This is a genomic window from Psychromonas ingrahamii 37 (assembly GCF_000015285.1).
GTDB classification, from domain to species: domain Bacteria; phylum Pseudomonadota; class Gammaproteobacteria; order Enterobacterales; family Psychromonadaceae; genus Psychromonas; species Psychromonas ingrahamii.
The window spans coordinates 749,727-807,397 of sequence record NC_008709.1 but is presented as its reverse complement, the minus strand read 5'-3'; the positions used below and the strand labels follow the sequence as shown (position 1 = coordinate 807,397).

Annotated in this window: 57 protein-coding genes and 1 other RNA gene (1 of these 58 only partly in view); 22 read left to right on the top strand and 36 right to left on the bottom strand. The window is 40.2% G+C overall.

Annotated features, from left to right (window positions below):
• From rpoH to ftsY, 4 genes are all read right to left on the bottom strand, one after another.
• Positions 1-173 carry the start of an RNA polymerase sigma factor RpoH gene (gene rpoH, locus PING_RS03305; RefSeq protein ID WP_011769038.1) on the bottom strand. Its footprint begins 679 nt before the window's first position, so 173 of the gene's 852 nt are visible here — the first part of the coding sequence; the start codon lies at positions 171-173; the stop codon falls past the left edge of the window.
• Between the two features lie 169 nt (positions 174-342).
• The gene (ftsX, locus tag PING_RS03300; protein WP_011769037.1) at positions 343-1,329 is read right to left on the bottom strand and encodes a permease-like cell division protein FtsX; all 987 of its coding nucleotides are present in this window, start codon (positions 1,327-1,329) and stop codon (positions 343-345) included.
• A 4-nt stretch (positions 1,330-1,333) separates the two neighbouring features.
• Positions 1,334-2,002, bottom strand: coding sequence for a cell division ATP-binding protein FtsE (gene ftsE / locus PING_RS03295; protein ID WP_011769036.1), 669 nt, complete (start codon positions 2,000-2,002; stop codon positions 1,334-1,336).
• Between the two features lie 14 nt (positions 2,003-2,016).
• Positions 2,017-3,378, bottom strand: coding sequence for a signal recognition particle-docking protein FtsY (gene ftsY, locus PING_RS03290; protein ID WP_011769035.1), 1,362 nt, complete (start codon positions 3,376-3,378; stop codon positions 2,017-2,019).
• 136 nt (positions 3,379-3,514) lie between these two features.
• Here ftsY and rsmD point away from each other — a divergent pair, with 136 nt between their 5' ends.
• Both rsmD and PING_RS03280 read left to right on the top strand, forming a co-directional pair.
• Positions 3,515-4,126, top strand: coding sequence for a 16S rRNA (guanine(966)-N(2))-methyltransferase RsmD (gene rsmD, locus PING_RS03285; protein ID WP_011769034.1), 612 nt, complete (start codon positions 3,515-3,517; stop codon positions 4,124-4,126).
• Positions 4,123-4,389 carry a DUF1145 domain-containing protein gene (locus PING_RS03280; protein WP_011769033.1) on the top strand — a complete coding sequence of 89 codons (267 nt, stop codon included), beginning with the start codon at positions 4,123-4,125 and terminating at the stop codon, positions 4,387-4,389. The genes rsmD and PING_RS03280 overlap by 4 nt, the downstream gene beginning before the upstream one ends.
• Before the next feature lie 61 nt (positions 4,390-4,450).
• Here PING_RS03280 and PING_RS03275 read toward each other — a convergent pair whose 3' ends face one another.
• The 4 genes from PING_RS03275 to PING_RS03260 all read right to left on the bottom strand — a co-directional run bounded on the left by PING_RS03275 (position 4,451) and on the right by PING_RS03260 (position 7,969).
• Positions 4,451-4,765: a YdbL family protein gene (locus PING_RS03275; RefSeq protein ID WP_011769032.1), complete on the bottom strand. Its 315-nt coding sequence runs from the start codon at positions 4,763-4,765 to the stop codon at positions 4,451-4,453.
• Positions 4,766-4,793: 28 nt separating this feature from the next.
• Positions 4,794-4,982 carry a YnbE family lipoprotein gene (locus PING_RS03270; protein ID WP_011769031.1) on the bottom strand — a complete coding sequence of 63 codons (189 nt, stop codon included), beginning with the start codon at positions 4,980-4,982 and terminating at the stop codon, positions 4,794-4,796.
• Positions 4,982-6,943, bottom strand: coding sequence for a YdbH domain-containing protein (locus tag PING_RS03265; RefSeq protein WP_157035298.1), 1,962 nt, complete (start codon positions 6,941-6,943; stop codon positions 4,982-4,984). The genes PING_RS03270 and PING_RS03265 overlap by 1 nt, the downstream gene beginning before the upstream one ends.
• A gap of 66 nt (positions 6,944-7,009) precedes the next feature.
• Positions 7,010-7,969, bottom strand: coding sequence for a KpsF/GutQ family sugar-phosphate isomerase (locus tag PING_RS03260; RefSeq protein WP_011769029.1), 960 nt, complete (start codon positions 7,967-7,969; stop codon positions 7,010-7,012).
• Between the two features lie 542 nt (positions 7,970-8,511).
• Here PING_RS03260 and proV point away from each other — a divergent pair.
• From proV to PING_RS03230, 6 genes are all read left to right on the top strand, one after another.
• A complete protein-coding gene (proV, locus tag PING_RS03255; RefSeq protein ID WP_011769028.1) occupies positions 8,512-9,699 on the top strand; it encodes a glycine betaine/L-proline ABC transporter ATP-binding protein ProV in 1,188 nt (395 codons plus the stop codon).
• A gap of 2 nt (positions 9,700-9,701) precedes the next feature.
• Positions 9,702-10,772: a glycine betaine/L-proline ABC transporter permease ProW gene (gene proW / locus PING_RS03250; protein ID WP_011769027.1), complete on the top strand. Its 1,071-nt coding sequence runs from the start codon at positions 9,702-9,704 to the stop codon at positions 10,770-10,772.
• Positions 10,773-10,781: 9 nt separating this feature from the next.
• Entirely contained in the window at positions 10,782-11,789 is a 1,008-nt protein-coding gene (gene proX, locus PING_RS03245) for a glycine betaine/L-proline ABC transporter substrate-binding protein ProX (protein ID WP_011769026.1), read from the top strand.
• 113 nt (positions 11,790-11,902) lie between these two features.
• Positions 11,903-12,331 carry a MarR family winged helix-turn-helix transcriptional regulator gene (locus tag PING_RS03240; RefSeq protein WP_011769025.1) on the top strand — a complete coding sequence of 143 codons (429 nt, stop codon included), beginning with the start codon at positions 11,903-11,905 and terminating at the stop codon, positions 12,329-12,331.
• 481 nt (positions 12,332-12,812) lie between these two features.
• Positions 12,813-13,163 (top strand): glycine betaine ABC transporter substrate-binding protein, encoded by a 351-nt coding sequence (locus tag PING_RS03235; protein WP_049752942.1) that lies wholly within the window; start codon positions 12,813-12,815, stop codon positions 13,161-13,163.
• A 173-nt stretch (positions 13,164-13,336) separates the two neighbouring features.
• Entirely contained in the window at positions 13,337-13,693 is a 357-nt protein-coding gene (locus PING_RS03230; protein ID WP_269571558.1) for a MarR family winged helix-turn-helix transcriptional regulator, read from the top strand.
• 76 nt (positions 13,694-13,769) lie between these two features.
• On the opposite strand, the gene fabV is transcribed toward PING_RS03230, so the two are convergent.
• The 6 genes from fabV to PING_RS03200 all read right to left on the bottom strand — a co-directional run bounded on the left by fabV (position 13,770) and on the right by PING_RS03200 (position 19,703).
• Positions 13,770-14,972 carry an enoyl-ACP reductase FabV gene (gene fabV, locus PING_RS03225; protein ID WP_011769023.1) on the bottom strand — a complete coding sequence of 401 codons (1,203 nt, stop codon included), beginning with the start codon at positions 14,970-14,972 and terminating at the stop codon, positions 13,770-13,772.
• 184 nt (positions 14,973-15,156) lie between these two features.
• Complete coding sequence (locus tag PING_RS03220; RefSeq protein ID WP_011769022.1) at positions 15,157-16,359, bottom strand: FAD-dependent monooxygenase; 1,203 nt, start codon at positions 16,357-16,359, stop codon at positions 15,157-15,159.
• Positions 16,356-16,592, bottom strand: coding sequence for an NAD(P)-binding protein (locus PING_RS21260; protein WP_011769021.1), 237 nt, complete (start codon positions 16,590-16,592; stop codon positions 16,356-16,358). Before PING_RS21260 ends, PING_RS03220 begins: the two co-directional genes overlap by 4 nt.
• Entirely contained in the window at positions 16,589-17,809 is a 1,221-nt protein-coding gene (gene ubiH, locus PING_RS03210; RefSeq protein ID WP_011769020.1) for a 2-octaprenyl-6-methoxyphenyl hydroxylase, read from the bottom strand. Before ubiH ends, PING_RS21260 begins: the two co-directional genes overlap by 4 nt.
• Positions 17,802-19,121 (bottom strand): Xaa-Pro aminopeptidase, encoded by a 1,320-nt coding sequence (pepP, locus tag PING_RS03205; protein WP_011769019.1) that lies wholly within the window; start codon positions 19,119-19,121, stop codon positions 17,802-17,804. The genes ubiH and pepP overlap by 8 nt, the downstream gene beginning before the upstream one ends.
• 12 nt (positions 19,122-19,133) lie before the next feature.
• Complete coding sequence (locus PING_RS03200; RefSeq protein WP_011769018.1) at positions 19,134-19,703, bottom strand: UPF0149 family protein; 570 nt, start codon at positions 19,701-19,703, stop codon at positions 19,134-19,136.
• A 184-nt stretch (positions 19,704-19,887) separates the two neighbouring features.
• Here PING_RS03200 and PING_RS03195 point away from each other — a divergent pair, with 184 nt between their 5' ends.
• The 6 genes from PING_RS03195 (at position 19,888) to serA (ending at position 25,144) form a co-directional block, all read left to right on the top strand.
• Entirely contained in the window at positions 19,888-20,187 is a 300-nt protein-coding gene (locus PING_RS03195) for a cell division protein ZapA (protein WP_011769017.1), read from the top strand.
• A 136-nt stretch (positions 20,188-20,323) separates the two neighbouring features.
• Positions 20,324-20,507: non-coding RNA, 6S RNA (gene ssrS / locus PING_RS19720), on the top strand.
• Positions 20,508-21,131: 624 nt separating this feature from the next.
• Positions 21,132-21,527 (top strand): DUF2391 family protein, encoded by a 396-nt coding sequence (locus PING_RS03190; protein ID WP_011769016.1) that lies wholly within the window; start codon positions 21,132-21,134, stop codon positions 21,525-21,527.
• A 345-nt stretch (positions 21,528-21,872) separates the two neighbouring features.
• Positions 21,873-22,463 (top strand): 5-formyltetrahydrofolate cyclo-ligase, encoded by a 591-nt coding sequence (locus PING_RS03185; RefSeq protein WP_011769015.1) that lies wholly within the window; start codon positions 21,873-21,875, stop codon positions 22,461-22,463.
• A gap of 530 nt (positions 22,464-22,993) precedes the next feature.
• A complete protein-coding gene (gene rpiA / locus PING_RS03180; RefSeq protein ID WP_011769014.1) occupies positions 22,994-23,650 on the top strand; it encodes a ribose-5-phosphate isomerase RpiA in 657 nt (218 codons plus the stop codon).
• A gap of 264 nt (positions 23,651-23,914) precedes the next feature.
• Positions 23,915-25,144: a phosphoglycerate dehydrogenase gene (serA, locus tag PING_RS03175; RefSeq protein WP_011769013.1), complete on the top strand. Its 1,230-nt coding sequence runs from the start codon at positions 23,915-23,917 to the stop codon at positions 25,142-25,144.
• 122 nt (positions 25,145-25,266) lie between these two features.
• Here the strand turns inward: serA and rlmF are convergent, their stop codons facing one another.
• The 11 genes from rlmF to PING_RS03120 form a co-directional block, all read right to left on the bottom strand.
• Positions 25,267-26,199, bottom strand: a complete 933-nt coding sequence (gene rlmF, locus PING_RS03170; protein WP_011769012.1) for a 23S rRNA (adenine(1618)-N(6))-methyltransferase RlmF — start codon at positions 26,197-26,199, stop codon at positions 25,267-25,269.
• Between the two features lie 297 nt (positions 26,200-26,496).
• Positions 26,497-27,225, bottom strand: coding sequence for a DUF3108 domain-containing protein (locus PING_RS03165; protein WP_011769011.1), 729 nt, complete (start codon positions 27,223-27,225; stop codon positions 26,497-26,499).
• Positions 27,226-27,229: 4 nt separating this feature from the next.
• Complete coding sequence (locus PING_RS03160; protein ID WP_011769010.1) at positions 27,230-27,631, bottom strand: SufE family protein; 402 nt, start codon at positions 27,629-27,631, stop codon at positions 27,230-27,232.
• A 136-nt stretch (positions 27,632-27,767) separates the two neighbouring features.
• Complete coding sequence (gene mrcB, locus PING_RS03155; protein WP_011769009.1) at positions 27,768-29,960, bottom strand: penicillin-binding protein 1B; 2,193 nt, start codon at positions 29,958-29,960, stop codon at positions 27,768-27,770.
• A gap of 327 nt (positions 29,961-30,287) precedes the next feature.
• A complete protein-coding gene (gene yqfB, locus PING_RS03150; protein WP_011769008.1) occupies positions 30,288-30,617 on the bottom strand; it encodes a N(4)-acetylcytidine aminohydrolase in 330 nt (109 codons plus the stop codon).
• 153 nt (positions 30,618-30,770) lie between these two features.
• Positions 30,771-31,484, bottom strand: a complete 714-nt coding sequence (locus PING_RS03145; RefSeq protein ID WP_011769007.1) for a hypothetical protein — start codon at positions 31,482-31,484, stop codon at positions 30,771-30,773.
• Positions 31,485-32,064: 580 nt separating this feature from the next.
• A complete protein-coding gene (locus PING_RS03140; protein ID WP_011769006.1) occupies positions 32,065-32,697 on the bottom strand; it encodes a LysE family transporter in 633 nt (210 codons plus the stop codon).
• Positions 32,698-32,819: 122 nt separating this feature from the next.
• Positions 32,820-33,215, bottom strand: coding sequence for a DUF3465 domain-containing protein (locus PING_RS03135; RefSeq protein ID WP_011769005.1), 396 nt, complete (start codon positions 33,213-33,215; stop codon positions 32,820-32,822).
• A gap of 162 nt (positions 33,216-33,377) precedes the next feature.
• Positions 33,378-34,340, bottom strand: coding sequence for a 6-phosphofructokinase (gene pfkA, locus PING_RS03130; RefSeq protein WP_011769004.1), 963 nt, complete (start codon positions 34,338-34,340; stop codon positions 33,378-33,380).
• A gap of 123 nt (positions 34,341-34,463) precedes the next feature.
• A complete protein-coding gene (locus PING_RS03125; RefSeq protein WP_011769003.1) occupies positions 34,464-34,889 on the bottom strand; it encodes a GFA family protein in 426 nt (141 codons plus the stop codon).
• A gap of 458 nt (positions 34,890-35,347) precedes the next feature.
• On the bottom strand, positions 35,348-37,012 hold the full coding sequence (locus tag PING_RS03120; protein WP_011769002.1) for a bifunctional diguanylate cyclase/phosphodiesterase: 1,665 nt from the start codon (positions 37,010-37,012) through the stop codon (positions 35,348-35,350).
• A gap of 744 nt (positions 37,013-37,756) precedes the next feature.
• Here PING_RS03120 and PING_RS03115 point away from each other — a divergent pair.
• The gene (locus PING_RS03115; protein WP_011769001.1) at positions 37,757-38,911 is read left to right on the top strand and encodes a pilus assembly PilX N-terminal domain-containing protein; all 1,155 of its coding nucleotides are present in this window, start codon (positions 37,757-37,759) and stop codon (positions 38,909-38,911) included.
• Between the two features lie 113 nt (positions 38,912-39,024).
• On the opposite strand, the gene PING_RS03110 is transcribed toward PING_RS03115, so the two are convergent.
• The 3 genes from PING_RS03110 to hrpB form a co-directional block, all read right to left on the bottom strand.
• On the bottom strand, positions 39,025-39,357 hold the full coding sequence (locus PING_RS03110; protein WP_011769000.1) for a YnfA family protein: 333 nt from the start codon (positions 39,355-39,357) through the stop codon (positions 39,025-39,027).
• A gap of 221 nt (positions 39,358-39,578) precedes the next feature.
• Positions 39,579-40,379, bottom strand: a complete 801-nt coding sequence (locus PING_RS03105) for a DUF4126 family protein (protein ID WP_011768999.1) — start codon at positions 40,377-40,379, stop codon at positions 39,579-39,581.
• 154 nt (positions 40,380-40,533) lie between these two features.
• Entirely contained in the window at positions 40,534-43,041 is a 2,508-nt protein-coding gene (gene hrpB / locus PING_RS03100) for an ATP-dependent helicase HrpB (RefSeq protein ID WP_011768998.1), read from the bottom strand.
• A gap of 569 nt (positions 43,042-43,610) precedes the next feature.
• Between hrpB and dksA the strand changes: the two genes are divergently transcribed.
• The 7 genes from dksA (at position 43,611) to panD (ending at position 49,569) form a co-directional block, all read left to right on the top strand.
• Positions 43,611-44,057: an RNA polymerase-binding protein DksA gene (gene dksA, locus PING_RS03095; protein WP_011768997.1), complete on the top strand. Its 447-nt coding sequence runs from the start codon at positions 43,611-43,613 to the stop codon at positions 44,055-44,057.
• 77 nt (positions 44,058-44,134) lie between these two features.
• The gene (gluQRS, locus tag PING_RS03090) at positions 44,135-45,028 is read left to right on the top strand and encodes a tRNA glutamyl-Q(34) synthetase GluQRS (RefSeq protein ID WP_041766849.1); all 894 of its coding nucleotides are present in this window, start codon (positions 44,135-44,137) and stop codon (positions 45,026-45,028) included.
• A 111-nt stretch (positions 45,029-45,139) separates the two neighbouring features.
• Positions 45,140-46,519, top strand: a complete 1,380-nt coding sequence (gene pcnB / locus PING_RS03085; RefSeq protein WP_011768995.1) for a polynucleotide adenylyltransferase PcnB — start codon at positions 45,140-45,142, stop codon at positions 46,517-46,519.
• Positions 46,512-46,994, top strand: coding sequence for a 2-amino-4-hydroxy-6-hydroxymethyldihydropteridine diphosphokinase (gene folK, locus PING_RS03080; protein WP_011768994.1), 483 nt, complete (start codon positions 46,512-46,514; stop codon positions 46,992-46,994). Before pcnB ends, folK begins: the two co-directional genes overlap by 8 nt.
• A 315-nt stretch (positions 46,995-47,309) precedes the next feature.
• The gene (panB, locus tag PING_RS03075; protein ID WP_011768993.1) at positions 47,310-48,104 is read left to right on the top strand and encodes a 3-methyl-2-oxobutanoate hydroxymethyltransferase; all 795 of its coding nucleotides are present in this window, start codon (positions 47,310-47,312) and stop codon (positions 48,102-48,104) included.
• Positions 48,105-48,124: 20 nt separating this feature from the next.
• Positions 48,125-48,994 (top strand): pantoate--beta-alanine ligase, encoded by an 870-nt coding sequence (gene panC / locus PING_RS03070; protein WP_011768992.1) that lies wholly within the window; start codon positions 48,125-48,127, stop codon positions 48,992-48,994.
• Between the two features lie 194 nt (positions 48,995-49,188).
• Positions 49,189-49,569, top strand: coding sequence for an aspartate 1-decarboxylase (panD, locus tag PING_RS03065; RefSeq protein WP_011768991.1), 381 nt, complete (start codon positions 49,189-49,191; stop codon positions 49,567-49,569).
• A gap of 174 nt (positions 49,570-49,743) precedes the next feature.
• Here panD and msrQ read toward each other — a convergent pair whose 3' ends face one another.
• The 8 genes from msrQ to PING_RS03020 all read right to left on the bottom strand — a co-directional run bounded on the left by msrQ (position 49,744) and on the right by PING_RS03020 (position 57,405).
• Positions 49,744-50,364: a protein-methionine-sulfoxide reductase heme-binding subunit MsrQ gene (gene msrQ / locus PING_RS03060; protein ID WP_011768990.1), complete on the bottom strand. Its 621-nt coding sequence runs from the start codon at positions 50,362-50,364 to the stop codon at positions 49,744-49,746.
• Between the two features lie 12 nt (positions 50,365-50,376).
• Entirely contained in the window at positions 50,377-51,402 is a 1,026-nt protein-coding gene (gene msrP, locus PING_RS03055) for a protein-methionine-sulfoxide reductase catalytic subunit MsrP (RefSeq protein ID WP_011768989.1), read from the bottom strand.
• A 104-nt stretch (positions 51,403-51,506) separates the two neighbouring features.
• Entirely contained in the window at positions 51,507-52,169 is a 663-nt protein-coding gene (gene trmB / locus PING_RS03050; RefSeq protein ID WP_011768988.1) for a tRNA (guanine(46)-N(7))-methyltransferase TrmB, read from the bottom strand.
• Positions 52,166-52,936: an ABC transporter permease gene (locus tag PING_RS03045; protein ID WP_041766847.1), complete on the bottom strand. Its 771-nt coding sequence runs from the start codon at positions 52,934-52,936 to the stop codon at positions 52,166-52,168. The genes trmB and PING_RS03045 overlap by 4 nt, the downstream gene beginning before the upstream one ends.
• On the bottom strand, positions 52,929-53,852 hold the full coding sequence (locus tag PING_RS03040) for an ABC transporter ATP-binding protein (RefSeq protein ID WP_011768986.1): 924 nt from the start codon (positions 53,850-53,852) through the stop codon (positions 52,929-52,931). Before PING_RS03040 ends, PING_RS03045 begins: the two co-directional genes overlap by 8 nt.
• Positions 53,853-54,399: 547 nt before the next feature.
• The gene (locus PING_RS03030; RefSeq protein WP_011768985.1) at positions 54,400-55,719 is read right to left on the bottom strand and encodes a TRAP transporter large permease; all 1,320 of its coding nucleotides are present in this window, start codon (positions 55,717-55,719) and stop codon (positions 54,400-54,402) included.
• A gap of 82 nt (positions 55,720-55,801) precedes the next feature.
• Entirely contained in the window at positions 55,802-56,338 is a 537-nt protein-coding gene (locus PING_RS03025; RefSeq protein WP_011768984.1) for a TRAP transporter small permease subunit, read from the bottom strand.
• 50 nt (positions 56,339-56,388) lie between these two features.
• On the bottom strand, positions 56,389-57,405 hold the full coding sequence (locus tag PING_RS03020; RefSeq protein WP_011768983.1) for a TRAP transporter substrate-binding protein: 1,017 nt from the start codon (positions 57,403-57,405) through the stop codon (positions 56,389-56,391).
• Between the last annotated feature and the right edge of the window lie 266 nt (positions 57,406-57,671).

Here is a 57,671-nt window from a genome sequence, read left to right as displayed (position 1 = left end):
AAATGAGACATGACCAGTTTTTTGGCGGCCGCTAAGTCACCTTCATGAAACAAACGTTCAGCAAGTTCTTTTTCTGCCTCTGCACTTAGCATAGAGAATTGGTTTACGGATTGAACATAAGCTCCAATACTTCCTTGAGGAACTAAACTCATTGAATTGTTTGTATTCTTCATTATTACCCTTAATATGTTGTTACGCGTGCCCGATACATAAAATGTTAACGCTCATTAATATAAATATAAAGTAGTTATCTTTATACAATAATGAAAGGCTAAAATCAGCGCCCATTATATATTATCAAGAAAAAATTTGTGAACAGTTTTTATTTAATCTAATTTAGAGTCACTTAGGCTCGATTTTGACTAAATATTGTTTCACCGAAATATAGGAAGCGATGAAACCAAGAAATGTAGAGAGTCCAATCAAAATAATAGTCTCATCTAGGTTTAACATCAAAATATTAAATTGAGATTGATATAATCCGACTAAATTTGCTACTCCCGACTGCAACCACAGTACCATAATGTAGGTGAGCAATAGCGCGATACAACCCCCTAATAGACCGTACCAGGCACCGATATACAGAAATGGACGTTGTATAAAACTATTCGTAGCACCTACTAATTTTAACACTTCAATTTCCGATCTTTGATTTAAAATATTTAAGCGAATGGTATTGCTGACAATTAATAAGACAGCTATCAGTAATAAGACTGCCACAGCAAAAATCATGTCCACAACAAGGGATAAAATAGCCTGAAGCTTCTCTATCCAATCAGAATCCACCTTAACAAAATCAATATCAGCTTCCCGTTGCAGCTTAGCGACTAAAAGCTTGCTGCCCGCGCTATTCTTTGCTTTTTCGGTAGGAACAACAACTAATACGCCCGGTAGTGGATTTTCACTTAGATAGTCAAGCGCTTTAGAGAAGCCTGACATCGCTTTAAATTCTTCCAAAGCCTGATGACTGCTAATATAAGTAACACTGTCAATATCCTCATATAACCCGAGCTTATTAATGAGCACCTGTACGCGTTGCTGAGATAATCCTTTTTTCAAGAATAAACTCACTTCCGAAGCACTGTCCCATTGTCCGTTCACACGTTCAATATTTTTATAAGCCACCTGAAAAATGCTGGGTAGTGATAAAGCCAGACCTAAGACCAAAATGGTCATTAATGTTGAAAAAGGTGTTTTCCATAATTCCGTAAAACTGCTAAAAAATTGCTCGGCATGTTGATGAGTAGCAGCGGATAGACGTCCTCCAAAAGATACTTTGGTAATACGTGGCGAGCCAGATAAGATTTTATTTATGTTTTTTTTAATCATTACGTTATCTCAATAATCCATCGTTGATCATTTCGCCCTCTTTAAGGGTTAATGTACGATAGCGCATTTTTGCAATTAACCCTAAATCATGGGTCGCGATTAATACTGACATGCCATATTCATTGAGTGATTTAAATAAATCTAAAATTTCTAATGATAATTTGGGATCTAAATTACCCGTTGGTTCATCGGCAAGTAATAAGGGAGGTTGATTAATAATTGCCCGAGCGATTCCGACTCGTTGCTGTTCTCCACCGGAAAGGTGAATTGGAAAGCTTTCTTCCTTTCCTGACAAACCGACTTTATCAAGCGCCGCCAAACTACGTCGTTTAATTTCGTAGCGGCTATAGCCTTCAATTAATAGCGGTAAGCCAACATTATCCAATACAGTACGGTTCATCAACAAGCGGTGCTCTTGAAAAATCATACCAATATGCCGCCGTAAATAAGGAATATCATTGCCTTTTATATGGCTAATGTCATTACCGTCTAAGATAATTCGCCCGGTCGTTGGCCTCTCCATTAAGCTGATTAATCTTAGCAGAGTACTTTTCCCTGACCCCGAATGTCCGGTCAAGAACGCCATTTCCCCCTGTTTTAAATGAAAATCCACCTGGTTAAGTGCAATATAGTCCTGCGGATAGACTTTGCTGACGTCTTCAAATAAAATCATAATTATTTGTTACCTTATTCAATCTCTTCTTCTTTCGAAAAAAGGGCGTCAATAAACTCCCTGGCATTAAATTCTCTTAAGTCATCAATTCCTTCGCCTGTTCCAATATAACGAATAGGCAGTTTATACTTATCAGCAATTGAAAAAATAACCCCTCCTTTTGCTGTGCCATCCAGTTTGGTTAAGGTTATACCGGTAATTCCGACTGCTTTATTAAATAAATCGGCCTGGCTTATGGCATTTTGGCCAGTACTTGCATCAATGGTTAGCATAATTTCATGGGGTGCACTGGGATCTTTTTTACGCATAATACGAACCACTTTGCTTAGCTCATCCATCAAATGCTCTTTATTTTGTAAACGACCGGCAGTATCTGCGATTAACACATCAATACCTCGTGCTTTAGCCGCATCCATTGCATCAAACAATACCGATGCACTATCGGATCCTGTTTGCTGCGCAATAACGGGAATATTGTTTCGCTCTCCCCAGACCTGTAATTGTTCAACGGCGGCAGCACGAAAAGTATCACCTGCGGCTAACATTACCGATTTCCCCTGTTGTTGATATTTTTTAGCCAATTTACCAATAGTGGTCGTTTTACCTACCCCATTAACACCGACCATCAAGATAACGTAGGGCGATTTAGTTTCATCTATGACTAAAGGCTGTTCAACTTCTTGCAATATGCCGGAAAGATCCTCTTTTAATAGGGTATATAATGCTTCTGCATCTTTAAGTTGTTTACGATTCGCTTGTGCGGTTAATTTGTCGATAATTTTTAATGTTGTATCAACACCAATATCGGCAAGGATTAATTGCTCTTCCAACTCTTCAAAAAGATCCGCGTCAATTTTTTTACCGCTAAATAAAGAATATAAACCACTGCCGATACTTAAACGAGTTTTGGTCAAACTTTGCTTGAACCGCGCGAAAAAACCGAGGGCTTTTTCTTCCGTTTTTTGTTTTTCACTGGAGGGGAGCGGGGCTGTGGGCTGTTGAGCTTCGAGCTGTTGAGCTGTGAGCTTTTCAGTTTCAAGCCTTTCAGCTTCAAGCCTTTCAGCTTCAAGCCTTTCAGCTTCAAGCTTTTCAGCTTCAAGCTTTTCAGCTTCAAGCCTTTGAGCTGCGAGCTTTTCAGCTTCAAGCCTTTCAGCTTCAAGCCTTTCAGCTTCAAGCCTTTCAGCTTCAAGCTTTTCAGCTTCAAGCCTTTCAGCTTCCAGCCTTTTGGCTTTAAGCTTTAGATCTTTGAGCTGCTCAGCTTCTAACCTTTGAGCTTCGAGCTTATCCGCCTCAAGTAATGCATTTTTTTCAGCTTGCTCTGTTTCTTCAGTTGATTTTTTTCCGAACCAGGAAAATAGACCTTTCTTTTTTGTCATTAATTAAAAACCTTACTCACAACCAATTTAGGCTGCTAAAATAGCAGCATATTAAAAACGCTTAAACCACTGAAATAAACTTTTCACAGTCGTTTATAGCTCTATATTAACACCTTATCGTCGGACTAAAAATTATATGGGTAAAAATCATCAGGTTAAATATCACGAAAAAAGCACAAAATCAGTCAAAGGTGGGTTTATTCGATTAATATCTGGGAAATGGCGTGGCAAGAAATTATCAGTACAAGATAAAGCGGGTTTACGACCTACAACGGATCGCACTAAAGAAACATTATTTAACTGGTTAATGCAGGATATTCGTGATGCAAGTTGTCTGGATTGTTTTAGCGGCAGTGGCAGCCTCGCTTTTGAAGCTTTGTCTCGTTATGCAAAAAATGTGACCTTATTAGAAAAAGACAATCAAGTTGCAAATCAATTACGTGAAAACTTAAAAACGCTAAAAGTGGATAATGCCACTCTGATAGAAACTGACTCTATTCACTATCTGCAGCAAACCGCATGTCAAAAGTTCGATATTGTTTTTATTGACCCCCCTTTCTTTAACGGATTACTCCAACCCTGCTGCAATGCCTTAGAAATAAATGATTACCTGGCCGAAAACGCATTGATCTATATTGAAAAAGAAACACTGTCGAATGATTTTTCAGCACCGAAAAATTGGCAACTATTAAAAGAAAAGAGCACAGCACAAGTATCCTATCAACTGTATTTACGGGGAGTAAAATGAACTATTTTATAACATCAGGAAAATTATTAATGCTAGCAATCTGGGGGTTCTTGATAGGTAATCTTTTTTTTCCATTTCCCGGACAAGCTGCACTACTGTTTTATATTTTTCTCGGATTAATTTCAGTCATGCATATCATGCAGTTATTGCTTATTTACGGTGCATTTGCAGAAAAACTAAAATTAACCAAAGCAGATGCTCTGCAAGTTTTCTTTTTTGGCGTGTTTAAAATTTGGGAACTTAAAGGACGATTGACTAGTTAGAGATACTCTTTATCCGGATAAAAGGGCAAACACTATAATGCTTGCCCCGTTACGTCTTCATTCACTTTATTACCCACTGCCCGGCAGTATTTTGAATATATTGACCTTTAGGCGTTTTTTTAATGGCTTTCTCACCCGCAAGAACCGATACCTGATCAAGGGTCATCGCATTTTTTTCTGCTATTTGCTTATACACGGCAAGGCGCTGAGCATTAATGCTACTCACCAGTTCTGTAACTTCCAGGGAAGTCTCAACCACGCCCAATAAACCATCAACTCTTTCACCAACTAAACCTTGCTGCTTAGCATCGGACAACTCGAGGGCAAATACCGAGAAACTCAACATCAGGGTGATCATCAAAATAATTTTTTTCATTTTTATTCCTAATTTTTATCAATCACGTCTAAAACAGGCCACTTTCATCGTTAAATAGTTCATCTAACTGCTGATCCACTTTAACCCGGATTTGATGATCTATTTTCACATTTAAATTAATTGTAATAGGTTCGCTCGGCATTGCCAACTCCACGCGAGGTGTGCATGCCGACATAATAATAATCAATGGAAATAAAATAATAATTCGTTTTAACATTAATAGTTCTCCTGTATTTGACGCGTTAATTCATCAGAAAAACGTAAACTCTCCAACAGTTTTAACATATTTTCAGTATGAGAATAATTAAATTTAACCGGTTGTACACCACTCACATCGGGATTTACACCGTGAATTTCAGCGTTAATATCGATTTCACCATCTGCAGTATAACCTATCTTTCCCTGCAAAGTATCAAACTGAAAATTAGATAATAACCGTAAAGTAAATGCAAATGTCGGATGTGTGCTGGCCATTTTTTTCACCACGTCATCCTGTGGAACCTTAATATATCCACCAGGTGCCCGTGCAAAAATAACACCTTTTTTTATATTTAGACCTTTGGAAGTTAATGTTAAAGGTAAAACACCATCAAGGAGACCGTTTGCGGTAATCGCCGGATAGGCACTATATTTGATTATCTCGCTCAAACTTAAACCGGAAAGCTTGAGCGAACTGCTACTTTGCGGTTGTATTTTAAGATTTTCAAGGGTGACCTCTCCACCTAGTAAATGTGCGCTAAATTCATCAATTACAGTGATTCCGGCGCTGTTATGAGCATCTATCTGCATCGCCTGAATGGGTACTCCCACAAACAAATTATCCACCATTAACTGCTGTTGGCCCTGTTTGATATGAACATTGGCGCTTTTAATTTCAAAATCAGTATCGCTGTTAAAGGTCAAACCATCAAATAAAATAGTTCCTTTTTGCCCCGCGATATCCTGTCCCTGCAGTGAACTTTTCACATAACCGGTTTTTTTTTGCAAATTATAGCTTGCATTTAGCTGGTAGTTAATTGACCCTTTTTCAACAGACCAATTTTGCACTGCAGGCACATAACTCTGCAGTCCATCAATAAGCACGGGCGCTGAGAGCTGTCCATTTTTTATGTTCGCCGTGAGTAGTTTGGAATGGTAGTTAAGGGAACCTGCAATAGCGCTGTTTATTAAAGACAGAGACCAGTCAATATTGAGATTATTAGTCCTGCCATGCACTTTAATATTAGCAAGCAGCGGTGGAAATCTCTGCGTTTTAGTTCGAATGCTGGACTTTATAAGTGGTTCCATTTTTGTTTGCATAGCACCGCCGCCAATACGCAGGTGCAGCGGTAAAGTATTAATATTTATGCCGTCAGATAAATTTATACTCGCAGGTTCTGGCAGTGTCAGTTTCACGTAAGGCGTTTTCAATAGGATGTTATTTGTTAGTGCATAATTAATTTTCGTTAAGCCTAAGTCCATTTTCTGTAAACTCACCTGCCCGGTTAAAATATTAAACTCTCCCACCAACTTCATCACCATTTTTTCAGCTAAAAGGGTCATATCTGCGCTAGAATTTAAAACAAACTGACCCTGTTCCCATTTTTTCAAATCGGCTGAATAGCTGAAGGTGAATGACCCTTTAATTAAATCAAAGTAAGCTTCCGGCAGTTTAATATATTGAATAAATTTTTCTGCTTTAAATACTGTCTTTAAATGAAGCTCTTTCTTTAAAAGATCCACATTGACCGTTAGCTGCCCGGATTCATTTGATAAGCGAATAAACACCGCTTGTTTGGTTTTGTTGAGATGCACATTAAATGACAGTTTTTTCTTAAGCCGTGCTGATCTCAAATTAACCGATTTAACCATTATCTCAGTATCGGGTAATCGCGCCAGAAATGTTAAGAGCTGAGCGAGTTGAGAAGTCGTTTGAGATTTGTTTAAGGTTAGTGAGGGATTTTGCCCTGCATTAGAGCGTTGACAGTTTAAGTCCCAATCAATCGAGCCGATAGAGCTGTTGATCTTATCTTTTTCTTTAATCACTTGAATATCAGTCATCTGATTTTGCGGGCAGTGAATATCCGGTTGTAAACGTTTTAAACTGCTCGACAGAAGAGGAAGCCAGGTTAAGAATGACAACTCTTGTTCCGTCATTTCCTTCAACTCATTGGCATTCGCTAATGGTTTGCTTAGCAACAGCAAACCATAGCTGAAAAAAATAATGAGATAAAACTTTCTGCTGCAAAGCACACTCACAAAGACTTATTGCACCCACTCAATAATACCATCAAGTTTTTTACCATCTTCACTCACCACCAGCCACTTAATATGTTTTTCACGCATCAATTCTTCAGCCTCGGTTAAACGCGCATTCGGAGAGATAAAACAAGGCGAGCTGTTCATTAATTGTTGCGCAGTACAGTCTGCAATGCTTTGGCCTGAAATCAAGAATCGACGTACATCACCATCGGTGATAACCCCCTGCAGGTTGCCCTCTTCCATGACTAGCGCAAGACCGGTGCGGGTTTCTGTCATTACCATCAAGGCATCCGTCAAAGAGGTTTGCGCTTGCACTAAGGGTAATTTTTCAGTGCGCATTTCATTTTTAACAAAAGTGAGCAATCGCTTACCCAGACTGCCCCCCGGATGGAAACGTGCAAAATCCATTGGACTAAAGTTTTTCTCTAAGGTTAAGGTCGAGGCTAACGCGTCGCCAATCACCAAACTTAAAGTAGTGGATGTTGTCGGGGCTAAATTATTCGGACAAGTCTCTTTTTCAACACTTGCATCTAAAACAACATCGGAGTTTTTAGCTAAAGTAGAATTTAAACCGCCAGTAATGGAGATTATCTTATTACCGGAGTGCTGAATGGATGGAATGATTTTAAGCAATTCATCTGTTTCACCGCTGTATGAGATAAGCAAAAGGAGATCATTTTGCGTCACCATGCCTAAATCACCATGAAATGCTTCGCCGGGATGCATGTAAAAAGAAGGCGTACCTAACGACGCCAAGGTGGCTGATATTTTTTTACCAATATGCCCTGATTTCCCCATACCACAAACAATGATCCGACCTGTACAGTTTTTCATTAATGCTAACGCTTGCAGATATTCATCACCAAGACGCTGACTGTGGGAGGTTAGTGCTTGGCTTTGCACATCAAATACAGTGCGAACTTCTTTAATTAATTGGGACGTTGATAAAGTAAATTGTGTCATATACAAACCTCAGGATTATTTCAGCTAAGTCTACGCCTGTGGTTGTATTTTAACAGAAAAAGTTAGTACCTATAGTGCGACTAAAAAGCCATGAATATTCACCGCTTTTTGATTTAACCTATTTAATTATCTGGCTATTCAAACATCACTTTCGCTGTTTTTGTAATATAATTAATAAGCAATCAGCAGTCACTCCCTGCAGGGCTGACGTTTTAGCCTTTGTCTCTCTTGTTATAAGTAATTTTAACGATAACTAATTTCTCTCTTTTTTACTCATGTTCAATGTTGATAAAAAGATCCTGATATTCATAGCAAATCCCACCTTAGTGCACATCAAAGCGCTGATTTAGCTTTTTTATCGCCAACTATAGATATATTCAGTACGAAAAAACAGCTTTAAACAGCTAAAAAAACCGGTCAAGACAGGCAATTCTTGGTAAATAATCTATTTTAACTTGAGTTCGACAGTTAAAATGATTAGAGTACTAATAGTTTTATCACCTGTGTCATCACCTGATGACCCTCTATAAAGGATGTTATTCATGTCAACTCTGTTAGAAGTTCAAAACCTCTACAAGGTATTTGGACCGTCTCCAGAAGAAGCTTTCCCTTTGATTGAGCAGGGGCTCGATAAAGATGAAATATTTGCAAAGACCGGGCTTACTGTCGGGGTCAACAATGTTTCTTTGACCATTGAGAAAGGAGAAGTCTTCGTTATTATGGGATTGTCTGGTTCCGGGAAATCAACCCTGGTCCGCCTTCTAAACCGTTTAATCGAACCCACCAGTGGTAAAGTCTTATTTCAGGGTAAAGATATTGCTAGCATATCAACAGAAGAGCTGCGTCAAGTTCGTCGCAAGCACATTTCTATGGTATTCCAAAACTTCGCCTTAATGCCGCATATGAATGTCATTGATAATGCCGCATTTGGCTTGGAACTGAGCGGTATTGACATTGATGAACGTCATAAAGCCGCACGTGAAGCGCTCACCCGCGTCGGTCTTGAAATGCATTGTGAATCCTATCCCGATGAACTTTCCGGCGGTATGAAACAGCGGGTGGGATTGGCAAGAGCCTTAGCCAATGACCCGGATATTCTATTGATGGATGAAGCCTTCTCGGCCCTTGACCCCTTGATTCGATGCGAGATGCAGGATGAGCTGATCCGCCTGCAAAATGACGATAAACGCACCATTGTATTTATTTCACATGATCTAGATGAAGCCATGCGCATCGGCGATCGTATTGCTATTATGCAGGGCGGTATCGTCGTCCAAGTCGGTACACCCGATGATATTCTGCAGAATCCGGCGAATGACTATGTCAGCTCCTTTTTCAGTGGTGTCAATGTGGCCACTGTCTTTTGTGCTAAGGATATCGCCAAAAAAACACCGGCTGCCGTCTTTAAGAAACATGAAAATGACAGCCCTGCCGTTGCGATGCAGTTACTGCTCGATAGTGAGCGTGACTTCGGAATTGTTGTTGATCGTGCCAACCGTTTCACGGGTATTGTTTCAACGGACTCTTTACGTATCGCGAAAAAAAATCAGGATACACTCAGCAGCGCACTGCTCGAAAATATCACCACCATCAAACCCGATGTCTCGGTCAGCGAATTAATTGGCCAGGTAGCTGACGTGCGTTATGCCGTACCCGTTGTTGCTGAAGATGGCACCTACCACGGGGTGATCACTAAATCACGCTTATTAAAAATTTTAGATAGGGAATAATCATGGCAACAGAAACAACAACTCAAGCCGCTGACCCTTGGGCCAGTGCAGCAGCGCCGGCCGATCCATGGACGACGGCCTCCTCCGCAACATCAACCGCGAATGATTGGTTGAACGTTGCCACCGAAGCCGAGCCTTTTGATTGGTTGCATCCCTTCCAGGAGGCTATTATGCCTTTTGATCAGTGGGTTGAGACCGGGCTTAACTGGTTAGTGGTTCACGGGCGTCCGGTATTTCAGGCAATCCGTGTCCCGATTGATTTGATTCTCACTTCATTTCAAAGTGCATTGGTATCAACGCCCGCTCCGATTATGTTACTTATTTTAGCCTTGATTGCCTGGCAACTAGCCGGACCCCGAATGGGAATTACCTCTTTATTCTCTTTGATTATCATTGGACTGGTCGGCGCGTGGTCACAAGCGATGGTGACACTCGCACTGGTGATGACCTCAGTATTTTTCTGTTTTTTGATGGGCTTACCCTTAGGGATCTGGTTGGCTCGAAGTCAATCAGCCGCGAAAATAATTCGACCTATGCTTGATGCGATGCAAACCACACCCGCTTTTGTCTATTTAGTGCCTATTGTTATGCTCTTTGGTATCGGTAATGTTCCGGGTGTTGTGGTGACTATTATTTTCGCCTTACCACCCATTGTCCGTCTGACTATTCTAGGTATTCAGCAAGTACCGGAAGAGCTGATCGAAGCAGGGCACGCTTTTGGTGCCAGCCCGAAACAGATGCTTTATCGGATTCAACTCCCCTTAGCAATGCCCACTATTATGGCCGGAGTGAACCAAACTCTCATGTTGTCGCTGTCCATGGTGGTGATAGCCTCTATGATTGCCGTCGGTGGTCTGGGACAAATGGTGTTACGCGGGATTGGACGACTGGATATGGGTCTGGCGGCTGTCGGTGGTCTTGGGATTGTTATTCTTGCTATCTTGCTTGATCGTATTACGCAAACCATAGGTAAAAACAAACGCGATCAAAAAACGCGCTGGTATCAAACAGGCCCCGTTTCATTGATTTATTTACTGTTAAAAAAACTTAACCACAATAAAACTGTAAACTAGGAGAATAAAATGAAGTATATACGAAAGACAATACTTACAACGGCAATCGCTGTTTCAGCAACCCTGTCATCCGCTGTCTGGGCTGAAAACCTGCCAGGCGATGGTATTACTGTTCAACCGATTCAATCCACCATTGCGGAAGAAACTTTTCAGACCTTAATTGTCAACAAAGCAATGCAGGCGCTTGGTTATACTGTCAAAGGAACTAAAGAGGTTTCCTATAACGTTGCTTACACTGCGATTGCAGCAGGCGATGCCACCTATTTAGCGGACAACTGGAATCCATTGCACAAAGATAAATACGCAGCCGCAGGCGGCGACGAAAAATTTTACCGCAAAGGTGAATATGTCAAGGGTGCAGGACAAGGTTATCTGATTGATAAAAAAACCGCCGACAAATATAATATTACCAATATTGCACAACTTAAAGATCCGGAAATTGCCAAACACTTTGATGCTAATGGCGATGGCACAGCAGACTTAACCGGATGTAACCCGGGATGGGGTTGTGAAGGCGTTATCGAACACCAACTTGATACTTTTGGCCTGCGTGAAACAGTAGATCATAACCAGGGTAACTATTCGGCCATTATCGCAGATACTATCGCCCGTTATAATAAAGGGGGTTCCATCTTTTACTACACTTGGACTCCTTACTGGGTAAGTGGTGTATTGGTTCCCGGTAAAGATGTGGTGTGGTTAGAAGTCCCATTCTCATCACTTCCAGGCGAGCGCAGCAATGTTGATACTACACTGGCTAATGGAAAAAATTACGGTTTCCAAATGAACTCCATGCACATAGTTGCCAACAAGAAATTTACTGATGCAAACCCTGCAGCAGCTGAATTGTTTGCTATTATGAAGCTCAATATCAATGATATCAGTGCTGAAAATGGAATGATGGCAAAAGGGGCAAATACGCAAAAAGATATTAATGCCCATGCCGATGGTTGGATCAAAGCCCATCAGAAACAGTTTGATGCTTGGATTGAAACTGCCAAGGAAGCGGCAATGTAGTTCGAAAGCTATCTAGCAGAATAATCATCTGCTACAAATAAGAAATAGTCAGAGAAAGTGAAAAAACAGAGGCTACTGCGCTAGCCTCTGTATTCCAGGAAGAGGAGTGTCCAATGGAAACCAGTGATAAAGTCTTGGTGGCTCTCCGACAAATTATGCGTGCCATCGATCTGCATTCCAAAAAAATGAGTAAAGATTTTGGCCTGACCAGCCCACAATTAATGTTAATGCGTACGATTCAACTCGATGATAATGTGACTATTGGTCAATTATCAGAAAAGAACAGTATGAGCCAGGCAACAGCCACAATCATTCTCGATCGGCTGGAAAATAGCGGGCGGGTAGTGCGTATACGCAATCAACAGGATAAACGTAAAGTACACGCCCGGCTCACCGAGTCCGGTCATAAAATGTTAGCGGAAGCACCCGGTATATTGCAGCCTGATTTTCTGGAAAAATTTCAGTCCTTGGAACTTTGGGAACAAAGCCTTATTTTGTCTTCATTACAACGTTTATCAAGCATGATGAACGCTCCGAACTAGCGCTCAAGATCAAAACTCTTAATACTTTATTTTAAAATTTTTTGGCCTTGAATATTAACACTGGCTTTTAACTGCTGTACTTATTTAGCCTATAGGGCACACTGACAGCGCCCTTCCTAAAGCCTTAGACTGTTATGGGCAGCTATAAACACCTTGCCCCTTAATCTCTACCCACTTTAATACTATTACATTTTCCCAATATTCAAAGAAAACCCTACCTTTCTGCGTATCGGTAGTCTGGTTTTATTTGTTTATGACCAAACAAAGGTTTAATACTAAAAAAAAAATCTAGGCCGCTGAAAAACATATCAAGACGGGCGTAAATTTGATTTCACCATTACTTTTACTTGATATTTATAGTAAAGATAATTAGAGTACTAATAGCTTTATTATCTGTTAACGCTCCATAAAGGATGTTCTTTATATCAACTCTGTTAGCAGTGCAAAACCTGTACAAGGTATTCAGACACAATTCACTTTAATGGAGCAAGAGCTAGATAAAGATGTGGTGTGGTTAGAAGTCCTATTCTCCGCACTTCCCGGCGAGCAAAAGAATATTGATACCAAACTGCCTAATGGAAAAAATCACAGTTTCCAGATCAGCTCAATGCACATTGTCACCAACAAAAAGTTTGCGGATGCAAACCCGGCAGCCGCTAAACTGTTTGAGCTTATGAAATTTGATATTAATGATGTCAGTGCTGAAAATGTGATAATGGCAAAAGGGACGAATAAGCCAAAAGATATTGAAGTTCATGCCGATGGCGGGATTAAAGCCGATCAGAAACAGTTTTACGCTTCGATTGAAACCACCAAGAAAGCGGCAATGTAGTACAAAACCTAATCATCTGATACAAATAATAGATAGTCAAAGAAAGTAAAAATACAGAGGCTACTGCGCTAGCCTCTGTATTTAAATAAAAGGAGTTTGATATCGAAACAAGTGATAAAGTCTTGGTGGCTATAAGGCAAATTACTCGTGGAATCGATCTGTATTCCAAAAAAATGAGTAAAGATTTTGGCCTGACCAGTCCGCAATTAATGTTAATGCGTACGATTCAACGCGATAATCATGTCACCATTCGTCAATTATCGGAAAAGACTAATATGAGTCAGGCAACAGCAACCATTATTCTTGATCGGCTGGAGGCCCGCGGGCGAGTAGTGCGTATACGCAATCAACAGGATAAGCGTAAAGTACATGCTCTGCTCACCGAATCCGGTCAGCAGATGTTAGCGCAAGAGCCCAGTATCTTGCAACCAGGCTTTCTGGAGCAATTTCAGGCGCTGGAAATTTGGGAACAAAACCTGATATTGTCTTCATTACAGCGTTTATCAAGCATGATGAATACCCAGGACTAGAGCCGAGTCTATTGAACAAAGCACTAACAAAAACAGCCACAATAGCGGCTGTTTTTAATAGGATATGTTGCGTTTTTTAAACTGAAAGGCAGTCAAACTCAACGACAGTATCAACGTCAGCATCATAGTCCACACCATCTATAGAAAAACCGAAAAGTTGCACAAATTCTTCTTTATATTCTTTATAATCGGTTAATTCGAACAAATTTTCCGTGGTAATTTTAGGCCATAATTCTTTACAAGCCTGTTGAACATCATCACGTAACTCCCAATCATCAAGACGTATACGACGAGCTTGATCCGTTTCCGGTGCACTGCCGTCTTGTTTATAAAGTTGGCTGGTAAACAAACGATAAATCTGCTCCATACAACCTTCGTGAAGGCCTTTCTCTTTCATTATTTTAAATACCATGGAGATATACAGCGGCATAACAGGAATGGCAGAGCTTGCTTGGGTGACAACACTTTTTTGTACCGAAACATAAGCTTCACCATTAAGAGGTGCAAGCTGCGCCTGAATAGCGGTCGATGCCCGGTCCAAATCTATTTTAGCTTTACCCAATGCGCCATCCCAGTAAATGGGCCAAGTTAGCTCGGTACCAATGTATGAGTAAGCAACGGTTTTAAGGCCTTCAGCTAATACACCGGCTTCGCCCAGCGCACTTAACCATAACTCCCAGTCCTGTCCGCCCATTACCGTCACGGTATCAGCCACTTCTTCTTCTGTTGCCGGTTCAACCGTTGCATTGATAATCACATCTTTATTAGTATCAATCGCCGTTGAAATGTAAGTTTCACCAATGGGTTTTAAGCTTGATCGAATCACTTCGCCAGTATCCGGTAATTTACGAACCGGCGCGGCAACCGAGTAGATAATCGCATCTATTTGGCCTAAGTCTTGTTTGATTAATTCAACCACTTTTGCTTTTATTTCGTGAGAGAAGGCATCTCCATTAATACTTTTAGCATATAAACCATCCGCTTTTGCTTGTTTTTCAAAAGCTGCACTGTTGTACCAACCTGCAGATCCTGGTTTTTTCTCCGTTGCCGGTTTTTCAAAAAACACACCAATGGTTGATGCATCGCTGCCGTATGCTGCAGCAACGCGCGAAGACATACCGTAACCTGCTGAAGAACCAATCACTAATACACGTTTAGGGCCATTGGCAATTTTCCCTTGTTGTTTAGTGTATTCGATTTGTGCCTGTATATTTTTTTCGCAGCCCACGGGGTGAGTTGTTGTACAAATAAAGCCACGAATCTTGGGTTTAATGATCATAATTTGAGCTCTTCTAAGTTAGATTTAATATGAGTTTTGGGTAATATACACTGTTTTTTTAGTTGCACAAAATAGCTGCCGGTAAAACACTTGAAAATACAAATTCAAAGCCTTAGATTTATCTACCCAAATTACTTGAAGATCCAGATTACTGCATCTTCAAATAGTTTGGGTATAACTGACTTTATTTTGCCAATAGGGGTAATTCTCCACTTAAGCCCATTGCCTGTTTAATAAATGATTTTTTCAGTGGACTGACTTGGTCGGTAAAAACCAGTGCAACATCGCGAAGGGCTTTCTGGAGGGGATTGTCTCCCTCAAATAATTGCTTTAACAATTCCATTGACGCAATCATTTGTGCGGCTTCAGTTTTTCTCCAACGCTCAAAATAACGGAGGTTTTTATATAAACCAATATCCTTTTCTGCCGCAATATTTTGTTCAATGGTTTGTCCTAAACTGACCGCATCTAACAAACCAAGGTTAACCCCCTGCCCCGCTAGAGGATGGATAGTATGTGCAGCATCGCCAATTAAAGCGATTCGGTGTTTGGCAAAGTCTCGCGCATAACGCATGCGAAGAGGAAAGCTGAAGCGCTCACTTTGCAATTCACACAGCCCTAAACGGTTATCAAAATTGCGCGATAATTGTTTATTAAACTCGACAGCCGTTAAATTTTTTAACTGCTCAGCTTTTTGCGGTGATACTGACCAAACAATAGAGCATAAATTCTGTTCAAAAAGAGGCAAAAAAGCGAGTGGCCCGTCGGGCGTGAAAATTTGCCGGGCACAATGCTCATGCGGCAGTTCTGTTTTAATCGTCGCGACCAGTGCATGATGCTGGTAATCCCAAAAGGTTAAAGGAATAGTGGATTTTTCCCGTAACCATGAATTTGCACCGTCAGCCCCTACAACCAATTTCGAGGTCAGAGTTTTACCACTGTGCAGGGTTAACCAGGCTTCACCTTCACCAAAAACAATATCATTTAAGCTATCTGGACTGTAAAAAGAGACATTCTTTTGTTTTTGTACTGTATCGAGTAAGGCAAGGCAAAGATTGTCATTCTCAATAATGTAACCGAGCTCCGAATATCCGACTTGCTGAGCAGAAAATTCAATTTTTCCAAAACTATCCTTGTCCCAGACCAGCATGCTGTCGTATGCCGTTATTCTTCCACTATCAAGCTGCTGCCAGACGCTTAATTTTTCAAAAATCTTTTTACTGGCGAAGCTAATAGCACTGACTCGATTAACTGGCTTTTCGGGTAATATTGGCCTGTTGCTGGTTTCAATCAGCGCAATCGATAATGCACTGTCTGCTAGGGAGGCTGCCAACGTCAGCCCGACAATTCCGCCGCCCACTATGGTTAAGTCGTATGATTGCATCATTTGTTTGTATCTCTGCTGAGTAATGGAAACTGCCCTTTCGCCTGTTTTATAATAGGAGCTGATAAATCGGGTAAATAACGCATCGCCTGTAAGACAACATTTCGTCCCAGTATAATAGGCCTGTTGCTGGTTTCAATCAGCGCAATCGATAATGCTCTGTCTGCGAGGGAGGCTGCCAACGTCAGCCCGACAATTCCGCCACCTACTATGGTTAAGTCGTATGATTGCATCATTTGTTTGTATCTCTACTGAGTAATGGAAACTGCCCTTTCGCCTGTTTTATAATAGGAACTGATAAATCGGATAAATAACGCATCGCCTGTAAGACAACATTTCGTCCCAGTATAATCGGCCAATGGTTATTATTAAAAATACGCACGACTGAATCCGTGAGACTGATGGTATTATTATGGTCGCTCTCTCGCGCTAACCAATAACGATTCAGCATATCAAAACCACCTATTTTTTGAGGGTCCTGCAACTCACTGATAATGGAAGATAATACAAACAAATCACGCATCCCTAAGTTAAATCCCTGCCCCATCACAGGGTGCAGACAATGAGCAGCATTACCAATACAAACACCTCTGTGGGCAAAAGGTTGTGTCGTTTTTGTCAATTTCAGCGGGTAGCTGTCCCGTTTTCCAGCCGCAGTAAACACGCCTGCCAGATAGCCAAAAGCATTCTGCAGTTCACTTAGGAAATGTTCGTCATTTAATGCGCATAAACGGGCAGCATCACCACTTGCCACCGACCAAACTAATGAGTAACGATTATCCGTTAAGGGTAATAAGGCAATAGGACCAAATTCGGTAAAACGCTCAAACGCCTTATTAAGATGCGGCTTAGAACAACGCACATTAGCAATAATCGCAGTACATTCATAATCAAAAGATTGTGAGGGGATCGACAGCAGATGACGGGTCGAACTGTTTGCTCCATCTGCTGCGACACATAATTTAGCCGTCAGAATAGTATTATCAAAAAGATGACAAAGGGTCTGCTCTGGCTGTTTTTCAATTTTGGTAATACGTGAATCATAAAAACGCGCTAATTGTGTTAACTTATCTAATCGTTTGTTAAGCGCGCAGCCAATTTGATGCAGTTCGAGCACATAACCAAATGCTTGAGGCTCATCTTTAGCGCATAAATCTAATTTCCCGAAACAACCGCGATCAGAGATATGTATCTCTTCAATCGGCTGGGCATGCGCTTTAATATCCGCCCAAAAACCCAAGTCATCGAGTATATCGCAGGTGCCTGCGCTTAGCGCAATACTGCGCGCATCAAACCCCGGAATAGAGCTTTTGCTGCCTGATGCTGGTTTCGGGTTTTCATCGACAAGGGCAACCCTCAGCGTTGGACTGCGCTTTAATAAGGCATAAGCAAGCAGACTGCCAACAATACCTGCCCCGACAATAACAAGGTCATAATCACTATTTTTATCCATAGACAGTTACATTGGCCATTAATGCTTCAATTTCATTAATACTCTTAGGGACATCCGCGCTTAACACTTCAGCGCCACTTTGAGTCACTAAGACATCATCTTCGATGCGAATACCAATGCCCTTCCAAACATCATCGACGTTAGCATTTTCACTGATATATATACCAGGCTCAATGGTGATCACCATACCTGCTTCGAGTAAACGGGGATGTTCAGCAGTACCGTATAAGCCTACATCATGCACATCTAATCCTAAATAATGACCCAGACCATGCATATAAAACTCTTTATGAGCCTGATCCTTTATCAGCTGCTCACTGTCTCCTTCTACAATCCCCAATTCAAGCAGACCCTCAATCATTTTCTTAACGGCACTTTTATTAATATCGGCCAAGGCAACACCGGGCTTTACCTGATTAATCGCACTTACTTGAATATTCAAAACCAGTTGATATAGTTTTGCCTGATGCTCAGAAAAAATACCATTAACAGGAAAGGTTCGGGTGATATCACCTGCATAGCCCTTATATTCAGCACCGGCATCAATTAAGACCAGATCCCCATCATGTAACTGTTGATTATTTTCCGTGTAATGTAAAATACAAGCATGATGGCCACCAGCAACGATACTGTTATAAGCAACATTCGTCGCACCCTGTTGAGCAAATTCGTAGCGAATTTCTGCTTCTAACTGGTATTCCCACATGCCTGGATGACAAAGCTGCATGGCTCTGATGTGCCCCGCCGCTGAAATTTCAGCCGCATCAGACATCAATGCCATTTCATTTTCAGATTTAATTAGACGCATTTCATGCACAATGGCAAGGTTATCAATAAACTGCGTAGGCGCAGCCTGTCCTTTGCTGCGATCTGCCCGCATTAAGTTAATCACAGAACTTAAGCGTTTTTCCAATTCGGGCGCATTAAAAACGGGATAATAAAGCACAGAAAAGTCACCAATAAAGCCCTGCAGTTGCTCTTCAAATTCGAGAACATCATAAGCCAGATCAAAACCAAGTGTACTCACGGCGGCACTTTGTCCCATGCGCAGACCATGCCAAATTTCCGCATTTTTATCTTTTTTTCGATTAAATAAAACTGTTTGCTGCTCACCACACTTATTGATAATCAGCAAATAAGCATCCGGCTCATTAAAACCCGTTAAATAATAAAAGTCACTATTTTGCCGGAAAGGATATTCAGTATCTTTACTGCGTATCTTTTCTTCCGCTGCCGGAAAAATAGCCAGACTATTATTTTGCATCTTTGTAAAAAAAGAGGCTCTGCGTTGTTGAAATTCAGTCATTACCATTAATTATTAATCCTAGTGAAGGGTTTTTGAAATGGGTGTGTTGGGGTTACGTGAAAAAGTATTAAAGCAAAGCATTGCGCCAACACGAAGATACTCAACAATCTCAGCAAATGCGATTTCTGACTCTTCATCTTCCTGTTCAAAATCCAAACTCACCTGGGAGATATCACGAATATCACGAATCAATTCTTGAACGTCAGCAGGTGCCTCATTTAATGCTTGCTGCACCATACCAAATCCAACTAAAAAGCCTTGAGACCATTGTGACATTGCTTCGGCGCGTTCATCAAGTGGCACCTCATCATCGGGTAATAACAAGTTAAAGCCCAAACCATCATCGGTAAACTGATTAACAACTTGCCCATAAATGGATTCTACCAACTTTTGCGCGGAACGAGGCAACCCCACCCCTTCGTTGACAACATCATTAAAATGAGGTCGCCAACTTTTTCCATCAAGCTTAACACCACCGCAAATAAGGCCGGACAAAACACCATGAGTTTCAGATGCATTAGTAAACAGCTCTGCAGCTTCCAAGGTTTGGGTTATTTTGTTAAAACTTGGTAGTGGTTCATTACTCATTCGTTTTACTCATCAATTAAATAAAATATGAAAGCTTAATACTAACATCCTGTCGTTTTTGTCGCTAGTAACTACTTGAAACTTCATAGCATGGTAGCTATAGTTCGTAAGTTATACATTCTTTTTAAGCTTGCCAACACAATAGCGCCGAGCTTACTTTAAATTTACATTTCACAGGTTGATTATGGCACATATTGATATATCTATTTTAGGGCAACAATACAAAATATCATGCCCGGAAGGGGAGGAGTTAACCCTTCAAAACAGCGTAGATCAATTTAACGAAAGAATTAGCAATATAAAAAGCAATGCACGAAATTTACGTAATGAACAGGTCATTGTGCTAGCGGCATTGAATTTCTGCCATGAACTATCTGTAGAACAAACACAACATAAAGAACATGTAGAAAAACTGGATCAACGAATTCAAAAGATTAATGATTCAATTGACTTGCGCTTAGCAAAAACAATCAAAAAAAACTAACGGTGACATTGACACAACCACATTAATTTTTAAACACTTAAATTACCTATTAAAAAAATGTAAATGAACTTTGAAACAATGTCGAAATTCTATAGGAAAATCCTTTCCAAATACAACAAACTCGCGTAGAGTTATTTCAACCCTCGGATATCCGCTCTTCTTGACTACGTCTCTGAGCCGATAATTATAATCCCGGTGACTTGGCTTGAATGCTACTGTGCAAGCTCGGCTCGTATCGAGAAGCCTACGGCAAACACTAAGACACCTACCTTGACCTTCGGGTTCAGGTCTACAGTCAATAACGATATCCTTGGGTTACTTTTTTCATCCTGCAAAATTTAGAAATATCCATACCTTGCCCTTCGGGTTTAGGTCGACATCCAATAACAAACTCCTCTGATTACTTTTTTCATCCTGCAAAACTTAGAAATATCCATACCTTGACCTTCGAGTTTAGGTCGACAGTCAATAACGCTATTATTGAATCACTCCCCTTTTGTTCTATATCCTAAACGCTATTACCCTGCTCTATCAATAATGCTTCTATTTTAAATTCACTGTAATAATTTTTCTTAGTGATTTTTTGCCTTCATCTGCACATCGATAGTGAATAGTATTATTCAAAAATTAACCTATCCAGCTCAATTAGAACTGAATACCTTATGATAATGTCGCAAAATAGGCATAATAAAAAAAACAGGTTAGACATAGCTGTAAATTATAAAGTAAGCTTAAAAACAGATTTAAAAATCATGCATCGCCATCAAAAATAGATGTACTGACTAAAACTATGTCAGTAATGATAGCCCCTCCCGTAATATCTATTATTGACACTCAGGTGTATACAAGGCAAGCAGACTGGCCGTAAGAGGGCTTAGTTAGATATTCCACTATTATTCTGTGCTTATTGCTACTTAAATGGCCGACCGTTGAAAGGATATAAAATGAAATTCAGTTTCAATATGGAAGATGTTAGTCAAGTGTTTGTCGGCGCTTTTGCTCTGGCAGTTCCCATCTCTTTTTCGGAAGAAGCGTGGCGATTGAGTGAAACGCTACCCTTCCCTAACTTGCTCATGTTACTTACTTTATCGATACTATTTCTTGCATTTTTTACCTATCAAAGTGTATTTCAAAAGAATATTAAGTCTCGTGTAATCGTCTTTATTTTTCGTATCTTTATAGCTTATGTCATGGCCGCTTTTGTGGTCAGTTTGGTTTTATTCTGTTTAAATAAACTGCCGTTGTTAGAGGATCCAATAACCGCCTTAAAACGCATCATAATCATTACTATGCCTGCATCAATGGGCGCTATTGTAGTCGATAGCTTTGACAAAGAGTGATCAACACTCGTTGAGCGAATACCAAAATAAATATTCATATTGTAAAACAGCCCCCCTGAACCTATTGATTAATTTTGATATCCGAACCTTTCAATTGATCTCGCAATTTTATTTATTTTGATATAACTGACACTTCTCTAACAGATTTATAAATGCATCGACGCAGAGTTACAGCAAGGTAAAACTGTTTTAAACCTCAGCATAAGAGGGTCTTAAAAAACGGTTAAAAACAGCCTTGATCACTGGGATAGCGTTAATAAAAAACGACCTGTCTGAGCCACTGTCAAAAATGTATTATGCGTAGTATTATTTCTCCACTCTACCGCCATGGATTAGCATTGACCTATGAACAAAACACTTTCTCGAACAGAAATACGGCATCAAATCCGCACAGCAAGACGTGATCTTTCCGGCTTACAGCAAAAACAAGATGCAGACAGCTTATTCTCCCGTTTAATTAAACATTCGCGGGTTCAACAAGCGGGAAAAATATCGGTCACTCTTGCTTATGATGGTGAAATAGATACGCTTCGATTTGTTGAGTGGTGCTGGCAAAAAAACAAAAAAATATACTTACCCGTTATACACCCCTTTAACAAAGGTCACTTGTTGTTTCTGGAGTACACCACAAAAACTGAAATGGTGCTTAATCAACACGGGATATTTGAGCCCAAATTAAATCAATTAGATGCCTGCCCAATGAAAGAGTTAGATCTTATTTTCACTCCTCTGGTCGCATTTGATACACAGGGAAATAGGATTGGCATGGGAGGGGGGTATTACGACAGAATGCTGGCTCCCTGGTTTAAAGATAAAACCGGCCCCTATCCAATAGGGTTAGCCCATGATTGCCAGCAAGTGCAGCAACTACCCGTTGAAGAATGGGATGTGCCTTTACCTGAAATAATAACTCCTTCAATGCACTTTTGTTGGTAAGAACAAAACCCTAGAAAATGAATAAACAGCTAGCTACTTTAAGATCGAGAAATCAGCAAGTAGCTTGGGTACTGCTCTCCCATAACGAACTTTCCGCTTTCCTGTCGGGTGCTGGCACAGTGCGACACCTCTTTTTGAATAAGCTGCTGCAAGTAGTTTGCCTGTATACCCAAACTACTTGAAGATGCAGATTCAGAGTTTCGCCCGGATGCTAGAGCAAGACGTAACATGATGAGAATGGTTATTCCCTTCTCAAGTGTTACAACGCAGTGCTAGTTTTTGGGCGAATATCCCGAAGGGCAAGGCGATAAACGACGATCTTCGTTGTTAGAAAGCTTCGATTTAGAATAACTAGATCATCAGCCTTCTGCCTAGAATTTCATCATTTATCGTCTTGCTGATTCTTACATCTTCAAATAATTTGGGTATTAAATCGCCCTATTTGATCATTATCACATGGATAACTAAACAGGATTGAGTATAATCTCCGCAACTTTTATAGCGAATGATAAAAACAGGAAGCCCGGACTATGACACAAGATGAAATGAAAAAAGCAGCCGCCTATGCAGCCTTGGAATATGTACAGCCAGATTCAATTGTTGGCGTCGGCACTGGCTCAACAGTGACTCATTTTATTGATGCGCTGGCAACCATAAAGGATCTTATCAAAGGTGCGGTTTCAAGCTCCGATGAGTCAACTGCAAGGTTACAATCCTATGGTATCGATGTTTTTGATCTTAATGAGGTTTCTGAATTGAGCATTTATGTCGATGGTGCGGATGAAATAAATCCCTATAACCACATGATCAAAGGTGGCGGTGCAGCCTTAACGCGTGAAAAGATAATTTCAGCGGTTGCTGAAAAATTTATCTGTATTGTGGATAACACTAAAAATGTTGATATTCTGGGTGACTTTCCATTACCTATTGAAGTGATTCCGATGGCGCGCAGTTATGTCGCACGTGAATTGGTTAAATTAGGTGGAGATCCTGTTTATCGTCAGGGTGTGGTAACAGACAATGGCAATGTGATTTTAGATGTTCATAACTTAAAAATTGCTGAACCCCTTAAATTAGAGGCGCAAATCAATGCGATTGTTGGCGTAGTCACCAATGGTTTATTTGCAAACCGTGCGGCTGATGTTGTTTTAGTTGGTACACCAGAAGGTGTTAAAACGCTAAAATAAGAACATCTTTGAGTGTGAGTGAGTATGGAAAACGCTGCACACACTCACCTCAAAAATAAAACGTAATAACTAAGTCAAAACTTTTATTTGTGAATTTCATCACAAAAAGTTCACAACCGCTGTAGTTTTTGCTATTTTAAGTTATCCAAAATTACACTTCCCATTTTATCAACTAAGTCTGCTTATTGAATACTTAGTTGGCATATTGGAACTCTTAAAATTTGTTTGTCCATTTACCTTATTGACAGACCACAAGGAAATATAATGACTAAGCTTTCGCTTGATAAAGATAAAATAAAAATTCTGCTACTTGAAGGATTACATCAAAGTGCGGTTGATACTTTCACCCAGGCTGGTTACAACAACATCCAAAACATCAAAACAGCGTTAAGCGAAGAAGAATTAATTGAAAAAATTAAAGATGCACATTTTGTTGGTATCCGTTCCCGTTCTAACCTTAATGCAACCGTATTAGCTGCCGCAGATAAACTGGTTGGCATCGGTTGTTTTTGTATCGGTACCAATCAGGTTGATTTGAATGCGGCTCAAGCAAAAGGAATCGCAGTATTTAACGCGCCTTTTTCAAATACCCGCAGTGTTGCTGAATTAGTGTTAGGTCAGTCATTATTATTATTGCGTGGTATTCCAGAGCGTAACGCAAAAGCGCATCGCGGCGAGTGGGATAAATCAGCCACTAAGTCCTATGAAGCGCGTGGTAAAAATTTAGGTATTATTGGCTATGGCCATATTGGAACTCAGTTTGGTATTCTTGCTGAAAACTTAGGTTTTAAGGTGTCATATTACGACGTCGAAAATAAATTAAGCTTAGGTAATGCGGTACAGATAGCGACAATGGAAGCCTTGCTTGCTCAGTCTGATATTATTAGTCTGCATGTTCCTGAACTTGACTCGACTAAAAACATGATGGGTGCTAAAGAATTTGCACAAATGAAAGATGGTGCGATCTTTATGAACGCAGCACGTGGCACCGTTGTTGATATCCCGGCGTTATGCGCAGCACTTGAGAGTAAAAAACTTTCTGGAGCCGCTATTGATGTGTTCCCAACTGAGCCCGGATCAAATAAAGAAGAGTTTATTTCTCCGTTGCGTAAGTTTGATAACGTACTCTTAACTCCCCACGTTGGTGGCAGCACCCAGGAAGCACAAGAAAATATTGGCTATGAAGTTGCGGGCAAGTTAGTTAAATACTCTGATAATGGTTCAACATTGTCTTCTAATAACTTTCCTGAAGTATCTCTACCGGTGCATGTTGATGCCAGCCGTTTACTGCATATTCATAAAAATATGCCGGGTATTCTAACCAAAATCAACTTGACCTTTGAAGAGTATGGCATCAATATTGCGGCACAATACCTGCAAACAAATGCAAATATTGGTTATGTGGTCATTGATGTAAATAGTGATGATGCGCAACTTGCATTAGCTAAATTAAATGAGATCGAAGGGACAATTAAAGCGCGTTTATTAAGATAAACCCACCAACATCTAGCATCTCTCGACCCTTAAAAAACCTGAATGTGATATTCAGGTTTTTTAAGGTCGTAATCAAAGTGCCAGATTCTCCGGCTTGATCATTTAAAAAAAATAACCTGTTGCTAAAAATTTTGCGGTTGGGGTAAAAAACTCCAGGCAATAAAGCGGCTCACTTTCTGCCCTTGCGCCATTTTAATAACCTTTACATGCTCAGCGCCCACTTTTTCAAGTTGTTGCTTTAATGGTGCTATATTGTCGGACTTTGAAACTAAACTGGTAAACCAGCACACCTGCCGGGCATAATCTTTACTTTCCTGAATCATCTGTTTTAAAAATCGGATTTCCCCACCAGCACAACAAAGCTCACCTTCCTGCCCTGCAAAATTAAGTACTCGCGATAGGTTATTTTGATCGTTACTGAGATTCTTTATTTTTCGTGCACTTCCGGCAAGCGCTTTTTCCATAGAGGCATGAAAAGGGGGATTACACATGGTTAAGGTAAATTTGTCTTTTGGTTTAATGATCCCTGCAAAAATAGCCTGTTTATTCGCTTGTAACTGCACTTTAATAAAAGGTTTAAGAGAGACATTTGATTTTATAATCAGCCCCGCCATTTTTACCGATAACGGATCAATATCTGTTCCCACAAAAGACCATCCGTAACTTTGGCTGCCTAAAATAGGATAAATGCAATTTGCACCTGTCCCTATATCTAATACCTTAACCTGCTTACCTTCTGGGATTTTTCCATGAAAAGTGTCGCCCAATAAATCCGCAAGATAATGAATATAATCGACACGCCCCGGAATTGGCGGGCATAAATAACCCTTCGGTATTTGCCAGAAATCAACATGATAAAACTGTTTAAGCAAAACTTGATTGAGCAGTAATACCGCCTGTGGCTCAGCAAAATCAAGTGTTTGTTCACCTTTAGGATTAGTCCTTAAAAATGTGCTTAATAATGGGGATTGCTCGCAAAGTTGTTTTAAATCGTAATGACCCCGGTGTAAATTTCTTGGGTGTAATAATTTTTTAACTTGTATATCCTTGGTCATTTAATTTATCCAAAAAATGGGCGGTTAAAAAGCATAATGTTAAAGTCATTGACTAAATTATCTAAAGAGATGCTTATACCAAACGCATCAAATAAGTGTTCAGCCTTGCTGGTTAAAATCAAGCCTATCTGCGTTATAAGTCTTATTCATAACATCCTGTTCTTCACCACTTCGTGGCCAGCTAAAGCTGTTCAAAATCGTTCCATACGATTTTGTGAAAGGAGAATAACTACTTTCTGCAACTTAGTGTTAATTTTTCCTACGCAATGCAAGATCACATCCTTAATACATTTGGTATTATAAATTCATATCGGGATATTCACTCAACTCACCGCGAATATCTAAGATATTCCTTTTATAGGAAAATTTTATCATCTGATGATCAAGCGCAACAGCAAACCAGGCGGTAAGGGTACGATCATTTTTTTTCATTTGCTCAACACGGTAGCTCTCAAATTTTCCAAATTTACTGTCAATCATCTCTTTCCCGGTGACTTTAAAAAAGTAGTGCCCGATTGAGTCCGAGGTTTGCATAAAAAACTCAAAGTCAGTTTGTCCTGATTTTAATCCTTTGCGGATTTGCAGAAGAACGGCATTAAAATCCACAATATACTCGTCCGGGTTACTGAAATAGGTACTTTTTCCATTATTAATTATGGTTGTATTATGGCCATTATTAGAAAATTGTGCAGCCATACTCACCGAACTGAAACCAACGCTATTACGTAAAAAACGTTTAGTTAAATACTGTTGGGTTTTTTCATCCCAATAAATATCTGAACTTTGGTTACCACCGAATTTCATCAGTAAAAAAGACAGATCCGTAATAGTATTAACCTTAATTTGCTCGTCTTTCAATTGCAGTTCTCTGATCATTTGTCCTATTGATAGCTTTTTGTAATACACATCGTAAACATAAGTCTGTTCATTGACAGGCACTAAATCAACTTCTTCCGCAAGCCCTAACCGGCTTGTTGTCAACAACAAAAAAAACAACAAAAAAGATAAAAACTTATTTATTTTCAAAGGACTATATCTCCTGAATTTTTTGTACTATGGTAAATAATCCATTCGCACGAGACGGGCTTAAATGCTTAAGTAAACCCAGTTTTTCAAAATAGTGATGAATATCAAAATGGCGGATTTGCTCCGCGTTTTTACCCTGATAGATAATTAATAAAATCATCATTAACCCTTTGACGACACGCGTCTCACTGTCCATGTTAAAGGTATAAAAATCTTCCTCTTTCTCAATTATTAACCAGGCTAAACTTTCACACCCTTCAACCCGATTAGTTTCAATTTTATCCTGTGAATCCATATCCGGTAGTTTCTTACCCCATTGAATAATTAATTTGTACTGTTTATCCCAACTTTTATTTTCTTGAAAATCATTTAATAATTGTTCTGTTGTCGGTAAAGACAATGCCATTGTTACCTATCCTTAATTTAACCAACGTTTGTGCATTTGCTTGCTTTAAAAGTTTACCAAAAAATATAAAACGGCACACTTCTTTATAACAAGCCATTGTTACGTATCGCAGCCATTATAGTCAGAATTACTATGACTATCTTTTTTTATTATTCATATAATCCGAAAATAAAATCAATGCTCCACTACTACCGGTTAATTGTGCACTTTTATTATCATCCCTTCCAACCCATGTTGTCACCACCTGCTCGGCATCGAAACCAACAAACCAGCTGTCATATAAATTGTTGGTGGTGCCTGTCTTACCGGAAAAGTATTGCCCCTTATTGCGCCAGGTTAAACTGCGGGCAGTGCCTTGTGTGGTCACTTTATGCATTGTATTGGTTAATTTTGTGACCGCCTTTTCAGAGAATATTTTTTTACGCCGAACCGGACGTTGATACAGCAACTGTCCCTCTTTTGAAACGATTGAGCGAATAATTGTTAATGGTTGATAAACGCCGGACATAGTGATGGGTTGATACAGTTGTGCGACCTGGAAAGGGGAAAGGGCCACACTCCCTAAAACCAAAGAGGGGTAAGCGCTGATTTTTTCCGTCACCCCCATTTTATACAAGCTATTAATAACATTGTTAAGACCCACCTGCATCCCTAGATTCACCGTCGGTACATTCAGAGAGTAAATTAAGGCATCCTCGAGGCTCACATCTCCTCGGAATTTACGGTCGTAATTTTTTGGACTCCAGTGCTCACCGGAACCATTTGTCAGGAGAATCTCTTTATCATTTAATCTATCATCCAGATCAAATCCCCCGTCCAACGCCGTTAAATAAACAACGGGTTTAACCAACGATCCGATCGGCCTTTTGGCATCCAAAGCGCGGTTAAAGCCACTAAATTTCACCTCTTTTCCTGAAACTAAACCCAGTACCTCAGCATGCTTGCGATCGCTCACCACCATCGCGCCTTGTAGCATCAATTGGCCTTTTTTTTCAAGACCATCAATGCCCTGCGAAACGGCCAGCTCAGCGTTTTTTTGCACGAAGGGATCGATCGAAGTAAAAATAAACAAACCGTTACGTTTACGTACTTTATTAGTAACATTCGCCTGCAACTCTCGCCGCAGCAAACTGACAAAGGCGGGATTTTTTCGATGATTTAAAGCACCTATTGCGCTTAAATTAAGCTCACCCCGTACTGCATATTGATAGTCGCGAACACCAATCAGGTTATATTCAAGCATCGTACGCAAAACCAGATCGCGACGTGCTAATGCCCGCTGCGGATTGCGGTGAGGGTTATAATAGGAAGGGCCTTTGATAATAGCCACCAGCAGGGCAATTTGTTCAATCCGTAATTCATTAATAGGACGGGCAAAATAATAATCACTGGCAAGCTCAATCCCATAGATACCAGAGCTACCATTCTGAGCCAGATAAACTTCGTTTAAATAGGCTTCCAAAATTTTATCTTTACTGTATTTATAATCGATTAGCAACGCGATATAAGCTTCTTGAAATTTACGCCACAAACTGCGATCTTCGTTCAAAAAAAGATTCTTGGCCAACTGCTGGGTAAGGGTACTGCCCCCCTGTAAGGTTTTCCCGGCCTTAACGTTAACGATAAATGCACGGAGAATAGCTATCGGCGAGATCCCCTGATGGTGATAAAAATTACGATCCTCCATCAATAACAAAGTATTAACCAATAGATCGGGAATTTGCTCAAAAGGAATAAAAACACGATCTTCAATATTATTCGAAGCAAGCCGCTCTAATAATAAGGGATCCAGACGCACTGAGTTTATATTCTGCTGATTTTTACCACTGATCGACTGAATCCAATCACCTGAAAAGTTAACCGTAATCAGCTTCGCACTTTCATAACGATCCGGAAAATTAAAAGCGCGTTTATAAATCAGCACCTGCTGTTTGTTAACCGCAAACTGCCCACTTGCCTGAACGTTTCGTACCGGACGATAGTTTAATAACTTAAGCTCGGCTATTAAGGCTTGTTTCGACAGCTGGCTGCTGCTGGTTAATAAGAGAGGCCGGGCATAAACCTGTGCCGGTAACGTCCACGTTGACCCGTCTAATTTACGCTCAATCTTTTTATCAAAATAGATACCGGCGATAAACATCAGGGCAATAAAAGCGATACTGCCTTTCCAAAAAAAAGACCATAAAAAGCTTAAAAATAACTGTTTCAAAGATTTTTTATTTTGAGATTTAGGTTTAGGTTTAGGTTTAGGTTTAGGTTTAGGTCCAGCTTTAGATTTAGGTTGTTTGCTTGTTTCAACAACCTCAGGTGTTTTGCTCTTTTTAGACATCAACTTCCCAACTGTTTTATTTTTGATCTATCCACTTTTTGCGGCTGCGGCTACGGCTTCAAACCTTTTATCCGACCAATAATGGACCGTACCAGCGGATTAGCAAGCAATTTGCCAATCTGGATCAGGAATGCTGACAAAAAGGAATATAAATAAAGGTGATTTAAATTTGTCTTGACCATAACTGACCCACGCTTGAGGGTATCTTATTCGTGATAAATTTAAAAAGAAGAAACAGTGACTGACGCTTGTAACTAATTATCTGCACTGCAGAAACTTAGTTCTGAATGGCCGTTAAAAACGGCAACAATGGCATCCAAAAATTGGCTATGTATCGCTTGGCATTAGCTTATAGGTGATAACAAACAACTCATTTGTATTCGGATAGATTTCTTTAATAAGCTCTTTGAGCCTCGGTAATGCTAAGTGTTCCTGCTGAGCATGGAATTCGTTGATCAGATCAAACCTTATTGCTTCTACAGACACAATTTCTATCTCACAAACCTTTTGATCTGTTTCCAAGGTGAAAACTTCGACTTGAGAGCCGACAAGATAGTGGCTTTCAGACTTATCCCGAATCGTTATTGTCTTTTTACCCGATTTAATCAATGGCGTAAGAAATTCAAAAAACGTAATTTTATTCGCAACATCAATCATTATTCATTCTCATTTTGTAATATTTAAGCAGATCAATACACGCAGGGTTTGTCTTCTTGTTAAACAAATCCTGCGCGTCCACTGCACTAAATTGTTAGGCTATTTTGCCGTTGTGTCACTTGTTACCGTGGTTTTATCCTAATCTGTCTCCTATTACTTTGTTTCCTGATCTTCTTCCTCCCGATCAGCATGAGCATCTGCATCAAAAGGGGTCACATCTTCCAGTTCACCAAACCAAAGATATGAACTGGTAATTTCATACTGGCGCTCATTGTCCGTTGTAGAGAGTTCTTTCAATATCCAAAGTATATTTTTTGCCTCAGGGAAGCTCTCTCCAATGATTTTCTCTTCAAAAAGACGATTTAGAATGGCAGATTTCTTCAAGCCATTAGCAAGCAATCTGACGATCACCGCATGCAGTGATCCGTCAAAAATATCAAAGGATTCCTTTTTATCTGCGCTTATTTTTATCGTAAATTTAACGCCTGTAGGCTCGGTGAACGTGCCATTATAGGCTTTTCTTAACAGTTCATAGGCATTAAAAAGGCTCATATGATACGCAGGATCTGCATGTACTTCCCAAAGATTCTTTTCCAGCATTTGATGACTGATTTGATCTATCTTGCCTGCCGTAATTTCATCTTTAAAAATATGTGCTAAAAGCAATTTAGCGGATTCATGAGCTTCTAAATCATTAAGCGACATCAAACACATCTCTTTTAACTCTGATTCACTCATTCCGCCAAGTTCATCTTCACCCATATCAATCATCGATAACAGCGCTTTATAATCATCTGCCGTCCAAGCATTTTCAATTTCAGAAATTTTCAGAAAAGATAAAATCTCGACATTAAATTCATTGTTCATTGCAATCTCCTGTTATTAAAAGATGAGGCCTTTTTTGTGACATCTCAATTAGTTGATTATATAAGTCATAGTGCACGGTAGGAATCAGGTCTTTTTTACCCTATCCTATCAATAAGGTAAGAAATTCAAAAACGTGATTTTATTGGCAACATTAATCATTCTCACTTTGTAATATTTAAGCAGATAGTGATTAAGCTAACATCATTGGCCATATTATTATATTTCATTTATTCCAAACCTGAAGATTCCCACCGCACCATAGCTCGCCAATCCAGAATATAACGTCGCTGAGATACTTGCATATTTATCAGGTGACTCCCGGGTATGTTGGCGAAGACGTGGCAGCCCATTTTCTTAAACTACTTATTGACCAGAGTGATTGACTTGGGTGGAAATGCTTTTTCTGCTATTAAGCGAAGGTTGCCAGAAATAAACAATGATTGACTCTGCTATTTTAAGAAAATGTCTTGCCGCGTTGTAGGGGTATTTGACAGTACCAAGCCAGCATTCTTGTGCTGTCACGAGTCTTTCCTATGGAATATAATGCCCGGATAATATTATATTTTTGTAGATTGACTTATTAGCTGGTTGATTGCTCGACTCTCGCCAAGAATATTCCCATTGCAATAAACAATGAACCAAAAACTTTGTTTTGTAATTTTACAAAATTGGATTTAACTAAATAGGGTTTCAATAAGGTCGCTAATAAAGCATAACTGCACATAACGGCTAAATCGATCATTAGCACCGTACTCCCTAATGCAATATATTGAACAACCAGGTCAAGTGCAGGATTTAAAAATTGCGGTAAGAAAGCCGCTAAAAATACAATCGATTTAGGATTCATCATATTGGCAGCGAAGCCTTTCCATATTAGATTTTTATTGGATACATTAGATACTAATTCATATTCAGAATTTACTGGCCCCTCACAACTGAAAAATTTAGAGAAGCCTAAATATAATAAATAAGCGGCCCCAAGATATTTTAATATTGTAAAAGCCAATGCAGAAGTGGCTAACAGCGCGCCGAGTCCCGCTGATACAATTAAAATATGGGTCAACAATGCTATCTGTAAACCTAATATATTCTTTACTGCAGTTTTAAAGCCCCCAGAAATTGAGTTACTGACCGTTGTGACCATACCTGCACCGGGAGCAATACTAAAAATCACACATGCCAATGCAAACGTTAACCATAATTCTAATGACATACTGAATTCCTTTTTATATTGATAAATACTGATAGCTAATGCTCTGCTTACCGGCGAGTAAACTGTTTTAGCTTTTGTAAAAAATGACCGCTGTTATGCGCACCTGTTTAATAAATTTGGTATTAGTTGTACTTTTTATTTCGGTGTTTCAGCCAACCGTGAGCATGTGAATGTCGAGGATCTTTGTGCGTCCAATGCACCACCCCGCCTTTACTGTTCCACTCATACTCACCATAGAATTCAACCCAATCCCCGGCTTTCAAATTTGAGATTCTTGGCGCCAGGTCGATATTATGGGACACCAAAATAGTTTGGTGGTTAACTAAGCGGAGAATAAATCGCTGATGCTTAGCACCATAGGTGTCATCAGCAAGAATTTTAATGACTTCACCTTGCCCTTGAACTTGAATATCACTTTGCAAAGACTCATAGGCTTGCTTTAAGTGAGTATCATCCGCCCAAACTGGAAATGATAGAATGCTCAATAACACTATTATGCTCGCTAACATTCGTTTCATTTTTATAATCCTTAATGTTTCGACAACCTGCACCTGATGCCCCACGCATAATAGTTGCCTGCTATATATTCTCCAAAATAAGCTTTAATGTTACATTTCCTCTGTTTAATTGGAAATATAATAATAAGCAGGCTGTTGATCATTCAAGTATGGAATTTTGGCTCAGAATAAAGAGTCCGACAGATCAAATAATTCTTGATTAAAAGGTCGTTTCATATTGTTGATACAATCAATAATATCATAGTGAACCATTTGTGAATTCACGACGCCAATGCAACGACCGCCTTGATCTTCTAATAACAGCTTAACAGCAAAAGATCCCATACGACTCGCCAAAATGCGATCTTGGGCTGTCGGTGTACCGCCACGTTGGATATGACCTAAAATGGTTGCACGTGTATCATGGCCGGTTTCAGCTTGGATATGCTCCGCAAGTTTATCAACCTTTGTTACGTGCTCACACATGGCGATAATCATATGGGTTTTACCTTTTGCAATACCGGCTTTGATTTGCCCCAGTAACTCAGCTTCGCTATACCCTTTTTCTGGAATTACAACAAATTCAGCACCGCCCGCGACAGCGGCACCTAAGGTTAAATCACCACAGTAACGACCCATGATTTCAACAATGGAGATACGTTTGTGTGATGCAGAGGTATCACGTAGACGGTCAATTGCTTCAACAACGATATTTAGTGCAGTATCAAAACCGATAGTATAAGTTGTACCTGGAATATCATTATCAATAGTGCCTGGAATACCGATACAGGGGTAACCCATTTCTGTGAGTTTTTTAGCCCCCATGTATGAACCATCACCACCAATAACCACTAAGGCATCAATACCGTATTTTTTAAGATTTTCAATGGCTTCTTCACGGGTTTTTTGTTGTTTAAATTCAGGGAAACGTGCCGAGCCTAAAAAAGTACCGCCACGGTTAATGACATCAGAAACAGAATTACGATCGAGTGGCTTAATCTTACCTTGATGCAACCCTTCATAACCATCAAAGATACCATAGACTTCTAAACCAAGATGTAAGCCTTCACGTACTACGGCACGGATTGCCGCATTCATACCGGGTGCATCGCCTCCACTTGTTAAAACCCCTATTCTTTTAATCATGACAATCTCCAATATACGAATAAATAGTCTTTCAATTTAGGTTAAAGTGAGCTCAACAACTTATAAAAACAACCCTTTAGTTATTTTAAACACTCACTCCCCCTGCCAGTTAAACAACTTTTGTTATACTTTCGATGAAAAGTAAGATTTAATTTCAGCTCTGGTCATTTCCTCGGTTTGATTGGAAAAACAATAATAGTCAGGCCGTTGATCACTAAAATACTGCATCGTCATGACAAAATCATTAACCTTTGAAAATAAGCCGACAGGAATATTATAACCACCACTTTGATTCAATCTGTAGAATAAATGAGTACCACAAGTAGAACAAAACCCCCTCGAAGCCCAGAATGATGAATTATATTCTTTGATATTTTCAGCACCTTTAATATTCACCTCAGTACCGCACTGAACTGAAAAAGAAGGGCCTCCTCCCCAATTTCGACAGGCATCACAGTGGCATACCGTGAATTTAGGATTTACATTGGCAACGTTTATTTTTACACTACCGCATAGACAACTTGCTTCATTTTTAATTAACGTAGGCATTCCGTATTACTCCCAAATGATGGTGCAAATATAATCAGGCTGTAAAATTTTTTATTTGCAGCCAGCCAGTTTAAAACACCAATCACATTAATTGACATTTTATTTACATTCAATTGGTTAATTTGGTTTTTAATAGCAGATTGGTTAAATTGAGCGATAAATCAGTTTATTGAAGGCCTATAACCTGTTTTTTTGAGATTAGGGTTTCACACTTAACCTAATACAGGCTCTTTCTTAACTTCTTGCGCTAAGCAATTCGCTATTGATTAGCAGATTTACGCTTCAGGACACCTTCTTTGTGGCTATTTCGCCTTGTTGGCGAGTCGATGATCAGAAACTTAAATACAGTTTCGCAGATCAAAAGAGTCATTCGATTTGAACTGCTAAAGAAAAAAGATCACCCAGGGCCTTTTAATAATTTGGCTTTATTGCCACTTTAGCCCATTCTTTTTTATAATTCACGCAGGTAAATATCTACCACCGCATTGCAGGTAGAATTTTGTAAAATCATCTGCTGGCAAGGGACGGGAGATCAAATATCCCTGAGCTATATCACAGCCGATATTTTCAAGAAAATCGTAACTTTCTTTGTTTTCTACGCCTTCAGCGATGGCTTTTATTCCCATCTTATTGGCCAACATCACCGTGGCTTCCACAATGGAAACACCATGCCTTTCAGACGGTAACCTGCGGACAAACGATTGATCTATTTTAATAAAAGAGATGGGAAGCAGATGCAAATATTGTAATGATGAATACCCTGTGCCGAAATCATCGATAGAAAAACTTATATTCAGTTTTTTTAATTTCATCAACTCAGCATTCGACTTCTCCATATCAATTATCATTACCCCTTCTGTCAATTCCAATTCCAGAAACTCTCCACTTACGCCGTACTTATCGAGAAGATTTGCGATAAGATTATAAAATCCCGGGTGTAACAGATCGTTGATCGAAATATTGACGGCTACGGGTATATTTATATCGTATTGCCTCCACTGCACGATTTGCTTAATCGCCTCATCCAAAGCAAACTCTGTCAATAAATTAATCAATGTACTTTGCTCTGCGCGTGGAATAAATAAACAGGGAGGTATATTCCCCTTTTCTGGATGATTCCATCTCATCAGCGCTTCTACGCTATGGATATTCCCTGTTGGAATATCGATTTTCGGCTGATAATGCATCGACAGCTCTCCTTCTGCTATCGCTTTTTTCAACTCACCTAAAAAAGCAACATTGCCAGTATCATGAAGCTTGATTTCAGCACTGTAGGTTACTCTGTCTATTTTTCTTTCTTGCGCCACGGCCAAGGCTCGTACCGCCTCTTGCAGATAGATGATGGGCGCTTGCACAAGTTGGCTGAATTCGCTAATGCCCATTCGTATATCAACATGAATAAAAATTTCATTGAAAGTAAACGGCTCACGGCTTATTCCTGCTATTTCGTGATAAATGGCCTCATTTTTTTGAGCGCTATCGACTGCCAATATCACTAACTGTGATGTCTCTATTTGATATGTATAATTTTTAATTTCAATATCTTTCAAACGCTTGGCCAATTGTTGGATAATTTCTTGAATAACACCTAAACCAAAAGCATTTTTCAACTCCATTGAATTTTCCAAGGAAATAACAGCCAGTATTAAAGTACAGTGTGAGGATTTTTCTTTGACAATCAGGGGAATTTTCTTGAGCAACGCCAATTGGTTTGGCAGACGGGTAGATGCATTATGCTGTAAAATCCAGTTAAGTTGTATAATATGGGTTTTTACACCATCCCATGCGATACCACTGATAAATGCTATCAAGGTAAAGAATCCAGTACGATAGAGCCAGTTAATCATCTTCTGCTGTTCACCGGTGACGACATCGATTGGCATAAAGGGTCCTAATACCAAACCGCTAATTAAACCGACTAAAATACCGCCTCTGGCACCAAAGACCAAACCTGACAATACGATAGGAACATACATCGAATGTGAATAAACGAATTTAATACCGCCGGTCATATAAACAAGTATGTAGACAGAAACAATAAGAATGGCCAGCAGCGGAATCATCAATATTTTGATCTTAAGTTGGTACTGTTCAATCCATTCAAAAAATCGTGTCATATTCATCTTTGGCCTCCTTGAAAAAGCTAACGCCGCAAACACTGCCTAGGTTGCGGCATTAGCTTTTTTTTTGAGTAAGAGTAGTAAGGATCTGAATGGCACTGCGTCAAGCTACATTTAGGTGATTATTGAATGAGTTTATGTTGATAACCACAAGAGACACTTCCCATCAAAAATTAACAATAAATATCAACACTACACTTTGAGCTTTTATTAATCAATTACTTATATTGAAAAATATAAATTAATAACCGTGAAAAAGTAAGTTGATTCCGTCCTTACAGCAGGAATGTGCTTTGAAGTGAAACGGCCGAATTAGTAGACAAAGTTTTTATAAATAAACTAATTCGGCTGGTGCCTTAGTGACCGTTTTTTTGATCAGTGAATTCCTTTAACAAGTGAAAACCGGGACCAAATTAAACTTCCGTACAGTCTTACAAGCTGAGCTCTGTTTGCACTTTTTTTTCAAAGGGCTAAGCTTTGATTGCCCTTTAATTTCATTAGATTTGCTTCGCTCAACACGGGGATATGTGGTAAAAAATGATTGAACAGGCAAGATACAAAATATTTAGGCAGTTCGCTCGAATAAGCGCTGACAGCACAGTAAGTTATGCGTCAAAAAAAAACTCTTTTATTACTGTTGCGAAGCATGATTGCCTCGAGATGCGAAACTACGTTTCGGTTTCTTATTATCGACCCGCCATCGAGGGCAGGATAAGAATAAAAAGTTCAAAATTAACGGGAAAAAAAATGCTACAGAAAAAAGGTTTTGTACTGCTGTCCGTGCTTGTAATCACTACTATTGCGACTATTCTGGCATTTTCTCAACTTGGTGAGAATCGTCTTCAGGAGCGGATCGCCGGTAACCAACAGAAAGAGCTCAATGCGCGACTCTCCGCGGAAAAAGGTATTTTTGATGCCTTTGAAGTGATTAAAATGAGTACTTCAAGTTCGGCGATAGCGACAGAACTTAACCTTCTTTCTGCGACCAATGAAAGCGGGTATACCCTGCAAAATATACTATGGAGCGGGAGTGAAACCGACAGTACCTTTTCTTTTGTAAGTAAAGGTATCTTCTCTGATGCGGTGGCTTATTTACAAACAGCAATAAACAGTAAATTGATTGGTATTTTTGATGATGCGATTGTTGCTTGTCAGACTGTTAGTGTGGGAGGCGCTGCAATTATTGATAGTTATTCGGGCGGCCCTTATTCTGCAACGACAGTGGCAGCGAATGGCAATGTTAGTGCGATAGGAAGCATTGACAATGTGATCTATTCCGACCGTGATTCTATTCAGGGCAGTATCTCTGAATATCTTGGTGAATGTGATCCGCTTGGTATTGCGGCAGTGATCACGGGCATTGCAACGGCAGGTGGAACTGCACGCACAAACTTTGCTGTTAGTGATGATTTTACCGACGGGAATATTTATTTTTATGACGATTTCAACATACAAAATGATGATGTATTAATAACGGGTGATGTAATTCTTTATATCACAGGTGATATGACCGCTAAAAATACAACATTTACTCTGGCGACTGATACCAGCTCATTAAAGATATATATTGAGGGTACAATGAGTATTGATACCGGCAGTAATATTTTTGCAGGCGGATACACCGATTCTGATGCTATTCCGTTAACGGTATATTCCTCCAACAACACTGTTGACGCGGTAACACTTGCCGGTAATGGCGAAATTTATATAAATCTTTATGCCCCTTTTGGGGACGTTGCTTATAACGGCAATGCAGGTATTATGGGCGCAATACGCGGTAAAAATGTTGAGATTTCCGGCACGGGAGGGCTACATTATGATGAAGGTCTTGCAGGTATTGGTGATGCAGGCGCACCGCCCTTAGTTTCATATTCCGCCGTTTATTATTATTACCCTGATTAACGCTTTAATAATAAATGCGCATAAAAAAGGCTCGACGCTCAAAGGTTGACAAATATAAGCGATTTATTTTAAACCCCGTCAAAAAACACCCAAGCCGTTAAGTAACTTATTTGTTAAACATTCCTTGGACCAAACATAATGACAGCCATACCAATAATACAAATTAATACACCCAGCAGATCTGTCATGGTTGGACGTGTTGATTCGACCAGCCACAACCACATTAAAGCGACAGAAACATAAATACCGCCGTATGCAGCGTAAGTACGGCCCGCGGCTTCAGGATGTAATGTAAGCAACCAGACAAAGGCTGCAAGGCTAAATGCAGCAGGTACCAGTAACCAAATTGAATGGCCTTGCCGCAACCAAAGATAGGGGAGGTAGCAGCCGACAATTTCTGCGACAGCAGTAACAGTGAAAATACCAAAAATTTTAAGCGCTTCCATAACTTTCCTTGTGTGCTTAAGTGCTTTTAAAAGCCAGTTGCAATCATGCCAGAAATAACTGTAATGATACCCACTACCTGACGTTTATTGACTTTTTATTTTAAAAATATAATGGCCATCATTAATAGTCACGATCAATATTGAGCCCAGAAAAATTTTATAAGGCTCTAACTGTTTTTTCAGATCATATGAGGCTTTGCTAACTGGTGCGCAGGCTGGTCTTATTGCGACTCACTATTGCGATTCAACCTCTGTCTTGCGGTATTAAACTCATCTTCACTTAAGACCCCCTCATCATATAACGCCTGCAGGCGTTGATACTGCGGATTTGAACTTAAAGCAGCTTCTGCTTCACGGCCCTCACCTCTCTCAACTAAATCGCTATCAACTAAACCTCGATCAACTAAGCCCCGATCAACTAAGCCAAGGAATTGACCCATTTTTCGAAACAGCCGTTTAATCAAACGCCATAATTTGGGCAAAATAAAAATAGCCAGAATGAGAAAGATCACCATCAAAATAATAAAAATAAGCGGATGATTAAGCGCTGTCCAAAGCCCACCGAGAACCAACAAGTCCTCAGTAATTGATGCCGTCCAGTTAGTCACGGGCTCAGGTGAGGTATTAATCAGCAGCCTTGTTCCTGCCTTGGTGGCATGACTGGTGGCCGCCAATCCCCCGCCCATAATACCGGCGGCAATTTCCAGTGCTGGCGTAACATCTCCCACGGCGCCGGCGGCAAGCATGGCACCGGCGGGTAAACGAATAAAAGTAGAAATAGCATCCCAACTGCTGTCGAGCCCCGGCGTTTTATCGATAAAAAATTCGACAACATACATTAGGCCTGCTGCACCTATCACCAGTGGGTTTTCAAGCACCTCAAGTCCAACAGGTAAATCAATATTGCCACTGATTCCGCCTAAACCCAGCACTAACAGGGCCGCATATAAATTAACTCCACTGGCCCATGATGCGCCCATAGTCAGGGCTAAAGTGGCCAGTAATGCTTGGTAGCTTTCCATTTAAGACATCCTTTTATACGGTTAGAGAGAAAAATTTAATGTTGACAATAATTACTCTGTTTTATTGCTGAACAGTATCCCGAGTCCACTGTCACCGTGCATTATTTTAGAGTATAGGAGCGTAAAAGCGCTTATTCAGCAGATGCTTTACAAACTATTTTCTTTTTTTAATCGAACGTCCGGGCAACTCCAGCAGTGGCGCTTCCGGCCAGCGATGTTTAGGGTATCTGCCGCGCATATCTTTGGCGACATCAAAATAGGAAGTGCACCAGAAATTAGCTAAATCGCTGGTCGTTTGAATGGGTTTTCGGGCCGGTGAAAGCAGTTCAAAACGGATCGGAATAGTGTTGTTCGCCAGCATAGGAGAGTCTAACTGGCCAAACATCTCCTGCAGAATAATCGACACAGTAGGCCCCTGCTGCTGATCATAACGAATCGGTATTGATTTGCCGCTTGGTGCTTCATAAAACTCGGCAGCCTGAGCGGCTAACGTCTGGCTTTCCTGAAAGGTTAAGGTCGCCATCAGTAAATCAACTATTTGAAATTGTCTGAGCTGCTTAATGGTTTTTATTCTGCCGATATAGGGCAGTAACCAGTTATCTAACTGCTCAATTAAAGTGGTTTCGCTTATTTGCGGGAAATCCGTCATCACAGAGCTCAACCATTTGACTCTCGCAAGCCATGATGCACAGCGGCTCGTCCAGTTGAGAAATGCCAGACCCTCCTGCTTAAGAAGATCGGCAACACACTGAGCAAATTCATTGTCAGGAATTTCGCTTAAAAGCTGCTCTTCAAGTACCAAAGCGCGGTAAGTGAGTTTCTGCCGGCCAATTACTTTCTCTTTTTTAGTATCTAATGCGTAATGGCTATTCTCGGTCAACTGGTCAGCCAGTACAGTTTTAATTTGTGGGATGGAAACAGCCGCGCAGCTGTAGATATTTCCGTCTTTGTTTTTGCCGTCACAATCACAGACCACAAGCCAGAGCTCACCTTGAACAGAGTCCATCTCTCTAAGAGTGACGCCCCGCCCGTTGGCAAGTAAATAGCGATTGCTTTTTGCGCTGCGAATTTTGGCTAAACGATCCGGGTAGGCCGTCAGTAATAAAGCGCCCGCATAATGGTTTAACTCAGTTAAACTGACCGGCTCACCCAAGCTTGACAAACCCAGCGATTTTGCAAAAGATTTAGCCAGAGTGACTACCTGCTCGACAACACCGATATTAATATTGCGGTTGGCTTTTAATGCTTTTCTATCCGCCAGATAATCATTAAACAGCATAGCGCGTTCAATAATATCCGAGCTCCCTGCATTGAATAAAATATCGCGCTCAGAAAGCAGTGCCCCCAGCACACAGGCGATTCTTTTTTCCAGAGTCGATTGACAGGAAAGCAACATACTCGCAAGCCTTGGGTCCAGGCCCATTTTTAATGCACGGGTTCCCTGTTTGGTTATTTTATTCTGTGCATCCAGTAAGCCTAAAACGCAGTTAAGGGAGCAGGCGACATTAAAGTGATGCTCAGGTGGTGGCGTTAACCAGTTAACCTTGGCAAAGCTTGTAATTCCCCAGGCAGCCAAATCCAAGACTAAACTGCTCAAATCGGTGTTGGTTATCTCCTCTGCCTGAAAATCCTTGAGCCCCTGATGTTTTGCTTCGCTGTACAGACGAATCGCCCGCCCGCGCTGCAAACGACCCGCCCTTCCGGCTCTTTGCGTGGCTGAGGCTTTGGATATAGAAGTTGTTTCTAATCGGGATAAACCGCTTTTGACATCAAAACTTAACACTTTTTCTAAACCAGAGTCGATAACTGTGCTAATACCTTCAATGGTTAAACTGGTTTCAGCGATGTTGGTGGAAAAAATAACTCTTTGTTGACTGCCTGACTTTTTGCTCAGTACTAATTCCTGTTGTGACAGTGACAGGCCGCCATATAAGGGTAATAAATCGAAGTTTGAGCCAAGTTGCTGCTTGGCTAACTGGATAGCTCTTTTTATCTCACCTTGCCCGGGTAAAAATATTAGAATATCACCCGCACTTGTCTCATTTAATACTGTATTCAGGGCCTTCATCACCTGCTGATCAAGATATCCCTGAGTGTTACTGATATATTCAATCTCAACGGGATAAGTACGTCCCGGGCATTTAATGACCGGGGCATGGTTAAGATAATTAGCGAGCAGATCAGTGTCGATTGTCGCTGACATCACCAATAATGTTAAATCATCCCGATAGGCTTGTTGAACTTCCAAGGCCAGCATTAAGGCTAAATCAGCATGGATCGAGCGCTCATGAAATTCATCGAAAATAATCAGCCCAACATCACTCAATTCTGGATCATTTTGCAAACGGCGGGTTAAGACCCCTTCAGTAACAATTTCCAGCACGGTATCAGCTGATATTTTCCGTTCATTACGAACCTGGTAACCTACCCGTTGCCCTACTTTTTCACCTAACTGTTTTGCCAGATAAAAAGCGAGCGATTTAACGGCAACTCTTCGTGGCTCCAGTAAAATAATTTTTTTACCCTTTAAAAAAGGCGATCCAAGCAAGCTTAACGGAACAGCGGTTGATTTACCCGCTCCTGGTTCGGCCTGCAGCACGAGTGCCGGGTGTTGGCTGAGGGTTTCTTGTATTTGTGGAATAAAATCATCAATTGGAAGCACGTGTAAAATAACCTGAATATAAGTTGAATGTTGTTTATGCTGGGCATTATAACTGAAAACCTGATATAACTGAAAATTGGGCTGGATGTTATTGACCGCTCAAAACTTGCCTGCACAACGTTACAACTAAAATGACCGGTAAGTTTTTCACCCGTACAGATTACCCAGTTGGAATAATCTGTGCTTAAAGGCATTTTTCTTTGTCCATGATCAAGTATTTTCAGCCCCGGGAGGTGTTCGCAACACGCCTAAGGGAAAGTTAACAAACTTGAGCTACACTTTTTGAGTGGGTGATTCGGCAAACAGTGAAGACAAATAGCGCACCTGAAAACATGAACAAAAAATCAAAAGTTGTGAGAGCTGTAATACAATTAAGAAATAATTAAAATAAAATCAGCTTAAATCGACAAAGGTTAATTGACTGATTATAATTTACTTGCTATAGATAGCCGCCGAAAATATACGGAAGCATTTTAACGTGATTTTCTCTCTTACTTTATTCTCATTTTGCCACTGTATTGATGCCAGCAATTAGCACAATCAATCATGCATCAATTAAGGAAATTTCTATGCCAACTCAAATAAAAAAAACATTGGGCATTTTAGCCATTGCCGGAGTGGAACCCTATAAAGTCAAGCGTGATGAAGAATATATGGGTAAAGCTCAACGTGATCACTTTACCAAAATCCTTAATGCATGGCGCATTCAATTACGTCAAGAAGTTGACCGTACCGTTGATCATATGAAAGATGAAGCGTCAAACTTTCCCGATCCCATTGACCGTGCTACGCAGGAAGAGGAGTTCAGTTTAGAACTTCGCGCTCGGGACCGTGAACGTAAATTAATTAAAAAGATTGAAAAAACCTTAAAGAAAATAGATGAAGATGATTTTGGTTTTTGTGATTCTTGTGGCGTAGAAATCGGCATCCGCCGTTTAGAAGCCCGTCCAACAGCAGAATTATGCATTGACTGTAAAACATTAGCTGAAATCAAAGAGAGACAAATAGTTGGTTAACCCTCTTTTTGTTAAAAAAACGGTTAGCCATTGGCTAGCCGTTTTTGTTTATAAGCTATCTGTTTATAAGTTATTTTTTGCCTAAGCCCGTCATATATCGTGGACGCTTTGCTCCCTCGCCTTCAGGTCCAATGCACTTTGGCTCTTTGGTCGCAGCATTAGGCAGTTATCTGCAGGCAAGATCTCAGCACGGATCATGGCAAGTTCGTATTGATGATATTGATCCTCCCCGTGAAGTAAAAGGTGCCGCACAGGATATTCTCCTGACCCTGCAGGCTTACGGACTAAACTGGGATGGCGAAGTCATTTACCAAAGTCATAACAGCCAATCCTATGAAAATGTCCTAAGCCAACTGACAGAGCGACAACTCTGTTATGCATGCGCCTGCAGCCGTAAGATAATTCGCCAAAGTGGGGGACTTTATCAGGGCACCTGCCGGAATAAACAGCTCCCGGAAATAAACCATGCACTGCGCATTAATTTATACAATATGACCCATCCTGTGACGTATTTTGATGATCAATTGCAGGGAAGTGTGGTATTAGATAAAAAACAAGCGACTGAAGATTTTATTATCAGGCGTAAAGAGGGCTTATATGCTTATAATCTGGCCACCGTCATAGATGATATCAATCAAGGTATTACAGAGATAGTACGCGGTGCTGATCTGCTCAACACCACGGGTAAACAACTTACCTTATATCAGCTGCTAAATAAGAAACCACCCGGTTATTTACACTTGCCCGTCGCGGTGACAGCACCCGGCAACAAACTTTCCAAACAAAACCATGCGTTAGCAATCAGTAAAGACAATCCAAGACCAACATTATTAGCAGCACTCCGCTTTCTAGGGCACACTGTGCCCCAGGAAATGGCGCTAAATAGTTGCTTCGAAATACTGAAATGGGCAATACAAAACTGGTCGCTGGACAAGCTCCCCCAGCTTGCTGAAATTCAAATAAAAAATTAATTTGTCTTTCACCGCCCGCGCACATAAAATGGGTGCATATTTTGACACATATTGTAAAAATCAATCATTGAGGATAGCGTTATTAAACGATTCAGTAAATTCGTTAAAAAAATGTTTACAAAAAAAAGTGAACAAAAACAAATCCCAGCAGCGGATCCCTTTAAAATCCCGCGAGAGTCACACAATCTCTCCCGTAAGGACATAGATGAAAACGCCTTAAAGGTACTTTATCGCCTTCATAACGCGGGATTCAGGGCACTATTGGTGGGCGGTGGTGTGCGTGATTTATTACTTGGCCTAAAACCTAAAGATTTTGACATTACGACCAATGCAACACCCGAAGAGGTTAAAGCTTTATTCCGTAACTGCCGTTTAATTGGCCGTCGCTTTCGTCTCGCGCATATTTTATTTGGCCGTGAAGTGATTGAAGTGGCTACTTTTCGTGGTCATCACGATGATGATAATGGTCAGGATGCACAAAAAGTAAAACAATCAAAAGCGGGCATGTTACTGCGCGATAATGTTTACGGCTCGTTAGAAGAAGATGCTGAGCGTCGTGATTTTACCGTTAATGCCCTTTATTACGATATTGCTGATTTTGCCATTTATGATTTTTGTAATGGCATGAAGGATTTACAAGAGCGCAGGCTAACCTTGATTGGTGATCCGGAGGTACGTTACCGGGAAGATCCGGTGCGGATGATAAGGGCTATTCGCTTTTCAGCAAAATTAGATCTTACCATCAGTGAAGAGTGTGCAGAGCCTATTCGCCGTTTAGCCCCCCTCTTACAAGATATACCGGCTGCGCGCCATTTTGATGAGGTTATTAAATTACTGCTTTCAGGCCAGGGGTTAGTCACTTATCGTTTATTAAAAGAATACAAATTATTACAGGTATTATTTCCCATTCTCTTTAAAGATGGTGAAGATGATAAAGCGACCCAGCTAATTGAACAGGCACTGACCGATACGGATCGAAGAATTGCGCAAGGTAAGCACCTTACCCCGGCTTATATTTACGCAATTATCCTCTGGTATCCGCTTGAGCAACGTGCACAGGAGATGGCTTTTGAAGGGGGGTTAGATTATTATGATGCCTTCTTATTAGCAATGAATGAAGTCCTTAGCATACAAGTCAAAACAATTGCTATTCCAAAACGTTTTACGGCAGCTGTTCGTGATATTTGGGTGTTGCAGTTACGTTTACCTCGATTTGGCGGAAAACGCGCACAACGAGTTTATCAGCACATTAAATTCAGGGCTGCTTTTGATTTTTTATCGCTGCGTGCAAAAGTAGAGCAAAGCTCAGAACTGGCTGAATTAACTGCGTGGTGGCAGGAATATCAAAATCATAATAAATTACCGGATCACAGTTACGCTGGTAATGCGAGCAAAGCCACTGAAGTTAAACCTGCGGATAAAAAACCCTATAAAAAACGCAGATACCCCAATAAAAAACATAAAAAAACAGAGACTACTGGCGTTGATTAGTTATATCGGTGTGGGCAGCAATCAAACGGATCCCGTTAAACAGGCAAAATTAGCCATTGAAAGACTGCAACACTTACCTGACAGTCTATTTTGTGACTGCTCGTCGTTGTACCGCAGTGCGCCGATGGGGCCACAGGACCAACCTGACTATATTAATGCCGTGGTTAAAATTGATACGAAACTAACGGCCATTGAGTTGTTGGATGAATTGCAAAAAATAGAGCTATCGCAGGGCAGAGTCCGTAAAGAAAACCGTTGGGGACCGCGCACCTTAGATCTTGATATTATTTTATATGGTAATGAAGTTATCAATAATGCACGCCTAACCGTTCCACATTATGGAATGAAAGAGCGTGAATTTGTGCTATATCCCTTATTAGAAATCGACAATGAGCTGCGTTTGCCCGATGGCAAAGCATTATCACAACTCTCCGCGCATTGTCATAAAAACGGCTTGATCCGGATTAGCAGTTGAATAAAAAAGTCATCCCCGTAAAATAATAAAAATATTGTAAATAATATAAATATTATTTATCAGCAACTTAAAAATGCGATTAACTGTTCGGGTGGAGTGGAGCATAGGTTAATCATTCTAACGCATTTAGAGGGGTATAAATGCGTTAGAATGATTAATTGACTGCCTGAGTCGTTGACGATTTACGAAAGCGATCTGAAACTTTATCGCAATAAATACAAAAAGTTGCCGTCATTAATTTTTTATCTCAGATTTTTCCTACTCTGAATTAATTAATGTGACAGGTATAAATGTAATTTTAATTTTGGAGTAATCATGGCTAAAATCAGCGTTTCTCGTCTGACTAAAATGAAACAAGACAATCAAAAAATCACCTGCATGACCGCATATGATGCGAGTTTTGCAGCTATTTTTGACCAGGCCGGTATCCAAGTATTATTAGTAGGTGACTCACTCGGCATGGTATTACAGGGACATGATTCTACGCTGCCAGTGACAGTTGACGATATCAGATACCATACAGCTGCGGTTGTAAGTACCGCTAAAAGTGCATTCATTATCGCTGATTTACCCTTTATGAGTTATTCAACGCCAGAAATGAGCTATGAAAATGCCGCAATATTAATGCGTGCAGGCGCTAATATGGTAAAAATGGAGGGCGGCGAATGGCTCACTGATTCCGTAAAAGGATTAGTGGAACGTGGTATTCCAGTCTGTGGTCACCTTGGTTTAACACCACAATCGGTCAATATTTTTGGTGGTTACAAAGTACAAGGACGCGAGGAAGAACAGGCAGACGAGCTGCTCAACGACGCATTATTGCTCCAGGAAGCAGGGATACAACTGTTAGTTCTAGAATGCGTTCCGGTCAGTTTAGCCGATCGCATTACGACAGCCTTAAAAATTCCAGTGATTGGGATTGGAGCAGGGTGTGAAACCGACGGACAAATTTTAGTGATGCATGATGCCTTTGGTGTCTCGGCTGGTTTTTGTCCAAAATTTTCCAAAAACTTCCTGCTTGAAACAGGCGATATTCGCCAGGCGGTAACGCTTTATATAGATCAAGTTGAAAGCAGACAATTCCCGTCTGCTGAACACAGTTTTTATTAAGTATATTGGCAGATAAAAACATGCTTATTATTGATAATCCACAGCAACTACGTGAAAAGATAAAACAACTCAAACAGCAAGGGTCTGAAATTGCTTTTGTGCCTACCATGGGAAATTTACATGAGGGGCATTTAACTCTAGTGCAGGCTGGCCAGAAAAAAGCTGCCGTGGTTATTGTGAGTATTTTTATTAACCCGATGCAGTTTAATAATGCACAGGATTTGCTAAATTATCCAAAAACAATGGCGCAAGATTGTGAAAAACTGGCGGCGGCTGGGGTAAATATTATTTTTACGCCCGCAGCGAGCAGCATTTATCCAAATGGTTTGAATGCTCAAACCTATGTTGAGGTGCCCCTTTTATCTAATTGTTTAGAAGGCGAACTTCGCCCAGGACATTTCCGCGGCATGAGCACCATAGTGAATAAATTATTTAACCTTGTTCAACCTGATTATGCCTGTTTTGGTGAAAAAGACTTTCAGCAGTTAGCCATTGTCAAACAGATGGTAAGCGATTTAGGCATGCCCATTGAGATAATTCCGGTTGCGACTATGCGCGAAAAAAATGGCCTGGCGATGAGTTCTCGCAATGGTAAACTGAGCAGCTTAGAAAAACAAAAAGCGCCTCTTTTAGCAAAAGTGATGAATCAATTAGCTGTTGATGTGCAAGCACAGAAAACTGAACTTTCAATATTAATAGATGATGCCTCAATCATCCTTAATAACGCCGGTTTTAATACCGATGCTATCCATATTGTCGATGCACAAACATTACAGGCGGTGAATTGCCATAGTAAGGAAGCGGTTATTTTAATGGCGGCTTTTTTAGGGGAAACACGTTTAATTGATAATAAAGTAGTCATCCTGAATCATTCGGCAACAAAAATTTAAGTGTAATTTCTTGGTGTTGCGTCGACTTTTAATCAATACGCCATCTTTCCTTGATGTTATAAATTTGACTTTCATCAAAGCGCATTATAACTCTACAGATTGGAGTAGGGTTTAATTTGCACCATTAAGGATTTTACTTTATAGTCGCCCTGTTGAAAAAAACAGCGGTCCATTACTAGAAAAAGGTTTTTCGTATGAAAAAAACAATGCTTACAGGCAAACTCCACCAAGCGAGAGTGACACACGCCGAATTAAATTATGAAGGTTCATGCGCTATCGATCAAGACCTCCTTGAGCAAGCTGGTATTCTAGAATACGAGCAGATTGAAATTTACAATATCGAAAATGGTGCGCGTTTTTCAACCTACGCTATTACCGGCGAACGAGGTTCAAAAATGATATCTGTTAATGGTGCCGCAGCGCGTCTGGCAGCGGTAGGCGATCGCGTAATAATCTGTACCTACGCGAGTTTAAATGCAGCGGAAATTGTAAATCATAAACCAAGTTTAGTGTATTTAGATGCGCAAAATAATATTGTACGTACGAGTAAAGACGTACCAGTACAAGTTGCTTAAGCGCTTCTATAATCTACAAAAAGCCCGAGAATAAGCAGCTTATTCTCGGGCTTTTTGTTATCAGTCAATAAGTTATTAATCTCCTGCACAAATATTCCGGTTAAAATGATACTCAGAAGCAAAACTCATTGAGCTGTTTTATCTTCATTGAAAAATCACTATTAAGAGAAATCCTTAAACTGATTTTTTCTTAGCGTAATGCTTTAAAAAAGATTTAAAGTAATCTTTACGCTGCGCAAGCAGGGTAAAACAGATCGCAAAATAAATGATAGGCTCAATCAAACCAGATTTAACCGACCAGTAATAATGAATAGTTGCCAATAGAACAGCCCAATAAATAGTTCGGTGTAAGGTCAACCACGCGCGCTTCATCCGCCTGCGGATAACATTAATAGAGGTGATACTTAACGCCAATAAAATCACCCAGGTCAATGCACCCAGGGTCATATAAGGACGTTTGACTACTTCTTCTGCAAATAAAGTCACCTCCCAATTGAGATCTAACCAAATAAAAACCAAAAGATGTAAACACGCCCAAAAAAAACAATATAAACCTAATACACGCCGTAATTGAATTAATAAGGGTTGTTTAAAACGGCGCGCTAAAGGCGAAATACAAAGGGTTATTAACAGATAATTAAGCGCCGTTTTACCTAAAAAATGAATCATCTCTTTAACCGGGTCAGCACCTAGTGCATTTTGCTCGACCAACAGCCACAAATATAAAAACGTGGACAGAGAAGCCAAATGAATCAGCGCCTTAGCAGATAATAGACCCGTTTTAGAAATTTTCACCTGTGCTCCTTTTTAATAATAACGGGTTAAATCTAACCCTTTATACAGAGAAGCAACTTCTTCCTGATAACCATTAAAAGGCAGAGTCGGCTTGCGAGAGGCTGCAAACAGATTACCCGGTCCGATAAAACGTTCACTTGCCTGGCTCCATCGCGGGTGATCAACTTGCGGGTTAACATTGGCAAAAAAACCATACTCGTTAGCGGCAATCTTTTGCCAGGTATTAACGGGTGCTTTATCCGTTAACGTGATTTTGACAATAGATTTAATACTTTTAAAACCATACTTCCAGGGAACAACCAAACGAATCGGGGCACCGTTTTGAGGTGCCAGCGTTTTACCATATAAACCGACGGATAATAACACCAGAGGATTCATCGCTTCATCAAGACGCAATCCTTCGACATAGGGATAATCAAGGCCTCCTCCAATAAAACGGGAACTTTGTCCGCGCATCTGCTTGGGATCCTCAAGCGTTTCAAAACGTACATATTTAGCATTACTTTTTGGAGAGGCCATTTTAAGCAGCGTTGCCAGGCTGAAACCTAACCAGGGGATATTCATTGACCAGGCTTCGACACAGCGCATACGATATAAACGCTCTTCAATAGCAAAACGTGTTAATAACTCCTCATAATTAAGCGTTATGGGTTTATCAACTAATCCATCAATAACCAACTGCCAGGGATCAACTTTAAACTGTTGCGCAAAGGAGAAGGGATCCCCCTTGCCGGTACCAAATTCATAAAAATTATTGTACTGTAATATTTTATCTTCCGGCGTAAGCGGAGTTAAAGATTGAAAACGACTATTTTTTGTGTGAATTAACTCACTGCGTTTAAAGATAAGATCTGAATTATCGGTTTTTTCTTTATCCGAAAAAATATCAAACAACCCTGCCTGCACAGAGCTTGCCAAGGGAATACTCAATGCAGATAAACCTAATGCTTTAAGCACAACCCGCCTATTTTTATAAACCTTTTCATCGGTTAACTGAGACTCTTTAATATCCGATTTTTTTCTTGTTTTTATAAGCATAATCCACTCCGAATCAAGTTAATCGTAAAGATAAGACCCTGCAGCATAGACATTAATTGCACTCAGTATAAAAAATTTATGCTTTTATACTGAGTGGGTTGCAGCTAACGATTAAGGTCTGCTATTAACCTCAATGACTTTTGACCACTGGTCCAGTATTTACGTTCAAAAGGGGTAATAGGCGTTTTATTTTGAAACTCTTCAAGCTGGCAAGTTTGCCCGGCAAGTTGCAATGCACGGGAGAACTCATGAATATAGGTAAACCAGTTACTGCGTACCTCAAGCTCCCCTCCCAGCTGTATGATAGCCGGGAAAACGGCACTGCCGTGCCAACGACGCTGCAGATGTTTAGCTTTTGGCCAAGGGTTAGGATAAAGCAGGTAGTGATGACTTAGTTGCCAGTTAGCTTCGACCGCCAAGCGCCAAAAATCATTAAGGTTAACCTGTAATAAGCGATAATTATCAGCGCTGGACTGCGGGTGTTTAGACAAGCGGTCAGCCGACTTGTCCATGCCCAGCACAATTGCCTCAGGGTGTCTTTCGGCAAGATGGTAAGTACTTTCGCCAACACCGCAGCAGGAATCAAAAATAATGGGTTTACCCTGCTGTTCGACCCACTTCTCGCAGGCCGTAAAAGCGTCCAGGGTATGTTTTTGATAAGGTTTACGAAACTGATGGCTGAGATGTTTTAAGACCACCTCATCTAATTGTTCATGTAAACCAGATTGGTTAGAGCTTATTACTCTTGAATTACCTGATTCATTCATGAGCGGATACCCACACCTTTTCGGAGTAGCAGAGTGATCAACCCATAAAGCAGAACAATAAAGCTGCCTATCATTGAAAAGGACCAAAGCAATGACACATCTGCAATACCCAGAAAACCATAACGGAAGGCATTGATCATATAAAATACGGGGTTAAAGTGCGACACGGTTTGCCAAAAATCAGGGAGCAGATCAATTGAATAAAAGACCCCACCCAGATAGGTTAACGGCGTTAATACAAAGGTAGGAATAATACTAATATCATCAAAAGTACGGGCAAATATCGCATTTAACAAACCCGCCAGTGAAAACAGGATTGAGGTACATAAAACACTTAATAATAAGGCGAATATATTAAAAATCTGTAACTCAACAAAAAACAGAGAAACACAAGTCACTATAAACCCGACCAGTAAACCGCGGATCACTCCCCCCCCGACGTAGCCCCAAATAATAATATAATTAGGAACAGGCGCGACCAATAACTCTTCAACATTACGCTGGAACTTGGCACTGAAAAAGGAAGATGCCACGTTTGAGTAGGAGTTGGTAATCACCGCCATCATAATAATACCGGGGACAATAAATGACATATAACTGAAACCACTCATTTCACCAATACGTTTGCCGATTAAATTGCCAAAAATAACAAAATAAAGGGTCATCGTGATGGCGGGAGGGATAAGTGTTTGTACCCAAATCCGTAAAAAACGGTTAACTTCTTTTATGCACAGACTTTTTAACGCTGTGAGGTAATTACTATTCATCATTTAAATTGCCTTTTTCTACAAGTCCTACAAACAACTCTTCTAATCTATTGGATTTATTACGTAAACTGTGAACTCGCACGCCCTGAGTGGTTAACTCTGCAAAAATATTATTTAATGATTGCCCTTTTTTCACTTCAATTTCCAATGTAATATCATCAATTTTAGTAATAATAAAATGCTCACTCGTTGGACTCTTTTCAAGGGAATCAACATCAAGAATAAAAATTTCACTGTCTAAGCGTGCCAATAACTCTTTCATGCTGGTATTTTCCACCAGAATACCCTTGTCAATAATACCAATATGACGACATAGCATCTCAGCTTCTTCAAGATAATGCGTGGTTAAAACAATGGTTACCCCTTCTGCATTTATTTTTTTTAAAAACTCCCACATAGAGCGGCGAACCTCAATATCCACGCCGGCTGTTGGTTCGTCTAAAATCAATAACCTCGGACCGTGTATTAATGCGCGTGCGATCATTAAACGGCGTTTCATGCCGCCGGATAATTCACGGGACGGTGCATTACGTTTTCCCCATAGATCTAATTGTCTTAGGTATTTTTCGGCGCGGATGAACGCATCTTTGCGCTTGATACCATAATAACCCGCTTGATTCACCAGTATCTGAATAGGCGGTTCAAATTGATTAAAGTTAAATTCTTGCGGTACTAACCCTATTTGAGCTTTAACCGATTCTAATTGTGTATCTAAATCATAACCAAAGACCTTTACCTTTCCCTCAGTTTTATTGACCAGTGATGAAATAATACCAATAGTCGTTGATTTACCTGCCCCGTTCGGTCCGAGCAGAGCATAAAAGTCGCCCTCTTCAACCCGCAAAGAGATGCCTTTTAGTGCTTCAACACCCCCTTTATAAACTTTTCTAATATTTTCTAATTCGATTGCATGCATATGATAATGGCCTTAATGACTGATTAAAATTAACGCTGGCTATATTATAAGGAAGGTTGCGATAAAGCTGATCAAAATAGATTCCAGACCCCACAATAAACCGAGCAGCAGAATTGATTTGCAGTCTTTGTAGTGCTGGTTAATTTCTGCAGCAATGAGATTGATTCGAGCATCAATCTCTTCTTTAGAAATCTGAATTTTGACAGTATGGCTTATCAAGGTATTCAATTTAATTTATTTCGCGGGCGATTATAACATTAAATACATTTATCTAAACGTACAAAAAACCGCTCAGCAGTAAATGTTATAACGAAATGCAGGGATCGATTTTTTACTGCGAAGAAGCAATCCTATTCCAGGATTTTAACAATAAAAGAAGATTGATTATAGTCGGCAAGCATAAAATAGCCTGCAGGCCGGATCTGAAATATTTTGAGGGATAACGATTGTCTGGATGAAGATCTGAGCAGCAAGGGCTCCAATAAGGCAATTATCTTGCTTTAGTGGAGCCCTTTTTTGTCTTTATTACATTTTCTATTATCTATTGTCAGTCCATCATCTTGTTCGGTAACCACAGCACTAACTCGGGAAAGACCATGCAGATAATCAGCACGACTAACTGTACCAGAATAAATGGCGTTACCGATTTATAAATATCCATCATAGTAATACCTTTAGGTGCAATGCCTTTTAAATAAAACAGTGCAAATCCGTAGGGTGGTGTCTGCACCGCAATCACTATATTTAAAATCATTAACACACCAAACCAGATCGGGTCATAACCCAAAGAAACGGCGATTGGGGTAAAGATAGGCGCACACATTAAGACAATAATAAACTCATCAATAATAAAGCCAAGCAGCAGCATAATGAGTTGAAACATAATAATAATGTAGATTGGCGGTAAATCTAAGCTGGTTGCAAACCCTGCCACCATAGTTTGTACCCCCATCAGAAGATGGAAATTACTAAATACAGAAGCGCCTAAAATAATCCACATTGCGACACTCACTAAAATTGAAGTCTGCAAGCCGGCTTTAATCATAATGGCAGGTTTAAAACGTTTAAAGAGTATCGCCAGAATAATCGCACCGACTACCCCGATGGCACCCGATTCTGTTGGCGTGGCAATGCCGATAATAATACTGCCGAGTACCGCGACAATCAGCAGCAGTGAAGAGAAACCATCACGAATAGTTCTAAATAACTCGTAACCTTTGGGGATTTGAATATCATTCTCTTTATCAAGCGGTGCTTTCTCAGGATTTAACTTACAGGTAATAAGCACATAACTAATGAGTAAAACAATCGTAATTAATGCCGGCACCATCGCCGCTAAAAACATCCTCCCAACAGAGTTTTGGGTGGCAGCCGCAAACATAATCATCGGGATACTGGGCGGAATGAGAATACCGAGAGATCCCCCCGCCATAATAACGCCTAGTGCGAGTCGTTTATCATAACCACGATCTAACATCGGCTGAAGTGCAATACTGCTGGAGGTCATAATACCCGCACCAATAATACCCACCATCGCGCCAATCATAGAACAAACCCCAATCACACTGATTGCAAGCGATCCGCGCAGTCGCCCAATCACTAATTGACTGGCATTAAACATCGCATCACCAATACCCGAGCGAGTCAGAATCTGTCCCATATAAATATACAGGGGAATGGCAAGCAGAATAAAGTTAAAAAAGGTACCTTCAACCGTGCTTGGAATAACATTAAATAATGCCTCACCCCATACTAAATAACCAACCCCCATGGCGATCCCCGCCAATGCAAGTCCAACCTGAGCACCTAAGGCAAAGGCCACTAAAATACAGAGCAATAAAATGCCCGTTAATAATTCAATTTCCATCTGAGTATCCTACTTCTTTATTTTTATCGCGTAATATTCGTTATTCAAATAATCTGCAGACAGATAGTTCTGTTACAGACTCTTACTGACTGCTGATTTTTGAAGAAAGCTCTTTGCGAGTGAAAAGGTAATAAATATTCTCAATCAATTCAGCTGAATACTCAGCAATAAAAATAACCGCTGAGACCGTCATCATTAACCAGAAATGATACACCTCAGGTGCCCATTCACTTGGCGTACGGTAAGTAAATTTTAAACTTTCCTGAAATTTTTCAAAACTCATTTTAGCTAACAGTATTAAGAAGCCAACCGCCAGAATAATGGTAATAACGTTAAACACCCGGCGTAAATACAACGGTACTTTTAGATAGATAATATCAACATTGATATGTGCATTTCTCTGTTGTGCATAAGCGCCGCCGAGTGCCGAGATATAACCAAATAAAAATAAAGAAGTATCATAAACCCAAATGGTCGGTGAATTTAAGATATAGCGCGAAAAGACTTCAAAGGCCACAATACCCGCCAATAGTGGCAGTAAAAACGGCACAGTATGCCCAATACCTTTTACGATATAACGGACTAAGCGACAATAACCTTGTAATACTGGGACAATCATTTTTGCTCCTTAAAAAAGGTGAGCCTATGGCTCACCCGTACTCCTATAAATTATTGTGCGTTTAATATATCCACTAACTGCTTAGAATATTTATCTTCCTCGGAATACTCTTTGGCTAAAGACATACCTGCTTCTTTCCATGCTTTTTTATCAGCAGCTGAAGGCTCTGGACTCCACTTCAGTCCAGCGGCTTCCATCTCTGCGACCGCTTGAGATTCCCATAACACAGATTTAGTCATCTGTTCCTGCGCATGTATCGCACTGGCGCCACGCACAATGGCTTGTAAATCAGGCGTTAGTTTACTCCATGCTTTTTGATTAACCACAATAGGTAATACCTGTGCACCCGCAAGCGGTAAAGCATACATATATTTGGCAACCTCTACGTGATTACCATCGCGATGATCAATCATATTTGAGCCGATTGAACCATCAATAACCCCGGTCGCCATTGATGTGTAAATTTCACTCCAGGCAAGCGAGACAGGCGATGCACCAAGATTACGTAAAAATTTACCATAGGCACCCGGCGCACGGATTTTTAAGCCTTCAAAGTCATCAATAGATGTAATTTCTTTTTTAGTAATCACATAAACTGGCGGTTGAATATAAGGCTCTAAGCGCACCATGCCCAGTTCACCATAGGCTTTATCTAAAATTTCCGACCATTGTGTTTCATGAAAGAGTGTTGATAATGCGCCCACGTCAGATGTACCGCCCGGCAAGCCGATTTCTACAATACCTGCAGGTAATTCTCCCGCATGCATGGATTGAAATGGTGCACCCATAGTAATCAAACCAGTTTTAACGGCCGACAAGATACCCGTGGTGTTAACCCCTTCTCCTGAATATAAAACCTGCACAGAAATACGGCCGTTAGACATAGTTTCAATATTTTTTCCCAGGTTTTCGTAAAGCGTGCCATAAGCAGTGCCACGTCCATACAAATTGGCAAAACGCCAATTATGCTCAGCAGCATTGGCCATTGCCGATGATGCCAAAGAACCGAACCCCAGTGATAAGGCCAGTAAGCCATTAATCAGTTTATGTTTTTTAAAATTAATCATATAAATTCTCTCTTTTAGTTGAGTTATCTAAATGTAAGTTGCTTGGTACAAACATTCGTTAGAAAAAAGTACTTTGTAAGCATTTTCACCCTTCGGTTTAATCACCTAAACGCTAATATAAATTAGCTGTGTTAGCGTTTTCATTTCGAAAAGAATACCACACGTTTAGAGCAACTAGCATGCCAAATGTCACAAAAAACACACAATGCTATACTTTAAAAATAATAACATTCAATATCAAACAGATAAAAAAATAAAAAAGGTTA

Bases quoted from the DNA above. Each gene is read 5' to 3' on its own strand.
- ftsX (WP_011769037.1), bottom strand. From the start codon at position 1,329: ATGATTAAAAAAAACATAAATAAAATCTTATCTGGCTCGCCACGTATT.
- ftsE (WP_011769036.1), bottom strand. From the start codon at position 2,002: ATGATTTTATTTGAAGACGTCAGCAAAGTCTATCCGCAGGACTATATT.
- ftsY (WP_011769035.1), bottom strand. From the start codon at position 3,378: ATGACAAAAAAGAAAGGTCTATTTTCCTGGTTCGGAAAAAAATCAACT.
- rsmD (WP_011769034.1), top strand. From the start codon at position 3,515: ATGGGTAAAAATCATCAGGTTAAATATCACGAAAAAAGCACAAAATCA.
- PING_RS03280 (WP_011769033.1), top strand. From the start codon at position 4,123: ATGAACTATTTTATAACATCAGGAAAATTATTAATGCTAGCAATCTGG.
- PING_RS03275 (WP_011769032.1), bottom strand. From the start codon at position 4,765: ATGAAAAAAATTATTTTGATGATCACCCTGATGTTGAGTTTCTCGGTA.
- PING_RS03270 (WP_011769031.1), bottom strand. From the start codon at position 4,982: ATGTTAAAACGAATTATTATTTTATTTCCATTGATTATTATTATGTCG.
- PING_RS03260 (WP_011769029.1), bottom strand. From the start codon at position 7,969: ATGACACAATTTACTTTATCAACGTCCCAATTAATTAAAGAAGTTCGC.
- proV (WP_011769028.1), top strand. From the start codon at position 8,512: ATGTCAACTCTGTTAGAAGTTCAAAACCTCTACAAGGTATTTGGACCG.
- proW (WP_011769027.1), top strand. From the start codon at position 9,702: ATGGCAACAGAAACAACAACTCAAGCCGCTGACCCTTGGGCCAGTGCA.
- proX (WP_011769026.1), top strand. From the start codon at position 10,782: ATGAAGTATATACGAAAGACAATACTTACAACGGCAATCGCTGTTTCA.
- PING_RS03240 (WP_011769025.1), top strand. From the start codon at position 11,903: ATGGAAACCAGTGATAAAGTCTTGGTGGCTCTCCGACAAATTATGCGT.
- PING_RS03235 (WP_049752942.1), top strand. From the start codon at position 12,813: ATGGAGCAAGAGCTAGATAAAGATGTGGTGTGGTTAGAAGTCCTATTC.
- PING_RS03230 (WP_269571558.1), top strand. From the start codon at position 13,337: ATGAGTAAAGATTTTGGCCTGACCAGTCCGCAATTAATGTTAATGCGT.
- fabV (WP_011769023.1), bottom strand. From the start codon at position 14,972: ATGATCATTAAACCCAAGATTCGTGGCTTTATTTGTACAACAACTCAC.
- PING_RS03220 (WP_011769022.1), bottom strand. From the start codon at position 16,359: ATGATGCAATCATACGACTTAACCATAGTGGGCGGCGGAATTGTCGGG.
- PING_RS21260 (WP_011769021.1), bottom strand. From the start codon at position 16,592: ATGATGCAATCATACGACTTAACCATAGTAGGTGGCGGAATTGTCGGG.
- ubiH (WP_011769020.1), bottom strand. From the start codon at position 17,809: ATGGATAAAAATAGTGATTATGACCTTGTTATTGTCGGGGCAGGTATT.
- pepP (WP_011769019.1), bottom strand. From the start codon at position 19,121: ATGGTAATGACTGAATTTCAACAACGCAGAGCCTCTTTTTTTACAAAG.
- PING_RS03200 (WP_011769018.1), bottom strand. From the start codon at position 19,703: ATGAGTAATGAACCACTACCAAGTTTTAACAAAATAACCCAAACCTTG.
- PING_RS03195 (WP_011769017.1), top strand. From the start codon at position 19,888: ATGGCACATATTGATATATCTATTTTAGGGCAACAATACAAAATATCA.
- PING_RS03190 (WP_011769016.1), top strand. From the start codon at position 21,132: ATGAAATTCAGTTTCAATATGGAAGATGTTAGTCAAGTGTTTGTCGGC.
- PING_RS03185 (WP_011769015.1), top strand. From the start codon at position 21,873: ATGAACAAAACACTTTCTCGAACAGAAATACGGCATCAAATCCGCACA.
- rpiA (WP_011769014.1), top strand. From the start codon at position 22,994: ATGACACAAGATGAAATGAAAAAAGCAGCCGCCTATGCAGCCTTGGAA.
- serA (WP_011769013.1), top strand. From the start codon at position 23,915: ATGACTAAGCTTTCGCTTGATAAAGATAAAATAAAAATTCTGCTACTT.
- rlmF (WP_011769012.1), bottom strand. From the start codon at position 26,199: ATGACCAAGGATATACAAGTTAAAAAATTATTACACCCAAGAAATTTA.
- PING_RS03160 (WP_011769010.1), bottom strand. From the start codon at position 27,631: ATGGCATTGTCTTTACCGACAACAGAACAATTATTAAATGATTTTCAA.
- mrcB (WP_011769009.1), bottom strand. From the start codon at position 29,960: ATGTCTAAAAAGAGCAAAACACCTGAGGTTGTTGAAACAAGCAAACAA.
- yqfB (WP_011769008.1), bottom strand. From the start codon at position 30,617: ATGATTGATGTTGCGAATAAAATTACGTTTTTTGAATTTCTTACGCCA.
- PING_RS03145 (WP_011769007.1), bottom strand. From the start codon at position 31,484: ATGAACAATGAATTTAATGTCGAGATTTTATCTTTTCTGAAAATTTCT.
- PING_RS03140 (WP_011769006.1), bottom strand. From the start codon at position 32,697: ATGTCATTAGAATTATGGTTAACGTTTGCATTGGCATGTGTGATTTTT.
- PING_RS03135 (WP_011769005.1), bottom strand. From the start codon at position 33,215: ATGAAACGAATGTTAGCGAGCATAATAGTGTTATTGAGCATTCTATCA.
- pfkA (WP_011769004.1), bottom strand. From the start codon at position 34,340: ATGATTAAAAGAATAGGGGTTTTAACAAGTGGAGGCGATGCACCCGGT.
- PING_RS03125 (WP_011769003.1), bottom strand. From the start codon at position 34,889: ATGCCTACGTTAATTAAAAATGAAGCAAGTTGTCTATGCGGTAGTGTA.
- PING_RS03120 (WP_011769002.1), bottom strand. From the start codon at position 37,012: ATGAATATGACACGATTTTTTGAATGGATTGAACAGTACCAACTTAAG.
- PING_RS03115 (WP_011769001.1), top strand. From the start codon at position 37,757: ATGCTACAGAAAAAAGGTTTTGTACTGCTGTCCGTGCTTGTAATCACT.
- PING_RS03110 (WP_011769000.1), bottom strand. From the start codon at position 39,357: ATGGAAGCGCTTAAAATTTTTGGTATTTTCACTGTTACTGCTGTCGCA.
- PING_RS03105 (WP_011768999.1), bottom strand. From the start codon at position 40,379: ATGGAAAGCTACCAAGCATTACTGGCCACTTTAGCCCTGACTATGGGC.
- dksA (WP_011768997.1), top strand. From the start codon at position 43,611: ATGCCAACTCAAATAAAAAAAACATTGGGCATTTTAGCCATTGCCGGA.
- pcnB (WP_011768995.1), top strand. From the start codon at position 45,140: ATGTTTACAAAAAAAAGTGAACAAAAACAAATCCCAGCAGCGGATCCC.
- panB (WP_011768993.1), top strand. From the start codon at position 47,310: ATGGCTAAAATCAGCGTTTCTCGTCTGACTAAAATGAAACAAGACAAT.
- panC (WP_011768992.1), top strand. From the start codon at position 48,125: ATGCTTATTATTGATAATCCACAGCAACTACGTGAAAAGATAAAACAA.
- panD (WP_011768991.1), top strand. From the start codon at position 49,189: ATGAAAAAAACAATGCTTACAGGCAAACTCCACCAAGCGAGAGTGACA.
- msrP (WP_011768989.1), bottom strand. From the start codon at position 51,402: ATGCTTATAAAAACAAGAAAAAAATCGGATATTAAAGAGTCTCAGTTA.
- trmB (WP_011768988.1), bottom strand. From the start codon at position 52,169: ATGAATGAATCAGGTAATTCAAGAGTAATAAGCTCTAACCAATCTGGT.
- PING_RS03045 (WP_041766847.1), bottom strand. From the start codon at position 52,936: ATGAATAGTAATTACCTCACAGCGTTAAAAAGTCTGTGCATAAAAGAA.
- PING_RS03040 (WP_011768986.1), bottom strand. From the start codon at position 53,852: ATGCATGCAATCGAATTAGAAAATATTAGAAAAGTTTATAAAGGGGGT.
- PING_RS03030 (WP_011768985.1), bottom strand. From the start codon at position 55,719: ATGGAAATTGAATTATTAACGGGCATTTTATTGCTCTGTATTTTAGTG.
- PING_RS03025 (WP_011768984.1), bottom strand. From the start codon at position 56,338: ATGATTGTCCCAGTATTACAAGGTTATTGTCGCTTAGTCCGTTATATC.
- PING_RS03020 (WP_011768983.1), bottom strand. From the start codon at position 57,405: ATGATTAATTTTAAAAAACATAAACTGATTAATGGCTTACTGGCCTTA.